55 protein-coding genes and 9 tRNA genes (1 of these 64 running past the window's edge) are annotated in these 57,671 nt (G+C 49.3%); 22 read left to right on the top strand and 42 right to left on the bottom strand.

Annotated elements, in window-relative coordinates:
• On the top strand, positions 1-746 hold the 3' portion of the coding sequence (locus HRH59_RS08815; RefSeq protein ID WP_173500915.1) for a patatin-like phospholipase family protein. It extends 394 nt beyond the left edge of the window; the window shows 746 of its 1,140 coding nt (coding positions 395-1,140); the start codon falls outside the window, past its left edge; its stop codon occupies positions 744-746.
• Positions 747-886: 140 nt separating this feature from the next.
• Positions 887-1,786 (top strand): GGDEF domain-containing protein, encoded by a 900-nt coding sequence (locus HRH59_RS08810; protein ID WP_173500914.1) that lies wholly within the window; start codon positions 887-889, stop codon positions 1,784-1,786.
• A 15-nt stretch (positions 1,787-1,801) separates the two neighbouring features.
• On the opposite strand, the gene tilS is transcribed toward HRH59_RS08810, so the two are convergent.
• The 18 genes from tilS to rpsB all read right to left on the bottom strand — a co-directional run bounded on the left by tilS (position 1,802) and on the right by rpsB (position 22,262).
• Positions 1,802-3,136, bottom strand: a complete 1,335-nt coding sequence (gene tilS, locus HRH59_RS08805) for a tRNA lysidine(34) synthetase TilS (protein WP_173500913.1) — start codon at positions 3,134-3,136, stop codon at positions 1,802-1,804.
• A gap of 92 nt (positions 3,137-3,228) precedes the next feature.
• Entirely contained in the window at positions 3,229-4,185 is a 957-nt protein-coding gene (gene accA / locus HRH59_RS08800; RefSeq protein WP_173500912.1) for an acetyl-CoA carboxylase carboxyl transferase subunit alpha, read from the bottom strand.
• A gap of 17 nt (positions 4,186-4,202) precedes the next feature.
• Positions 4,203-7,673, bottom strand: a complete 3,471-nt coding sequence (dnaE, locus tag HRH59_RS08795) for a DNA polymerase III subunit alpha (protein WP_173500911.1) — start codon at positions 7,671-7,673, stop codon at positions 4,203-4,205.
• Positions 7,670-8,269, bottom strand: a complete 600-nt coding sequence (gene rnhB / locus HRH59_RS08790; RefSeq protein ID WP_218573484.1) for a ribonuclease HII — start codon at positions 8,267-8,269, stop codon at positions 7,670-7,672. Before rnhB ends, dnaE begins: the two co-directional genes overlap by 4 nt.
• A complete protein-coding gene (gene lpxB / locus HRH59_RS08785) occupies positions 8,247-9,413 on the bottom strand; it encodes a lipid-A-disaccharide synthase (protein WP_173500910.1) in 1,167 nt (388 codons plus the stop codon). Before lpxB ends, rnhB begins: the two co-directional genes overlap by 23 nt.
• Positions 9,413-10,204, bottom strand: coding sequence for an acyl-ACP--UDP-N-acetylglucosamine O-acyltransferase (gene lpxA / locus HRH59_RS08780; protein WP_331460163.1), 792 nt, complete (start codon positions 10,202-10,204; stop codon positions 9,413-9,415). Before lpxA ends, lpxB begins: the two co-directional genes overlap by 1 nt.
• Positions 10,185-10,598, bottom strand: a complete 414-nt coding sequence (gene fabZ, locus HRH59_RS08775) for a 3-hydroxyacyl-ACP dehydratase FabZ (RefSeq protein WP_231702442.1) — start codon at positions 10,596-10,598, stop codon at positions 10,185-10,187. The genes lpxA and fabZ overlap by 20 nt, the downstream gene beginning before the upstream one ends.
• A gap of 53 nt (positions 10,599-10,651) precedes the next feature.
• Entirely contained in the window at positions 10,652-11,704 is a 1,053-nt protein-coding gene (gene lpxD / locus HRH59_RS08770; protein WP_173500908.1) for a UDP-3-O-(3-hydroxymyristoyl)glucosamine N-acyltransferase, read from the bottom strand.
• On the bottom strand, positions 11,704-12,222 hold the full coding sequence (locus HRH59_RS08765; RefSeq protein WP_173500907.1) for an OmpH family outer membrane protein: 519 nt from the start codon (positions 12,220-12,222) through the stop codon (positions 11,704-11,706). The genes lpxD and HRH59_RS08765 overlap by 1 nt, the downstream gene beginning before the upstream one ends.
• 23 nt (positions 12,223-12,245) lie before the next feature.
• On the bottom strand, positions 12,246-14,735 hold the full coding sequence (gene bamA, locus HRH59_RS08760; RefSeq protein ID WP_173500906.1) for an outer membrane protein assembly factor BamA: 2,490 nt from the start codon (positions 14,733-14,735) through the stop codon (positions 12,246-12,248).
• Positions 14,736-14,761: 26 nt separating this feature from the next.
• Positions 14,762-16,117 (bottom strand): sigma E protease regulator RseP, encoded by a 1,356-nt coding sequence (rseP, locus tag HRH59_RS08755; RefSeq protein WP_173500905.1) that lies wholly within the window; start codon positions 16,115-16,117, stop codon positions 14,762-14,764.
• Entirely contained in the window at positions 16,117-17,310 is a 1,194-nt protein-coding gene (ispC, locus tag HRH59_RS08750) for a 1-deoxy-D-xylulose-5-phosphate reductoisomerase (protein WP_173500904.1), read from the bottom strand. Before ispC ends, rseP begins: the two co-directional genes overlap by 1 nt.
• Positions 17,310-18,173 (bottom strand): phosphatidate cytidylyltransferase, encoded by an 864-nt coding sequence (locus HRH59_RS08745; RefSeq protein ID WP_173500903.1) that lies wholly within the window; start codon positions 18,171-18,173, stop codon positions 17,310-17,312. Before HRH59_RS08745 ends, ispC begins: the two co-directional genes overlap by 1 nt.
• 5 nt (positions 18,174-18,178) lie before the next feature.
• A complete protein-coding gene (gene uppS / locus HRH59_RS08740) occupies positions 18,179-18,943 on the bottom strand; it encodes a polyprenyl diphosphate synthase (RefSeq protein WP_173500902.1) in 765 nt (254 codons plus the stop codon).
• 131 nt (positions 18,944-19,074) lie between these two features.
• Positions 19,075-19,632, bottom strand: a complete 558-nt coding sequence (gene frr / locus HRH59_RS08735; protein ID WP_173500901.1) for a ribosome recycling factor — start codon at positions 19,630-19,632, stop codon at positions 19,075-19,077.
• A gap of 59 nt (positions 19,633-19,691) precedes the next feature.
• Positions 19,692-20,432 carry a UMP kinase gene (gene pyrH, locus HRH59_RS08730; protein ID WP_173500900.1) on the bottom strand — a complete coding sequence of 247 codons (741 nt, stop codon included), beginning with the start codon at positions 20,430-20,432 and terminating at the stop codon, positions 19,692-19,694.
• A 119-nt stretch (positions 20,433-20,551) separates the two neighbouring features.
• The gene (tsf, locus tag HRH59_RS08725) at positions 20,552-21,424 is read right to left on the bottom strand and encodes a translation elongation factor Ts (protein WP_173500899.1); all 873 of its coding nucleotides are present in this window, start codon (positions 21,422-21,424) and stop codon (positions 20,552-20,554) included.
• 106 nt (positions 21,425-21,530) lie between these two features.
• Positions 21,531-22,262, bottom strand: coding sequence for a 30S ribosomal protein S2 (gene rpsB, locus HRH59_RS08720; protein WP_173500898.1), 732 nt, complete (start codon positions 22,260-22,262; stop codon positions 21,531-21,533).
• A 351-nt stretch (positions 22,263-22,613) separates the two neighbouring features.
• Here rpsB and map point away from each other — a divergent pair, with 351 nt between their 5' ends.
• The 3 genes from map to dapD are packed head-to-tail and all read left to right on the top strand — an operon-like array spanning position 22,614 to position 26,881.
• A complete protein-coding gene (map, locus tag HRH59_RS08715) occupies positions 22,614-23,402 on the top strand; it encodes a type I methionyl aminopeptidase (protein ID WP_173500897.1) in 789 nt (262 codons plus the stop codon).
• 21 nt (positions 23,403-23,423) lie between these two features.
• A complete protein-coding gene (gene glnD, locus HRH59_RS08710) occupies positions 23,424-26,048 on the top strand; it encodes a bifunctional uridylyltransferase/uridylyl-removing protein GlnD (protein WP_173500896.1) in 2,625 nt (874 codons plus the stop codon).
• Between the two features lie 8 nt (positions 26,049-26,056).
• Positions 26,057-26,881: a 2,3,4,5-tetrahydropyridine-2,6-dicarboxylate N-succinyltransferase gene (gene dapD, locus HRH59_RS08705; RefSeq protein ID WP_173500895.1), complete on the top strand. Its 825-nt coding sequence runs from the start codon at positions 26,057-26,059 to the stop codon at positions 26,879-26,881.
• A gap of 60 nt (positions 26,882-26,941) precedes the next feature.
• On the opposite strand, the gene HRH59_RS08700 is transcribed toward dapD, so the two are convergent.
• Complete coding sequence (locus HRH59_RS08700) at positions 26,942-27,136, bottom strand: hypothetical protein (RefSeq protein ID WP_173500894.1); 195 nt, start codon at positions 27,134-27,136, stop codon at positions 26,942-26,944.
• Between the two features lie 213 nt (positions 27,137-27,349).
• On the opposite strand from HRH59_RS08700, the gene cysZ reads away from it, so the two are divergent.
• A complete protein-coding gene (gene cysZ, locus HRH59_RS08695) occupies positions 27,350-28,111 on the top strand; it encodes a sulfate transporter CysZ (RefSeq protein WP_173500893.1) in 762 nt (253 codons plus the stop codon).
• Here cysZ and HRH59_RS08690 read toward each other — a convergent pair.
• From HRH59_RS08690 to HRH59_RS08680, 3 genes are read right to left on the bottom strand one after another with little or no spacing between them, the layout of a single operon-like run.
• On the bottom strand, positions 28,108-28,557 hold the full coding sequence (locus HRH59_RS08690; protein WP_173500892.1) for a flavodoxin: 450 nt from the start codon (positions 28,555-28,557) through the stop codon (positions 28,108-28,110). The two genes, cysZ and HRH59_RS08690, sit on opposite strands and share 4 nt — an antisense overlap.
• A complete protein-coding gene (gene truC / locus HRH59_RS08685; RefSeq protein WP_173500891.1) occupies positions 28,539-29,351 on the bottom strand; it encodes a tRNA pseudouridine(65) synthase TruC in 813 nt (270 codons plus the stop codon). The genes HRH59_RS08690 and truC overlap by 19 nt, the downstream gene beginning before the upstream one ends.
• Complete coding sequence (locus HRH59_RS08680; protein ID WP_173500890.1) at positions 29,348-29,668, bottom strand: YqcC family protein; 321 nt, start codon at positions 29,666-29,668, stop codon at positions 29,348-29,350. The genes truC and HRH59_RS08680 overlap by 4 nt, the downstream gene beginning before the upstream one ends.
• Positions 29,669-29,777: 109 nt before the next feature.
• On the opposite strand from HRH59_RS08680, the gene HRH59_RS08675 reads away from it, so the two are divergent.
• Positions 29,778-30,077 (top strand): DUF3301 domain-containing protein, encoded by a 300-nt coding sequence (locus HRH59_RS08675; protein WP_173500889.1) that lies wholly within the window; start codon positions 29,778-29,780, stop codon positions 30,075-30,077.
• On the opposite strand, the gene HRH59_RS08670 is transcribed toward HRH59_RS08675, so the two are convergent.
• On the bottom strand, positions 30,070-30,387 hold the full coding sequence (locus tag HRH59_RS08670) for a DUF962 domain-containing protein (protein ID WP_173500888.1): 318 nt from the start codon (positions 30,385-30,387) through the stop codon (positions 30,070-30,072). The two genes, HRH59_RS08675 and HRH59_RS08670, sit on opposite strands and share 8 nt — an antisense overlap.
• A gap of 15 nt (positions 30,388-30,402) precedes the next feature.
• Complete coding sequence (locus HRH59_RS08665) at positions 30,403-31,056, bottom strand: GNAT family N-acetyltransferase (RefSeq protein WP_173500887.1); 654 nt, start codon at positions 31,054-31,056, stop codon at positions 30,403-30,405.
• 133 nt (positions 31,057-31,189) lie between these two features.
• Between HRH59_RS08665 and HRH59_RS08660 the strand changes: the two genes are divergently transcribed.
• Positions 31,190-31,417, top strand: coding sequence for a DUF2789 domain-containing protein (locus tag HRH59_RS08660; RefSeq protein ID WP_173500886.1), 228 nt, complete (start codon positions 31,190-31,192; stop codon positions 31,415-31,417).
• A gap of 34 nt (positions 31,418-31,451) precedes the next feature.
• Here the strand turns inward: HRH59_RS08660 and HRH59_RS08655 are convergent, their stop codons facing one another.
• On the bottom strand, positions 31,452-31,811 hold the full coding sequence (locus tag HRH59_RS08655; protein WP_173500885.1) for a DUF3192 domain-containing protein: 360 nt from the start codon (positions 31,809-31,811) through the stop codon (positions 31,452-31,454).
• Between the two features lie 175 nt (positions 31,812-31,986).
• Between HRH59_RS08655 and HRH59_RS08650 the strand changes: the two genes are divergently transcribed.
• Complete coding sequence (locus HRH59_RS08650) at positions 31,987-32,277, top strand: hypothetical protein (RefSeq protein WP_173500884.1); 291 nt, start codon at positions 31,987-31,989, stop codon at positions 32,275-32,277.
• A 2-nt stretch (positions 32,278-32,279) separates the two neighbouring features.
• On the top strand, positions 32,280-33,059 hold the full coding sequence (locus HRH59_RS08645) for a Zn-ribbon-containing protein (protein WP_173500883.1): 780 nt from the start codon (positions 32,280-32,282) through the stop codon (positions 33,057-33,059).
• On the opposite strand, the gene syd is transcribed toward HRH59_RS08645, so the two are convergent.
• Positions 33,044-33,595 carry a SecY-interacting protein gene (syd, locus tag HRH59_RS08640; RefSeq protein WP_173500882.1) on the bottom strand — a complete coding sequence of 184 codons (552 nt, stop codon included), beginning with the start codon at positions 33,593-33,595 and terminating at the stop codon, positions 33,044-33,046. The genes HRH59_RS08645 and syd overlap by 16 nt on opposite strands.
• 75 nt (positions 33,596-33,670) lie before the next feature.
• Here syd and queF point away from each other — a divergent pair, with 75 nt between their 5' ends.
• From queF to HRH59_RS08600, 8 genes are all read left to right on the top strand, one after another.
• Entirely contained in the window at positions 33,671-34,513 is an 843-nt protein-coding gene (gene queF / locus HRH59_RS08635) for an NADPH-dependent 7-cyano-7-deazaguanine reductase QueF (RefSeq protein ID WP_173500881.1), read from the top strand.
• 444 nt (positions 34,514-34,957) lie between these two features.
• Positions 34,958-36,526: a GGDEF domain-containing protein gene (locus tag HRH59_RS08630; protein ID WP_173500880.1), complete on the top strand. Its 1,569-nt coding sequence runs from the start codon at positions 34,958-34,960 to the stop codon at positions 36,524-36,526.
• Between the two features lie 33 nt (positions 36,527-36,559).
• A complete protein-coding gene (gene ppnN / locus HRH59_RS08625; RefSeq protein ID WP_173500879.1) occupies positions 36,560-37,918 on the top strand; it encodes a nucleotide 5'-monophosphate nucleosidase PpnN in 1,359 nt (452 codons plus the stop codon).
• Positions 37,918-38,730, top strand: a complete 813-nt coding sequence (gene xni, locus HRH59_RS08620) for a flap endonuclease Xni (RefSeq protein WP_173500878.1) — start codon at positions 37,918-37,920, stop codon at positions 38,728-38,730. Before ppnN ends, xni begins: the two co-directional genes overlap by 1 nt.
• 22 nt (positions 38,731-38,752) lie before the next feature.
• Positions 38,753-39,160, top strand: coding sequence for a DUF3192 domain-containing protein (locus HRH59_RS08615; protein ID WP_231702441.1), 408 nt, complete (start codon positions 38,753-38,755; stop codon positions 39,158-39,160).
• A complete protein-coding gene (locus HRH59_RS08610) occupies positions 39,150-40,580 on the top strand; it encodes a hypothetical protein (protein ID WP_173500876.1) in 1,431 nt (476 codons plus the stop codon). Before HRH59_RS08615 ends, HRH59_RS08610 begins: the two co-directional genes overlap by 11 nt.
• A gap of 163 nt (positions 40,581-40,743) precedes the next feature.
• A complete protein-coding gene (locus tag HRH59_RS08605) occupies positions 40,744-41,751 on the top strand; it encodes an isocitrate dehydrogenase (RefSeq protein WP_173500875.1) in 1,008 nt (335 codons plus the stop codon).
• 176 nt (positions 41,752-41,927) lie between these two features.
• Positions 41,928-42,152 (top strand): VF530 family protein, encoded by a 225-nt coding sequence (locus HRH59_RS08600; RefSeq protein ID WP_173500874.1) that lies wholly within the window; start codon positions 41,928-41,930, stop codon positions 42,150-42,152.
• A 13-nt stretch (positions 42,153-42,165) separates the two neighbouring features.
• Here HRH59_RS08600 and HRH59_RS08595 read toward each other — a convergent pair whose 3' ends face one another.
• From HRH59_RS08595 to HRH59_RS08530, 14 genes are all read right to left on the bottom strand, one after another.
• Positions 42,166-42,735 carry a nucleoside deaminase gene (locus tag HRH59_RS08595; RefSeq protein ID WP_173500873.1) on the bottom strand — a complete coding sequence of 190 codons (570 nt, stop codon included), beginning with the start codon at positions 42,733-42,735 and terminating at the stop codon, positions 42,166-42,168.
• 145 nt (positions 42,736-42,880) lie between these two features.
• On the bottom strand, positions 42,881-43,351 hold the full coding sequence (gpt, locus tag HRH59_RS08590; RefSeq protein WP_173500872.1) for a xanthine phosphoribosyltransferase: 471 nt from the start codon (positions 43,349-43,351) through the stop codon (positions 42,881-42,883).
• Positions 43,352-43,382: 31 nt separating this feature from the next.
• On the bottom strand, positions 43,383-44,084 hold the full coding sequence (deoD, locus tag HRH59_RS08585; RefSeq protein ID WP_173500871.1) for a purine-nucleoside phosphorylase: 702 nt from the start codon (positions 44,082-44,084) through the stop codon (positions 43,383-43,385).
• A 9-nt stretch (positions 44,085-44,093) separates the two neighbouring features.
• Positions 44,094-45,308, bottom strand: a complete 1,215-nt coding sequence (locus tag HRH59_RS08580) for a phosphopentomutase (protein WP_173500870.1) — start codon at positions 45,306-45,308, stop codon at positions 44,094-44,096.
• Positions 45,309-45,521: 213 nt separating this feature from the next.
• Complete coding sequence (locus tag HRH59_RS08575) at positions 45,522-47,687, bottom strand: prolyl oligopeptidase family serine peptidase (RefSeq protein WP_173500869.1); 2,166 nt, start codon at positions 47,685-47,687, stop codon at positions 45,522-45,524.
• A gap of 139 nt (positions 47,688-47,826) precedes the next feature.
• Positions 47,827-47,902: transfer RNA gene (locus HRH59_RS08570), tRNA-Phe, on the bottom strand.
• A 17-nt stretch (positions 47,903-47,919) separates the two neighbouring features.
• Positions 47,920-47,995 (bottom strand) — tRNA-Thr (locus tag HRH59_RS08565).
• A gap of 64 nt (positions 47,996-48,059) precedes the next feature.
• Positions 48,060-48,135: transfer RNA gene (locus HRH59_RS08560), tRNA-Phe, on the bottom strand.
• A gap of 17 nt (positions 48,136-48,152) precedes the next feature.
• Positions 48,153-48,228: transfer RNA gene (locus tag HRH59_RS08555), tRNA-Thr, on the bottom strand.
• Between the two features lie 64 nt (positions 48,229-48,292).
• Positions 48,293-48,368, bottom strand: a tRNA-Phe gene (locus HRH59_RS08550).
• A 17-nt stretch (positions 48,369-48,385) separates the two neighbouring features.
• A tRNA-Thr gene (locus tag HRH59_RS08545) sits at positions 48,386-48,461 on the bottom strand.
• A 64-nt stretch (positions 48,462-48,525) separates the two neighbouring features.
• Positions 48,526-48,601, bottom strand: a tRNA-Phe gene (locus HRH59_RS08540).
• A gap of 17 nt (positions 48,602-48,618) precedes the next feature.
• A tRNA-Thr gene (locus HRH59_RS08535) sits at positions 48,619-48,694 on the bottom strand.
• Between the two features lie 64 nt (positions 48,695-48,758).
• A tRNA-Phe gene (locus HRH59_RS08530) sits at positions 48,759-48,834 on the bottom strand.
• Between the two features lie 228 nt (positions 48,835-49,062).
• On the opposite strand from HRH59_RS08530, the gene HRH59_RS08525 reads away from it, so the two are divergent.
• Positions 49,063-51,822, top strand: a complete 2,760-nt coding sequence (locus HRH59_RS08525) for a hybrid sensor histidine kinase/response regulator (protein ID WP_173500868.1) — start codon at positions 49,063-49,065, stop codon at positions 51,820-51,822.
• Between the two features lie 114 nt (positions 51,823-51,936).
• Here HRH59_RS08525 and HRH59_RS08520 read toward each other — a convergent pair whose 3' ends face one another.
• Positions 51,937-53,532, bottom strand: coding sequence for an isocitrate lyase (locus HRH59_RS08520; protein WP_173500867.1), 1,596 nt, complete (start codon positions 53,530-53,532; stop codon positions 51,937-51,939).
• Between the two features lie 227 nt (positions 53,533-53,759).
• Between HRH59_RS08520 and HRH59_RS08515 the strand changes: the two genes are divergently transcribed.
• Positions 53,760-54,698 carry a LysR family transcriptional regulator gene (locus HRH59_RS08515; protein WP_173500866.1) on the top strand — a complete coding sequence of 313 codons (939 nt, stop codon included), beginning with the start codon at positions 53,760-53,762 and terminating at the stop codon, positions 54,696-54,698.
• A 52-nt stretch (positions 54,699-54,750) separates the two neighbouring features.
• Here the strand turns inward: HRH59_RS08515 and aceB are convergent, their stop codons facing one another.
• Entirely contained in the window at positions 54,751-56,355 is a 1,605-nt protein-coding gene (gene aceB / locus HRH59_RS08510; RefSeq protein ID WP_173500865.1) for a malate synthase A, read from the bottom strand.
• 239 nt (positions 56,356-56,594) lie between these two features.
• Between aceB and HRH59_RS08505 the strand changes: the two genes are divergently transcribed.
• Both HRH59_RS08505 and HRH59_RS08500 read left to right on the top strand, forming a co-directional pair.
• A complete protein-coding gene (locus tag HRH59_RS08505) occupies positions 56,595-57,248 on the top strand; it encodes a DUF2726 domain-containing protein (RefSeq protein ID WP_173500864.1) in 654 nt (217 codons plus the stop codon).
• 153 nt (positions 57,249-57,401) lie between these two features.
• Complete coding sequence (locus HRH59_RS08500) at positions 57,402-57,596, top strand: hypothetical protein (RefSeq protein WP_173500863.1); 195 nt, start codon at positions 57,402-57,404, stop codon at positions 57,594-57,596.
• The last annotated feature ends 75 nt before the right edge of the window (positions 57,597-57,671 follow it).

Genomic DNA, 57,671 nt, shown 5'->3' with positions numbered 1-57,671 from the left:
TACTGGATTTAAAGCGTATTGACCGTAATATTATGGGCGGCTATCTGTCCAGCGTGTCGGTTACCGCATCATGCTATAACACCGGCGACTCTATTACGTTTTTTCAATCTGACAGTGCGCAGGAATGGCGCCGCGCCAAGCGCTGTGGCCAGCGCACTTTATTGGGTGTACATCACCTGATGGCATCTGCCGCCATTCCGCTGGTGTTTCCGACCGTGCGTATTCATCAGCAGTACTTCGGTGACGGTTCGGTAAGCCAACTGGCTCCTCTGAGTGCCCCTATTCATCTGGGCGCCGACAAAATTATGATCATTGGTGTAGCAGATCCGCGTAAAAATGAGCTTAACCAACGTATGCTGCATCATCCGGACCTGGCTACTATCGCCGGCCATTTACTCGATACCGTGTTTACCGACACCCTGAACTCAGATTTAGAGCGGATGCAGCGGGTAAATAATACTATTAAAACCCTGCAGCAACATGGTGTGCAATCTGATTTAAAACCGGTGCAAAGCCTGCTGATTAACCCAAGCCAAAATTTCGGCCAAATAGCCAGTGAGCATTTTTTATCACTGCCGCTGGCCGTCAGGACCATGCTGCGTTTTACCGGTATCCGCCAACACTCAGATTCCAGCCTTGCCAGTTATCTGTTATTTGAGCAGCGCTACACCCGTAGATTAATCGAATTGGGCTACGAAGATGCCATGGCACAGATGGACACTATTATGCAGTTTCTTGCCGATTAAAGCGTCAATTTGCTGTCAACGGCCAGGCAGTTTGGCCTGAACGGCGAAGTTGTCTTTTTAAGCTACTGAATTAAAATACATTTAATAAATGGCCTGATATTTGCTTTTATAAAAGCAGATAAGTACCAAAAGGTCATTTTATGGAATACGCATTACTACAGGATGTCGCATTCAGCAGTGCGCCGGGCTATGCGACAATTACCAAATTACAACATTGGCCTGAGCTGCCGGTAAGCGCCGAGCAAAGCCTGGTCAGTCAGTTGCAAACCACGCTGGATATTCAACAACAAGTGAATATCGTTTCAATGGCGGTGGGCAAAATTTTGCCGCTGTCAGCGCTGCAATTAAATACTGCGGTGGGTGAATTCCCTGCCCGCGGCTCTCAAGTTGCAGCCTTTGAGCATCGCAGCATGCTGGTACTGAATCAACAATGCCTGGCGGAACTGGTGTATCAAAGCGAATATGCCTTCACACCTATGCTGCAGCGTGAATTACTGTTGCTGGAATCTGAATGGTTATTTTCCCTACGCAACGCGCTGGTGGTAGCCCGCCTGCAACAACTGGCACTGAAAGACACGCTGACCGGATTAGGTAACCGCCGGTTTTTTGACGATGCGATTGCTAAAGCGGTACTACTGGCACAGCGCAACGACAGCAGTTGTGCATTACTCTTGCTCGACTTAGATAACTTTAAACAAGTAAACGATATTGCCGGCCATGCCGCCGGTGATGAGGTACTGTTGACAGTAGCCGGTTGTTTGCGCGATACGCTCAGGGCCACTGACAGTCTGTTCCGCTTTGGCGGTGATGAGTTTGCCGTGCTGTTGTCCGGCCAGGATGCTGACAGCGCACAGCTGGTGGCCAGACGCCTGCTTAAAGTGATTAACCAACACCATTTGTGCCAGCAATATAAGGTAAGTGCCAGTGCCGGTTTGGCGCAGTTAAAACCCGACATGGATGCCGGCCGGCTGTTTAAAGCGGCAGACGAAGCGCTGTACGATGCCAAAAACGCCGGTAAAAGCACAGTACGTTTTGCCTGATTAACCACATAACGCTTAACGGCGATGCCAGTTTAGCCAGTACAGCGCCTGCGCCGGTGCGTAACTGCTGGCGTAGCCTGCTACGGCAACTACTTCACCGTTAACCAGCAGCAATGGAATGCTCCGGCGCTGCCATGGCGGCACCTGCCACAGTTTAAACCACTGTTTTAACGGCTTATGCAGAGTTGCACCGGCGGGTTTAAAGCGCAAACTAAGTTTAGCAAACACCACATCTGCAGCACTGACACCCAGCGGTAACGCCGCCCCCTGTGGCTGTGCACTAAAGTGCAACTGCCCATACTGTGCCGGTAATGTTAATTCCGGCTCCCCCTGCCAGGTTAATAACTGCGGCAACGGTTCAGGCGCTGTCGCCTTAAGTATGTACAATTTACCGCCGTAGCGACGTAGCTCGTAATCAGCCAATACCAGCACCGGCGTAGCATCAACTCTGGCAGCGATCACTTGCTGCTTCAATGTGTTTAACCAGCGACTTTCCGGGTTTAAACCGTAACCGCTTAACCAACGGCGGATCACCAGGTCCTGTTGCAGCGGCAGCAGCCCCGCCAGTGCCGCCAATTGCAGACAGTTATCTGCGAGGCACTGTGCTAACGCCTGCTCTGTATAATGATCTGCCAACTGCTGTAAGTCGGCCAGATGTTGCATACTGCGTCCGGCGCTGCTGATAAGATGCGGCCAGCGTTGCAACAACAACGGGGTTATCCGGTGGCGGATAAAATTGCGTTCAAAGCGCAGATCGTTGTTACTGTCATCAGTAACCCAATTCAGCTTATTGCCATCCGCATAAGCTGCCAGCTCGCTGCGACTAAATGGCAGCAACGGTCGCTGCATCGTGCCCTCAGCAAAGCCGCGCACGGCCGCTATGCCGCTTAATCCGGCTGCGCCTGAACCGCGTTTTAGCGCTAACAACAACGTTTCCAACTGATCATCGCCATGATGTGCGGTAAGCAGCAAATGCTTGTCAGTGCTGACAAACTCAGCTAATGCCTGATAACGGGCGGTACGGGCTTTTAATTCAAGGTTGTCACGACCATGCAACTCTACACTGCGCACGGTAAATAACACATCACGGGCCTGACACTGCTGTGCGCAAAAATCGCCCCACTGCGCGGCATAAGCACTGATACCATGGTTGATATACACAGCCTGCAACGCAAAGGGCTGCATTTTTCGTGCTTTAGCCAGTAAATCCAGCAGAACCACAGAATCTAAACCGCCGCTGAGCGCCAGCACTACATGACTGTCAGCACGCAACGCCAGAGCCTGCAATATATAGTGCGGGCTGAGTTCAGGCGATAATGCAGTGCTAACAGCAGGTGTGTGTTCAGACATCAGGCGTATTACCCGGATTATAAAGATGATAAGGCTACCACAAAACAAAAAGCCAGTGCAGAGGCACTGGCTTAGCAGGGGTTAAACAACGCCTAGCAATAACCGTAAGACATCAAACGTTTATAACGGACGTCCAACAATTCTTTACTGCTCATTTTTTGCAATTTAGCTAAATCACGCAATAGCGCCTGCTTTAATGTTTGTGCCATTTGCTCCGGCGAGCGGTGCGCGCCACCCAAAGGTTCAGGCAGTACTTCGTCAATCAGTTTCAGCTCTTTAATACGCTCTGCAGTTATGCCCATAGCTTCAGCTGCCAACGGTGCTTTTTCGGCACTTTTCCACAAAATTGACGCACAGCCTTCCGGTGAAATAACAGAGTAAGTGCTGTATTGCAGCATATTTACTTTGTCACCCACACCAATAGCCAGGGCTCCACCGGAACCACCTTCACCGATTACGGTACAAATAACCGGTACTTTTAAACCTGCCATCACTTTTAAGTTACGCGCTATGGCTTCAGATTGGCCGCGCTCTTCGGCGCCGATACCAGGGTAAGCCCCCGGCGTATCAATAAAGGTAACGATGGGCATATTAAAACGCTCAGCCATTTCCATTAAGCGCAGTGCTTTGCGATAGCCTTCCGGACGTGGCATACCAAAGTTACGTTTAATTTTTTCGCGCGTATCACGGCCTTTCTGATGGCCGATAACCATTACCGGTATGTCACCCAAACGCGCAGTGCCGCCGATAATAGCCTGATCATTGGCAAAGGTGCGGTCGCCGGCTAAATCGTCAAAATCAGTAAACATATGCTGAATATAATCCAGCGTATAAGGCCGTAGCGGATGGCGCGCTAATTGCGCAACCTGCCAGGCTCCCAGCTCAGCAAAGATTTTCTTCGTCAGGCCCAGACTCTTTTCTTTTAATTTGTTGATCTCTTCTTCCAAGCCCAAATCGTAGTCGCCATTGCGGCTGACATTACGTAATTCGTCTATTTTTGCTTCAAGTTCAGCAATAGGTTGCTCAAACTCTAAATAATTCAGCATCATCGACTGTCACTACCTAATTAATTAAATTCCAGTTCTATTGTTGCCAATTGCTTTAACTGGTGCAACAAAGCGTCGGCCGGCGTTACCCACCATTGCGTTCCAAGCTGTAACATAACCTCGCCTTCCTGGCGTTGATAGCGGAGTTTGACCGGCACCGTACCTGCTTTAAATTCACCCAGTACCTGCTGTAATCTTTGCAGGTAATTGTGGTCTATTTGTGCCGATTGTACAGTGATATTCAACGATCTCAGAGATTTTTCCCTTACTTGCGTGATCTCGCTGACATCGCGGCCGGTCATTGTAAGGCCACCGTTAAAATCATCAAAGCTGACCTGTCCCGTTATTACCAGGATCCGGTCTTTTTGTAGCTGTTGTTCGAAGTTTTCCAGCAAATCCGGAAAAAACCGCACATCAAGCCGTGCCGACTTGTCATCCAGGGTAACAATAGCCCAGCGCCGGCCCTTTTTATTAATCATCACCCGCACCGATACAACCAAACCGGCGACAGTGACACTTTGATCTTTTTTCGTCGGTTGTAACTCTACTAAGCGACAAGAAACGTACCTGGGTATCTCTTGCAGGTAACGATTTATCGGATGCCCGGTTAAATAAAGGCCCAGGGTTTCGCGCTCGCCCTCCAGCCAAACCTCGTCCGCCCAGGGCTCAACCTGTTTAAAGGCTGCGGCAGCGTGCTCCGGTTCAGGGCTTAACAGACCGAATAAATCGTCCTGGCCCACTGCTTGCGCTTTAGCATGCTGCTCCGCCGCCTTCATTGCTTCTTCGAGCGTTGCCGACAACGCCGCACGGTGCGGGCCAAGGCGGTCCATAGCACCGGATAAAATCAGCTTCTCTATTACGCGGCGGTTGAGCTTTTTTAAATCGACCTTGGCGCAGAAATCAAATAAGTCACTAAAGCTGCCATGCTGGCGGCGCGCCTCAATAATGGCTTCTATCGGGCCCTCACCCACGCCCTTAATAGCGCCGATACCATACACAATATGGCCCTGTTCATTCACAGTAAATTTGTGCACACCGGCATTCACATCGGGCGGAATAAGCTTTAGCTTCATCCGCTCGCATTCATCCACCAGAGTGACTATTTTGTCGGTGTTATCCATATCGGCTGACATTACTGCCGCCATAAATTCAGCCGGATAATGCGCTTTCATCCACAGTGTTTGGTATGACACCAGAGCGTAGGCCGCCGAGTGCGATTTGTTAAAACCGTAGCCGGCGAATTTCTCTACCAGGTCGAAGATTTTAATTGCCAGCTCAGGGTCGATGCCATTTTTTGCCGCGCCTTCCTGAAAGGTATCGCGCTGCTTGGCCATTTCTTCCGGCTTTTTCTTACCCATAGCACGGCGTAATAAGTCGGCGCCACCGAGCGAATAACCCGACAGCACCTGGGCTATCTGCATTACCTGTTCCTGATACAGGATAATGCCGTAGGTGGGTTCCAGAATGGGTTTTAACGAGTCGTGCTGCCAGGTCGCATCGGGGTAGGATATCGCTTCGCGGCCGCGTTTACGGTCGATAAAGTTATCTACCATGCCCGACTGCAGCGGGCCGGGCCGGAATAGTGCTACCAAGGCTATCATATCTTCAAAGCAGTCCGGCTGCAGACGGCGGATCAAGTCCTTCATACCGCGCGATTCGAGCTGGAATACCGCTGTGGTATCTGCTTTTTGCAGCAGGTCAAAACTTTTTCTGTCTACCAGCGGAATACTGTTGATATCGATGCTGTCGCGGCCTTCTTTTTTCAGCCGCGTATTGGCCATGTTCACCGCCCACTGCAATATGGTCAGGGTGCGCAGGCCGAGGAAGTCGAATTTTACCAGGCCGGCATATTCAACGTCGTTTTTATCAAATTGAGTAACGGGGTTATTACCTTCATCGTCGCAGTACAACGGCGAAAAATCGGTAATTTTGGTGGGGGCTATTACCACACCGCCGGCGTGCTTGCCGGCATTACGGGTGACGCCCTCGAGCTGTCGCGCCATATCTATCAGATCTTTAACTTCCTGATCCTGGGCATACAGCTCAGGCAGGCGTGGCTCTTCTTTAAACGCTTGCTCCAGCGTCATGCCGGGCGTGGGCGGAATAAGTTTAGAGATCCGATCGACAAAACCATAGGGGTGGCCCAACACGCGGCCAACATCGCGGATCACCGCTTTGGCAGCCATGGTTCCAAAGGTAATAATTTGCGATACGGCCTCGCGGCCATACATATCAGCAACGTGGTCAATAACCTCGTCGCGCCGGTCCATACAGAAGTCGACGTCAAAGTCAGGCATCGATACCCGTTCAGGGTTTAAGAACCGTTCAAACAGCAGATCAAATTCCAACGGGTCCAGATCGGTAATTTTAAGCGCGTAAGCCACCAAAGACCCCGCACCAGAGCCCCTGCCCGGGCCTACCGGAATATCGTTATCTTTACTCCACTGGATAAACTCCATTACCACGAGGAAGTAACCCGGAAAACCCATTTGGTTAATAACGTCGAGCTCGATTTGCAAGCGTTCATCGTAACCAATACGCTTTTCTGCGCGGACCTTGTCATCAGGAAACAGCTGCAGCAAGCGTTCTTCCAGACCCTCGCGTGATTTCATTACCAGAAAGTCTGCATCGCTCATGCCGCCGGTTGGAAACGCCGGCAGAAAGTACTCTCCCAGCCGGATGGTCACATTACAGCGTTTGGCTATTTCAACTGAGTTTTCCAGTGCTTCCGGTAAATCGGCAAACAGTTGCTGCATTTGCTCAGCAGACTTTAAATATTGCTGCTCTGAGTAGTTTTTTGGCCGGCGTTTATCATCCAGCGTATAACCATCATGAATAGCGACGCGGATTTCATGCGCCGGAAAATCTTCCGGTTGTAAAAACACCACTTCGTTAGTGGCGACCAACGGCAAATTATGCTGCTCAGCCAAGCTCACCGCTTGTTGAATATACAGTTCTTCATCCGGCCGATCGGTGCGGGTTAATTCCAGATAAAACCGCTGCGGAAAATACTGCTGATAAAACGCCAGCAATTCCGTCGCTGTTTGGCTGTTTTGTTTAAGTAAGGCTTTACCGATAAGGCCATCTTTGCCACCGGACAAAATGATGATGCCTTTAGCATATTCTGCCAGCCAGTCGTGGTCAATTTGCGGTTTACCGTCGACATGACCACGTAAATAGGCTTTAGATATCAACTGGCTGAGGTTCTGATAACCGTCGTTGTCGGCTGCAAGCAGTAACATACGGCTACTCTCACTACCAAACAGCGGATGCTGCACATAGCAATCTACACCGATAATGGGCTTAATACCGGCCTCATGCGCGGTGCTGTAAAAGCGCACCAAACCACAGAAATTCATTTGATCAGTTAATGCCAGTGCCGGCATACCGAGCTTTTGTGCGGCTTTAACGATAGGTTTAACTTTGGCGACACCGTCGACCATTGAAAAGTCGCTGTGTACACGCAGGTGAACGAAAGCCGGCGAGCTCATAGGCCCTGTTGCTCCAGCACCAGCCGCACCGGCTTAAAACTGCGCCTGTGCTGCGGCAATACACCGTGCTGCGCAATCGCGGCCAAATGCGCCGCTGTCGGATAGCCTTTATGATCAGCAAAACCAAATTGCGGATAAGCCTGATGCAAGGTATGCATTTCTTCATCACGCGCGACCTTAGCCAGGATAGATGCCGCACTGATTTCCGGCACCAATAAATCACCCTTAACTACCGCTGTAGCGGGCAGGCCGAAGTCGGGAGTGCGGTTACCGTCTACCAAAACCCATTCCGGTGTTATCTGCAGGGCTGCTACTGCGCGACGCATCGCCAGCATAGTAGCGTGCAAAATATTCAGTTCATCAATTTCGTGAGGTTCAGCACGACCCAGCGCCCAGCAAAGCGCCTGCTGCTTAATCAGCTGTGCCAGTTCTGTACGACGCTTTTCCGATAACTTTTTTGAGTCTGTTAAGCCGGCTACAGGATGAGCCGGATCAAGAATAACCGCGGCAGTCACCACGGCACCGATAAGCGGGCCGCGGCCTACTTCATCAACACCGCAAATAAGCTGAACATCAGGCCGTTGGTACAGCATCATTTTTAACTACCTGTAATATGGCCTGCGCGGCTTTTGCGCTGGCGTCGCACTTAATGCTTTGATGAATGGTACGGTACTCTGCCAGTAAGGCATCGCGTTCAGCACTGAGCTGCGGTGTCATCGCCTCCGCCAGCGCTTGTGGCGTAACCTGATGTTGCAACAGCTCAGGTACCATAGCCTTACCAGCCAATAAATTCGGCAGGCTGAAATGCGCCAGCTTCACCAAACGCCGGCCAATTTGGTAAGTTAACCAATTGGCTCTGTACGACACCACCATCAGGCATTTTGCCAACATGGCCTCTAAGGTAGCTGTGCCGGAGGTAATGAAGGTAGCATCGGACGCCAGCAGCACCTGGCGCGCCTTACCGATAAACAGAGTGATATCAAGCTGTGGCGCCAATTGTTGTTTAATGGCGTTAAACTGAGCGGCTTTGGCGTCTGTAACCATATTACAAACAAACTGCAAATCGGGGAACTGTCGCTGCAACAGCATCGCTGCCTGCAAAAAGTCCGGTGCCAGCAACTTAATCTCGTTAGTACGGCTGCCCGGCATTATCGCAAGCACTGTGCGGGCCGGATGCAACCCCAGTTCAGTTTTAGCTGCGGCTTTATCCACTTGCAGTGGCATAGAGTCTGCCATGGTATGGCCGACAAAGGTACAGGGTACCTGATATTTATCGTAAAACGCTTTTTCGAACGGTAACAGCGACAACACCATATTAGTGGCAGCAGCAATTTTAAAAATACGCTTATGCCGCCACGCCCACACTGAAGGGCTAACGTAGTGTACGGTTTTAATGCCGGCTTGCTTCAGCTTTAATTCAACCGGCAAATTAAAGTCAGGCGCATCAATACCGACAAACACATCAGGTTTATCGGCCATTAACGCTGCAAGAATTTCACGCTTTACCTGCAGTAAACGTGGCAGACGGCCCAGCACTTCAACAATGCCCATTACCGCCAGCTCTTCCATATCAAACAGCGCAGTAAAGCCCAGCGCCTGCATACGCGGCCCGCCAATGCCGTAAAACACCGCATCGGGGTGAATGGCCTGAAGCGCTGTGATCAGATCAGCACCTAAAATATCGCCGGAGTGTTCTCCGGCGATAATAGCGACTTTCAACGGCCGGTCAGTGAGTGGCATCAGCGCACTATGCCTCTGCTGGCGTTAGCAATAAAGTCGGTAAACAGCTTAAGCTCAGGCATTTCTGCAGCTTTGCCTTGCAGCGCTGTTAAAGCTTCGGCTACCGTTTGGCCTTTCCGGTACACTTCTTTATAGGCACGGCGAATTTCCAACAGCGCTTCGCTGCTGTAACCGCGGCGCTTTAAACCTTCAGTATTAATACCGGCCGGTACGCAAGGTGCACCATGCACCATCAGGTACGGCGGAACATCTTTAAGTACGATAGAGCCACCGCCACAGAAACTGTGTGCGCCGATATGCACAAACTGATGCACGCCGGTCATACCGCCCAGAATCGACCAATCGCCAACGTGTACATGGCCGGCTGCTTGTGCGCCACTTGCAAAAATAACGTTATTACCAATCACACAGTCGTGAGCGATGTGTGTGGTATTCATAAACAAGTTATTGCTGCCAATAATGGTTTTACCCTGGTCCTGCACCGTACCGCGGTGCACAGAACAACCTTCGCGGAAAATGTTATTATCACCGACAATCAGTTGTGTGGCTTCACCCTTATACTTCTTGTCCTGGCAGGCTTCACCAATGCTGGCAAATTGGAAAAAGTGATTCCCTTTACCGATTGTGCAGGGGCCTTTAATCGCTACATGCGATTCCAATATGCAGTCGTCGCCGATAACCACATCATGCCCGATATAGCAAAACGGCCCGACTTTAACGTTATTGCCAAGCTTGGCGCTGGCTTCTATTACAGCAGATGGATGGATCACGTTATAGTTCTCTTCTGGCACACATCAGCTCAGCCGAGCAGACAATTTGGCCTTCTACTTTTGCTTCGCCGTAAAACTTCCACATGTTGCGGCGTTCTTTTAAAAACTTAACTTCCAGGATCATCGTATCACCGGGTACCACCGGCTTCTTAAAGCGGGCCTCGTCGATCGCGGCGAATAGATACAGTTCGTTTTCTGAGCGCTCTGATACCGTTTTAAAACCCAAAATACCGGTAGCCTGAGCCAATGCTTCAAGAATCAATACGCCCGGGAAAATAGGCATGCCCGGAAAATGACCGGTAAAAATCGGCTCATTAATAGTGACATTTTTCAGCGCTGTCAGACTCTCACCCGGCGTGAAATCCAGTACACGGTCAATGAGTAAAAACGGATACCGGTGTGGCAGTAACGCCATAATCTCCTGTACCTGGAGACTATTAAGTTGGTTAGCCAAGGTTGTTCCTCTGTTTAGTGATCAGCACCGGTTGCAGTGTGCATACCGGCCAGCTGTTGTTCCAGCTGCTTTACCCGCTGATAAAGTTGGTCAATCTGGCGTAGTTTAGCAGTATTTTTGCGCCATTCTATATTACTGGTGGCGGGAATACCTGATGAGTATACGCCTTTTTCAGTAATGGGTTTCATCACCATGGCCATACCGGAAATATGCGCGCCATCACAAATCTCTATATGGCCATTAATGCAAGCACCGCCGCCAATAATACAATAGCGGCCAATTTTGGTACTGCCCGCAATAATAGTGGCTCCCGCAATAGCTGTGTGGTCGCCTACTTTAACGTTATGGGCAATCTGACACAAATTATCGATAATCACATTATTACCGATTACGGTGTTATCTATAGCACCGCGATCTATGGTGGTATTAGCACCAATTTCACAATCGGCACCGATAACTACCGCTCCGGTTTGCGGGATCTTAAGCCAGTTACCGCGCTCATTAGCGAAACCAAAGCCATCCGAACCGATAACCGCGCCACTATGTACTATGGTACTGCGACCAATTTTGACACCATGATAAACCGAAACATTAGGCCAAAGCCTGACGTTATCCTCCAACACGGCTCTCTCACCGACAAAACAGCCAGCACCAATTTGCGCGTTCTCACCAACAATGGCACCAGCGGCAATAACCGCATTCGGCCCGATAGCAGCAGAGATCGCAACTTCGGCCGTCGGATCAATGCAAGCTGAAGAGTGGATACCCTTGGCGGCAGCCGGAGTAGAATCGAGCAATTGTGCCACGCGGGCAAACGCCACATAAGGGTCTTTCACCACCAGAGCGTTTACACCCGGCGGTACAAAAGCGGCATCATCAGCATTTAGCAACACAGCAGAAACGTTAGTTTCAGTTAAGTACTTGCGGTACTTACTGTTAGACAAAAAACCAATTTTCCCTGTGCCGCCATGCTCTAATGTCGCTGTAGCGCTGATGTTGCACTTAGCATTACCAATCAGCTGAGCACCTAACTGCTCAGCCAAATCTGCCAAACTATAACTACGCATTACTTCGCTTTACCGACCTGAGCAGCAACCGCATCAGAAATATCGTATTCCGGCTTAGCAAATACTGCGGCACCTGAATTTAATACCATATCAAATTTTTCCCGCTCAGCTACTGCGTCAATAGCCGTCTTAATTAACGACAACACTTTGTTACGCTCTTCAGCCTGGCGATTGCGGATTTCTTCATCCAATGGACGGGCTAACTGCTCATATTGCTGGCGCTGATTTGTTACTGCTGCCTTTAACTCTTCCTGCTGTTTCTCGCTCATTGTCGGACCGTCACGGCGCAGCTTTTCAATATTAAAGTTAATATCTTTTTCTAACTTGCCAACGGCTTCAATGCGCTGGGCAAACTCATTCTTAATAGTTTCTTGCATAGCAGCTGACTGAGGGATTTTTGCCGCAACAGCTTGTACATCAACAAAGCCGATTTTCATCTCTTTTGCCGCTACATTACCGGCCAACATTAAACCAGCCATCAGTACTAAAGCAGATTTTACTACACGTGTATTTAACATCTTTTATTCCCTATTTTTCTATTCTAGAAAGTTGTACCAATATTGAAACTAAAGTTTTCCTGCAAATCGCCTTCATACTTTTTGATGATTTTAGCCAAACTAAAGGTTAACGGCCCCATCGGCGAAATCCATTGTAAAGATACACCAGCGGTAGCACGAATCAAACCGGCATCTGAATAATCCTGCAACGCTGGCTCTCCCTGAAAGCGCGGAGCCTGAATCAAGCTTGCATAACGGTTAAGATCAAACTCAGTATCCCAAACGTTACCGGCATCAACAAATAAGCTGGTACGCACAGAGTTACGATAATCATCGCTTAAAAACGGCGTAGGTGTGATCAACTCCAGCGTTAACACCCCCATGGCATTACCACCGATAGAACGCGGCGATACTGAGTAAGTATCATTCTCCGGCCCACTGGGGAACGGTGCACTACCACTATTAGGGTCCGGCAAGCCAGGGACGAATTGCGCCTCACGGAAGATAGCATGCGGGCCGATAATGCGACTTTCAAAACCACGAATATTTTGGCCACCGGCATAAAAGTTTTCGGTAAACGGCAAGGTGTAGTCATAGCCATTTTTTGAGCCGTAGCCATTGCCGTATCCCAGCTCAAGTTTTGACAAGAATGACCAGGCATGGTCATTGCTCAGTGGAATATAATTACGCCCTTCAAACGTGGTTTTAAAGTAGTTTAAGTCAGAATTGGGTGTAGTAGCTTTTAAGCTTAGTCCCAAATAGTGTCCAGCCGTTGGAAACAAGCCACGGTTTAGTGTACTGCGCACCCAGGAGGCGGATAATTCATAGTTAGTAAAGTTATAACCGCCATCAGGATTTTGCGCGTCGAGTAACACGGCGCGGAAATGGCGTAACTGATCATATTCATTAATTGAATTAATCTTGTTTACCACATAGTTAGCGCCAAAATTGAGCCGGTTATACTCATTTATCGGATAGCCGATATTGGCACCAAAACCATAACGACGTTGATTATAGGCTTCAAGGTTTGATGAAGCGCTACTGTAATCGACGTCAGAGTAAAATACCTGGCCGCCAAGGCTTACACCATCAAGCGTGAAATACGGATCGGTATAAGTGGCACTGATTGATTTTTGGTATTTGTTGGTATTCAGACTGATACCGGCACTGTTGCCGGTACCAAAAAAGTTTTCCTGTTGCACACCAATCTGGAATGACAGCCCCATATAGTTGCCATAAGAAACACCGGCATTAAAGCTGCCTGATGGCTGTTCTTTAATGTTAAAACCGATATCTACCAAGTCATCAACACCGGCAACCGGGGTGGTGTCAAACTCAACGCTCTCAATATAAGGTAAACGCTGGATCCGCTGTTTCGACAGCTCCAACGCATCATTTGACAACCAGGCACCTTCCATTTGACGCAGTTCACGGCGTAATACCTCGTCGCGGGTATTACTGTTACCGCTTACCGCAATGCGCCGCACATACACGCGTTTACCCGGCTCAACACTAATGGTTAACTCTACCTGATTGGTATCGTCGTTAATTTGCGGAATAGTACGTACTTTAGAATTGGCATAACCGAAACGGGCTAATAACTTAGCGATGCTCTCTTCGGTGTAAGTCACTAACGCACCGTTATACAACTCACCGTCTTTTAATGGCAGGATCTGGCGGATAAACTCGTCCTGCCCTATCAGATCGCCAACAAATTTAACGCCACTGATGGTATATTTTTCACCTTCAGTCACGTTAAGTGTGACATACACTGACTCTTTATCCGGGCTAACCGATACCTGCGACGAGTCGATATTAAAACGCAGATAACCACGGTCAAGGTAATGACTGTTGATTTTCTCTATGTCGCCTTGCAGTGTCTGCTTCTGGTAGCGGTCAGAGGATAAAAAGCGCCACCAGGGTAAATCTTGCTTAGACTCAATATCCCTTAACAGCTCTTCGTCAGAAAAAAGCTGATTACCCACCACGTTAATCTGCCGTATCGACGCCGCGTCGCCCTCTTCAAATTTAATTTTCAGATTAACACGGTTACGCGGCAGGTAAGTGGCCTCAATTTCGACTTCTGCCTGATATTTACCCACACCGTGATAAAACTCTGTTAAGCCGTTTTCAATGCTTTTTAAAATAGTTTTATCCAGCGGCTCTCCCACTTCAACGCGGTTGCCGGCCAAGCTCTCATTGAGTTGCTCTTCTTTAATATCTTTATTGCCATCAAATTCTATCGCATTAATGGTCGGACGCTCACGCAAACGGTAAATAACCGTATTACCGTCACGGTACACCTTTATATCGTCAAAATGGCCGGCGGCGTAAAGTGTGCGGATACTGCGGGATAAACTGTATTCCGTAACTGTGTCGCCAACATTAAAAGGTAAATTATTCAACGCCGCGCCCAGCGCAACACGTTGCAGACCTTCGACCTGAATATCCTGAACCGTAAATGATTCTTCAGCGAGCACCGAGTTACTGGCAGAGGCAAGTAACATCGCAGCTACTAATCGTTTAATTGTCATTATTTGAACTACTTATGATTAGTTATTTACAAACGAGAAATATCGTTGAGCAGCGCAATTCCCATTAATGTCAGCAGGATTAACGCTCCGAACCGGAAACCTATTTCCTGCGTCTTTTCAGAGACAGGTTTGCCGCGCATTAGTTCCAGCAGCATATACATTAAGTGCCCGCCATCCAGTACCGGTAACGGCAGCAAATTGATGACGGCTAAGTTAACACTTATCAGCGCCAAAAACGATAAGAATGCCACCAAACCTATGCTGGCTGTAGTACCGGCACCTTGCGCTATCGAAATCGGTCCGCTTAAATGCTTAACAGAAACATCGCCGCTCAGCAGCTTGCCAATCATGGCCACACTAAGCCGCGTTAACTGCCAGGTATGCGCTACACCCGCACCTACCGCGTCGAATACGCCATAACGTTGGGTATACAGTACACCATCCGGCCAATCGCTGACTTTAGGTGTGATACCCAACACACCTTGCGAAAAGCCGTCTGCTGTTATCGATAATTCCGGCGTTGCTGTCAGGCTGACTTCCTTACCGTCACGCAGCAACAACAGCGTTAAAGGTTGTTCAGCCGCATTAACGATAATACCTTGCAGTTGCGGCCAATCGCGAATGGCAACATTATCAATCTGCAAAATTTTATCGTTTGCCAGTACACCGGCTTGCTGCGCAGCTGAGCCATCCGCTACCGCAGCAATGTCGGTTAGTGCCTGCGGCCTTGCAAGCTGCAATCCCAAACTATCAAAGACGCTTTGTGTTTCCGGATTAAATTGCCAGTTACGGGTGTCTAATTGCACACTGCGCTGCTGCTGTGTTGCAATGTCGCGCAGCCCCAGAGTAATGGCATCGCGGCCGATTTGCTCTACCAGCAATAAATTAACGCTGCTGGCGTCTGTCGCCTGATGTTGATTAACTGACACAATTTGTTGCTGTGGGCTGATACCGGCTTGCGCGGCAATAGACTGTGGCGCCACAGCGGCAACGATCGGACGCATCGTTTGCACGCCCAAAAGATACATCAGCCACAAGGCAAATACGGCAAAAATAAAGTTTGCGGCGGGGCCGGCGGCAATAATAGCCATGCGCTGCCACACTGTTTTATGATTGAACGCCAGGTCTTTAAATTGCGGCAATACCGGATCTACCCGCTCATCCAGCATGCGAACATAACCGCCAAGCGGAATAGCAGCAATAACAAACTCTGTACCTTGCTTGTCACGCCAGCGCAACAAGGCCTTGCCGAAGCCGATAGAGAAGCGCTTTACCAGCACACCGTTTTTACGTGCCACCCAAAAATGGCCAAATTCATGCACTGTAATCAATACGCCAAGCGCGACAATAAATGACAACAAATTCCAAACCGCACCAGACATTAACTTAGTTTCCTTAGCTGTAACCGCGCATGCTCACGTGCTTGCTGATCCAATGCCAATATATCATCCAGCGTGCCGGCACGAAAGCCGGCAAAATGCTCAAGGCTGTGCGCATTAACCGCAGCAATGTCGGTAAAACGGATTTGCTGCTGCAAAAAGGCCTCTACAGCGATTTCATTGGCGGCATTAAGCGCCGTCGTCGCACCCTGACCGTTTTGACATGCTTGCATCGCAAGGTATAAATTCGGGTAGCGTTCGGGTTCAGGCTCGGTGAAAGTAAAATCACGCATTTGCTTAAAGCTCAGCGGCGCCACCGGGCTGGCAATACGCTTTGGAAACGCCAACGCATGTGCGATAGGCGTGCGCATATCGGGCTGGCCCAGTTGTGCCAGTACCGAGCCATCGCTGTATTGCACCATAGAATGAATAATACTTTGCGGATGGATCACCACTTCAATATCGGCTGCCAGACAGTTAAACAGCCAGCGAGCTTCAATAAATTCGAGGCCTTTGTTCATCATAGTAGCGCTGTCGACGGAGATTTTATGCCCCATACTCCAGTTAGGGTGTGCCACAGCTTGCGCCGGAGTAATCTTGCCAAACTCAGATAACGGCGTATGCAAAAACGGGCCGCCGCTGCCGGTAAGCAGCAACTTGCTGATGCCAAAGTCGCTGATCTGCTGATCGTGTGTATGTTGCTGCAACGCCGCCGGCAAGCACTGGAAAATAGCATTGTGCTCGCTGTCTATCGGTAACAAGGTCGCACCGTATTGCTGCACCTTGCTGATAAACAGCTCACCACTCATAACCAACGCTTCTTTGTTGGCCAGTAATACTGTTTTACCCTGCTCCACTGCCGCCAGGGTGGGCAATAAGCCGGCCGCACCGACGATAGCAGCCATCACAATGTCTGCATCCGGGTGCGCAGCTAACTGGCACAAGCCGTCCATGCCTGCCAATACCTCAGTTTTACTACCGGCCAGCTTTAACGCCGTTGCTAATGCTTTAGCAGCATTATCGTCCAGCATAGCGGCAAAGCGCGGTTGATACTGCAAACATTGTTGCAGCAACTTATCGGTTTGCGTCGCCGCAGTCAGCGCTAATACACGGTAAGCCTGTGGATGCGCTTCCAGTACCGACAAGGTACTGACACCGATAGAACCGGTTGAACCGAGGATCACCACCTGACGCATTAGTAAAAACCGCTAAAGATGGCCAGAATAATGGCGAACAACGGTGCTGTTGCCGTTAAGCTGTCGATACGGTCTAAAATACCACCATGGCCGGGCAAAAAAGCACCGCTGTCTTTTTTGCCGGCCACACGCTTAAACATACTTTCAGTTAAATCGCCAAACACCGACAAAATAGTTAACAGAAAAGCAGCGATATACCATACCGGCGTTTGTGCCGGCCAATCCTGCAACTCAGCAACCACTGTTACCACTATGCCGACGAATATCAGGCCACCCAACATGCCTTCTATCGTTTTGCCCGGGCTCACTTTAGGCAGCAACTTATGCTTGCCGAAGGGTTTGCCAACAATATAGCCGCCGATATCTGCTGCCCACACTAAACCAAGCAGACAACAAATCAGCCAGGCACCGGTAAAGTTCGATGCGGCATAATCGGTAGAGCGGATAAATAACACGGCCGCCCAGGCGGGGATCAAAGTTAACCAGCCCATCAGCGCCTTGCGCCAATCACTGTTGGCCCATAATCTCTGGCTTCGCGGATAAGTAAGCACTAACACTATCGCCAACAACCACCAGCTGACACCAGCCAATAGCAGGCTACTGAGCAGTACATTGGTTTCTACCGGCCAACTGCTCTGTACCGGCAGTTGCCAATATAACAGCGCGAAAATTGCGGCGGTTAAACCCACATACACCCAACGCATTGCTTTGGTTGGTAAACCACAAAAGCCGCTCCATTCCCAGGCTCCGAGTAAAAAAGCGCCGGAGATAAACAGCGCAAAACCCGGCAGCGGCAAATAAAATACCGCCAGTAAAGCCAGTGGCGCCAATATCAATGCAGTAATTACGCGTTGTTTAAACAAATTAGTTATCCTTTACCCAGCGTGGCCAGTTGCCGGATTTGTTCTCCGGTACAACCAAAACGACGCTCACGGTTCACAAAGGCCGCTATAGCTTCAGAAAACACCTGCTGATCAAAATCAGGCCATAAGGTGTCGGTAAACCAAAACTCAGCGTAAGCAGCCTGCCATAATAGAAAGTTACTGATGCGCACATCACCACCGGTACGGATCAATAAATCCAGTTCCGGCTGCTCTGCCATCTGTACCTGCGCAGCAAAAGTGTCTTCGTTAATATCAGCCGGCGTCAGTGTACCGTTTTGTACCTGCGTAGCTAACAGCCGGGCGGCATTTACCATATCCCAGCGGCCACCGTAATTGGCGGCAATATTCAGTGTCATAGCGGTATTATCCGCTGTCAGTTGTTCTGCTTTGGCAATATTAGCTTTTAGTTTGTCACTGAAGGCTGATAAATCACCGACAATTTTCAACCTGACATTGTGCTTATGCAGCGTTTTTACTTCGCTTTGCAGTACCATCAGAAACAGCTGCATCAAGGTTGACACTTCATCTTCCGGCCGGCGCCAGTTTTCACTGCTAAAGGCAAATAACGTCAGCGATTTGATGCCCAGTTCGCGGCAAAAGCTGACACTGCGTCGTACCGCTTCTACGCCTTTCTTGTGGCCCCATACCCGCGGTTTACCTTGCCGCTGTGCCCAACGACCGTTGCCATCCATGATAATTGCCACATGCTGCGGCAAGTTTTGCGGTTTGAGCTGCGAGTCTGCAGTCATAACGTGCGACCTGTCCTTAACTTGTTATACCCACCAGTCTGTTGCTGGTGTCAGATAAAACCTTTGCCGGATAGAAAAAAGCGCCGTAATGCCAAAGCGTCACGACGCTGTAATGTTAACAGAAGGCCAAATCAGACTTCCATTAATTCCTTTTCTTTCTCTGCCAGTACGTCATCAATTTTCTTCACGAAGGTATCAGTAATCTTTTGGATTTCTTCCGCTGCACGGCGCTCGTCATCTTCACTGATTTCTTTGTCTTTTTGCAGCGCTTTTAAATCTGCATTAGCATCGCGGCGAATATTACGCACGGCAACACGGCCGTTTTCTGCTTCGCCGCGCACCAGCTTAACCAGGCTCTTACGCCGCTCTTCTGTCAGCGCCGGTAACGGCACACGGATAATAGTGCCGGCAGACATCGGATTTAAACCCAGGTCTGAAGCCATAATGGCTTTTTCTACCGCAGCAGTCATGCTCTTATCAAACACGGTAATAGCCAATGTGCGGGCGTCATCGATAGATACGTTAGCAACCTGACGCAGCGGTGTATCTGTGCCGTAATACGAGACAGAAATACCGTCTAATAAGCTTGGGTGAGCGCGACCGGTGCGCACTTTGGTTAATTGAATTTTAAGCGCATCAACGCTTTTTTCCATCCGCACTTTGCTGTCTGTAATAATGTCGTTAATCACGATCGGTATCCTTGTTTATTCATGGCGTCTGTTCAGCACGCCGTACTCAGCGCTCTAGTTTACTGTAAATTTTCCGCGTGGTCGATTACTGTGCCTTCCTGCTCACCCATAATTACCCGCTTCAAGGCGCCTGCGGTGTTCATATTAAACACACGGATTTGCAAATTATGGTCCCGCGCCAGGGTAAAGGCCGCTAAATCCATCACTTTAAGCTCTTTATCCAGTACTTCGTTATAAGTAAGCTGGCTGTATAGCGTGGCCGTGGGGTCTTTTACCGGGTCCGCCGAAAATACGCCGTCTACCTTAGTGGCTTTTAATACTGCGTCGGCTTCAATTTCAATACCGCGTAAACAGGCGGCAGAATCGGTGGTAAAAAACGGGTTGCCGGTACCGGCTGAGAAAATCACCACGCGACCGGATTTTAATAAGCTGATGGCTTCAGCCCAACTGTAGTTGTCACACACGCCGTTTAACGGAATAGCACTCATCATGCGGGCGTTAACATAAGCACGGTGCAACGCATCACGCATCGCCAGGCCATTCATTACGGTGGCTAACATGCCCATGTGGTCGCCAACTACGCGGTTCATACCGGCTTTAGCCAGACCTTCGCCGCGGAAAATATTACCGCCGCCGATAACAATGCCTACCTGGACACCAAGCTCTACCAGCTCTTTAATTTCCTGCGCCATCCGGTCCAGTACTTTGGGGTCAATACCAAAACCCTCATCGCCCATCAGTGCTTCGCCACTGAGTTTTAATAAGATCCTGCGGTAAGTTGGTTTTGGATTCGTGCTCATGAGATCCCCATAGTGCGTGGTTAATTAGGATTATTGCGGGTAAAAAAAACCGCGGCCAGGTCGTTAGACCTGAAGCCGCGGTTATTCTAGCGGGTTTTGCCCTCAGGCAGAAGAATAAATTACTTCTTCGCTGCCGCGATTTGCGCAGCAACTTCAGCTGCGAAGTCTTCTTCTTTCTTCTCGATACCTTCGCCTACTTCCAGGCGAATGAAAGAAACCGCTTTCGCGCTGTTTTGCTTCAGGAAATCACCAACAGAAACTGATGGATCTTTCACGAACGGCTGGCCGGTTAAGCTCACTTCACCAGTGAACTTGCTCATACGGCCGGCAACCATTTTCTCAGCGATTTCTTGTGGCTTACCAGAGTTAACCGCGATATCGATCTGGATAACACGCTCACGCTCTACCACATCAGCCGGAACGTCGTCTGGTGTTAAGAAGCCAGGGTTGTTAGCAGCAACATGCATTGCTACGTCTTTGGCGATATCTTCGCTACCGCCTTCCAGCACAGCTAATACACCGATACGACCAGAGTGCACGTAAGAGCCGATAACAGCGCCTTCAACTACCGCAGCACGACGTACGTTGATGTTTTCGCCAATTTTAGCAACCAAAGTTGCACGGGTATCTTCAACTGAAGTGCCGTTTAAATCAGCAGCCAGAATAGCTTCTGCAGTGAACAGCTTATTAGCGTGGGCTAAATCAGCTACTGCGTTAGCAAAGGCCAGGAAGCTGGCATCACGGGCAACGAAGTCAGTTTCACAGTTAAACTCGATAGCTAAACCGTAACCGTTAGCTACGCGGGTTAAAATAGTACCTTCAGCGGCGATACGGCCTGCTTTCTTGGCAGCTTTGGCCAGACCACTTTTACGCATCGCATCGATTGCAGCTTCAATATCACCTGCAGTTTCTTCCAATGCTTTTTTACAATCCATCATGCCAGCGCCGGTGCGCTCGCGAAGTTCTTTTACTAAAGCGGCAGTTACAGCCATGGGAGCTTCCTCGTAATAATTCGGGTTGGACAAACAGGGGCCGTGGCCCCTGTCGCAATTTTGCACTGTGTTAGCGCAAGCTTAGCCTGCGCTAATGACAGAGAAATTACTCTGCTTCAACAACGAAGGCTTCGGCTTCAGCCTGAACTTCGATGTTTTTGTCACGACCTTCCAGGATAGCCTGACCTACAGCAGCCAGGTATAACTGGATAGCGCGGATCGCGTCATCGTTACCCGGTACTACAAAGTCAACGCCTTTTGGATCAGAGTTGGTATCAACGATAGATACAACCGGAATGCCCAGGTTGTTAGCTTCTTTGATCGCAATGTGTTCATGGTCAGCGTCGATCACGAACAGCACGTCTGGCAAGCCGCCCATGTCTTTAATACCGCCTAAGCTCTTTTCCAGCTTGTCCATTTCACGGGTACGGTCTAAAGCTTCTTTCTTGGTCAGCTTGTCGAAAGTACCGTCCTGGCTTTGCGCTTCCAGATCTTTTAAACGCTTGATTGACTGACGAACAGTTTTCCAGTTAGTCAGCATGCCACCTAACCAACGGTGATTTACATAGAACTGATCAACTTTGCTTGCCGCTTCTTTGATTGCTTCAGAAGCTGCACGCTTAGTACCAACGAACAGGATTTTGCCCTTTTTCGCAGCTACTTGCTGAATGAATGCCAGTGCATCGTTCATCATAGGAACAGTTTGTTCCAGGTTGATGATATGTACTTTGTTACGCGCACCGAAAATGAACGGCTTCATTTTCGGATTCCAGTAACGGGTTTGGTGACCGAAGTGCACGCCCGCCTGGAGCATGTCGCGCATAGAAACTTTTGCCATGATTTAATTTCCTGTATAAGGGGTTAAGCCTCCATGTATCCCATATGCCGACCTTGGTCTGGCTGTTGTTCAGCGCAAAGCAAAGCACCCCGGAATATGTGTCGATACATGTGTGTTTTGGTTTAATTTCGCTAATCAGCCGCGCTTTTTCTCTATCTAAGAACAAAAGGTTCTGCAATAACAGCCAAAGCGATTTGCTAATTTGCGGCGCGCTTTATACCATAGGCACCTTACAAACACAATCAAATGTGTATTTTTGCAGCAATACGGCGGGCAACGGAATCCTAAAATGAAGCCATTCATTTTCGGTGCGCGTAAGATAGTCCTTCGGTATAACCAGAGAGAACAGGCATGACAGCAACCATCAAAACCCCGGCCGAAATTGAAAAAATGCGTGTGGCAGGCCGTCTTGCCGCCGACGTGCTGGAAATGATTGAGCCCTATGTTAAAGCCGGCGTCACCACTGACGAGCTGAACACTATCTGCCACAACTATATTGTGAATGAACAACAGGCCATTCCGGCACCGCTAAACTACCACGGCTTTCCTAAATCTATCTGTACCTCGGTTAATCAGGTAATTTGCCACGGTATTCCGGCCGATAAAAAGCTCAAAGAAGGCGACATTATTAATATCGACATCACCGTAATTAAAGACGGTTATCATGGCGATACTTCAAGAATGTTTGTGGTGGGTAAACCCAGCATTCTGGCCGAGCGTTTAATCCGCGTTACGCAAGAGTGCATGTATCTGGCGCTGAAAAAAGTAAAGAATGGCGTGCGCCTGGGTGATATTGGCCATGTGATTCAGCAGCATGCAGAGAAACACAGCTATTCTGTGGTGCGTGAATACTGTGGCCATGGCATTGGTGCGGTATTTCATGAAGATCCTCAGGTGCTGCATTACGGCAAACCGGGCACCGGCGAGATGTTAAAAACCGGCATGTGTTTAACCATAGAGCCAATGATTAACGCCGGCGCCAGACAAAGCAAACTGTTGGCCGATGGCTGGACAGTGGTAACCAAAGATCGTAGTTTATCTGCCCAGTTTGAACACACTATTTTAGTTACCGATACCGGCTGCGAAATTTTAACCTTACGCAGCGACGACACCATAGAGCGGATCTTAACGGCGGAATAACCGCCCCAACGGAGTAGCAGTATGAGCCAGGCGGTAACCTACAGCAAAGCGCTTCCGGACAGTTACAGCCTGGAAAGTTATAAAAAGCATTTCGCCGACTTTCATGACTGGCTAAGCCGCAGTTTCTCGCAGCATCCGGTTAATGCGCTGGTCAAAGCCCGCGCGCATTTTATTGACGATGTGCTGGTACAACTGTGGCACAAGTACGAACTGCACAAAAGCAAAGACTTAAGCCTGATTGCCGTGGGCGGCTACGGCCGTGGCGAACTGCACCCCTGCTCGGATATCGACTTACTGCTACTGGCCGACGGCCGTTTATCTGCGGCGCAGCAAGATGCGATAGCGCAGTTTATTACTGTATTGTGGGATTTACGCCTCGAAGTCGGCCACAGCGTACGTACGGTAAAAGAATCGGTAAAGCTGGGCAAAGACGATATCACCATTGCCACCAATCTGCTGGAAATGCGCCTGCTAACCGGTAACAAAGCCTTGTTTGAGCAACTGCAGGTTGAAGTCAGTAAAGACAGCTTCTGGACCAGCCAGGCATTTTTTCAGGCCAAACGCCATGAACAACAGCAGCGCCATGCCCAGTACCACGGCACCGCCTACAACCTTGAACCAAACCTGAAAGCCAACCCGGGCGGCCTGCGCGATATTCAAACCATCGGCTGGGTGGCAAAACGGCATTTTCAAACCCGCACCATGCGGGAGTTGGTTGCTTATCAATACCTGACGGAAGATGAATATCAGGAACTGATGGAGTGCGAGGCTTATTTATGGCAAATGCGCTTTGCGCTGCATATCGAGGCCGGTCGTAACGAAAACCGTATCTTGTTCGACTACCAACCGGCAGTGGCTGAACGCCTCGGCTTTGGCGCCGACGGTAAAGCCTCGGTAGAACGCATGATGAAGCGGTTTTTCCGCACCGTGCAGCGTGTCGCAGAATTAAACGAAATGCTGTTGCAACACTTTGACGGCAGTATTTTAAACCACAAAGAAAAAGTTAAAACCCTGCTGCTGGATGATTATTTTGAGCTACAGGGCCACTTAATTACGGCACGGGATAATGCAGTATTTGCTCGGCGCGACAACCTGTTGCGGCTGTTCTGGCATATTGCTAATAACTCCAACATTACCGGGGTGCACTCCTCTACTATGCGGCTTATTCGCCAGGTACGCCGGCGCTTAATGGGGGACTTACAGGATTATGAAGCCTGCCGTCAGCTGTTTTTAGCCATTATCCGCCACCCGCGCGGTATGGACAAAGCCATTACCCTGATGCACCGCTACGGTGTACTGGCAGCGTATTTACCACAGTGGCGCAATATTGTCGGCCAAATGCAGTTTGATTTATTCCACGCTTATACAGTGGATGAACATACCCACCGCCTGCTGAAAAACCTGTATAAATACACGCTGAGCGAACATGAAAGTGAATTTCCGCTCTGTAGCGATATCGTCAAAAAAATGGAAAAGCCCGAGCTGTTATATTTGGCCGGTATTTTCCATGATATCGCCAAAGGCCGCGGCGGTGACCACTCCGAATTGGGCGCTATGGATGTACGCGAATTTGCCAAGCTGCACAAGCTCAGCGAATTTGACAGCAAACTGATCGCCTGGCTGGTAGAACACCATCTGCTGATGTCCGTAACTGCGCAGCGCCGCGACATCCATGACCCGGCAGTTGTGGCTGAATTTGCCGAAAAAGTGCGTGACGAAACCAGGCTGAATTATCTGTACTGCCTGACACTGGCCGATATCCGCGCCACCAACGACAACTTATGGAATGACTGGAAAGGCTCATTGCTGCGTGAGCTGTTTTTAGCCACGCAAAAAGCCTTCCGTCGCGGGCTGGAAAAGCCGATGGACTTGCGCGATCTGATCCGCGAAAACCAAAGTGAAGCCATGCCGTTGCTGCTAAAGCAAACCTTTAGTGAAAGCGAAATTTTGCAGTTATGGAGCCGGATAAAAGCCGATTACTTTGCCCGCTACAGCGCACGGCAAATTGCCTGGCACAGCGAGCATATTTTGCGGCATAAAAACCCCGATGAACCGATGGTGCTGATCAGCAAAGCGCCTATTCGCGGCGGTACCCAGGTATTTATTTACACTAAAGATCAGCCAAAGCTTTTTGCCCGTTTAGTGGCCGCGCTGGACAGCAAAAAAGTCAATATTTTTGATGCGCAAATTATGACTAACAAAGACGGTTACGCCATGGACACCTTTGTTATTCTTGAACAAAACGGCGACCCGGTGAATTCGCCATCACGTCAGCAAAGCATCAAGCGTGCACTGGAGCTGTATATTCAGGATAAACCGGATTTGTCGCGGCAAAAAACCAGGTTGTCACGCCAAATGCGCCAGTTTAACGTGCCGCCTAAAGTGGTGTTTTTACCCGGCAATACCGCCAAACGCACTATGGTTGAGCTGGCAGCGCTGGATACCCCGGGCTTACTGGCCAATATCGGCGAAGTGTTTCAGCGCTGCGATGTCAATATTCATGCCGCCAAAATCACCACCATTGGTGAGCGGGCAGAAGATTTTTTTATGATTTCAAATAGCGACGACCAGGCCCTAAACAGCGAGCAACAAAGCGCGTTGAAGCGGGCACTGATCGAGCAACTTTCACAGCAAACAGAAGGCTAACACAGACAATGTCAGAGTTAAAAAGCATTATCGAACACGCATTTGAGCAACGTGCCGACATTACACCGGCCAGCGTCAGCAGCGAAATAAAACACGCAGTAGAAACAGCTATCAGCATGCTGGATAACGGCAGCGCCCGTGTGGCAGAGAAAATTGCCGGTGAATGGGTAGTACATCAGTGGCTGAAAAAGGCGGTATTGCTGTCGTTTCGTATTAACGATAATGCTGTGATGGATGGCGCCGAAAACCGCTTTTTTGATAAAGTGCCGATGAAATACGCGGATTACAGCGATGCCCAATTCCGCGCCGATGGCGTGCGTGTAGTGCCGCCAGCCGCCGTGCGTCGTGGCAGCTATATTGCTAAAAACGTAGTATTGATGCCCTCTTACGTCAATATCGGCGCCTATGTCGGCGAAGGTACCATGGTAGACACCTGGGCAACTGTAGGTAGCTGTGCGCAAATTGGTAAAAACGTGCATTTGTCCGGCGGCGTTGGTATCGGCGGCGTATTAGAGCCGCTGCAAGCTAACCCAACCATTATTGAAGACAACTGCTTTATCGGTGCCCGCTCAGAAGTGGTAGAAGGTGTTATCGTTGAAGAAGGCGCGGTGTTGTCAATGGGTGTGTATATCAGCCAGAGCACGCGTATTTATGATCGTGAAACCGGTGAAATAAGTTATGGCCGCGTACCGGCCGGTGCTGTGGTTGTGCCGGGTTCTATTCCGTCAAAAGATGGCAGCCACAGTTTATATGCGGCTATTATTGTGAAGAAAGTCGATGCACAAACCCGTGCTAAAGTGGGTATTAACGCGCTGCTGCGCAGCGTCGAGTAATCTGTAGCAGATAGCAAAACGGCAGCCCTGGCTGCCGTTTTTTATGTCGTAGCAGTGTTCTCAGCCGATATACAGCATCACCGCAAAGCTAACCAAACCGACGGCAGCAAACATGCCGTACTCCAGGCGCTTTTCAAATTGTTTCTCAGCACCCGCATCTGCCGGCACCAGCAGCGCAGAAAATAAGCAGGTTAACCCAGCCAATAAACACAGTGTGGTTAAAGCAAATACCAGCGCAGAACCTAACATCGCCATATGTCACCCTTATCTGAAGTTGATCTTAAAACCGGTTAAGCCGCGCGGCGGCAAAAAACTGAGCGTATTCTAGCATAAAAACAGCGTCGGTACGCCAGAGCTCTGTTACAACGTTATATTCTGTTACTAAAAATCAGGCTTTAGTACAGCGCAGTTTAAGCTAAAGGCTTTATACTGGCGCCATAGCAGTGGCCGGTATCTTATGAGGTTTAAATGTACTACTTTTTTCGTGGCCTGACTTTGATCCATACCAAAGGTTTAAAGCGTTTTGTGCTGGTGCCACTGTCAATTAATCTGCTGCTGTTTTCCTTTGCCTTTTATGTTCTGCTGCAACAAGTCAGTGCTATGGTGAGCGCGGTACAGCAATATCTGCCCGGCTGGCTGCACTGGCTGGAGTATTTATTGATCCCATTGGGTGTGATGACGTTGGTTATCGGCCTGGCGTACAGCTTTACCATGGTAGCCAATTTTATTGCTGCGCCCTTTAACGGCTTACTGAGTGAAAAGGTGGAAGCGCATTTGTCCGGCCGCGTAATTCCTGCTACCACCATGGCCGCCTTTGTTAAAGATATACCGCGCATGCTGGGCCGCGAATGGCAAAAGCTGCTATACGCCCTGCCCCGCGCCATTATTTTGTTTGTGCTGTTTTTATTTCTGCCGCTTGTCGGCCCGGTACTGTGGTTTTTATTTACCAGTTGGTTACTGGCGATTCAGTATGCCGATTACCCCTATGACAACCACAAAATTGACTTTCGCAGCATGCGTCAACAACTACGCAGCCAACCGGGCACCAGCTTTGCCTTTGGCGTGACAGTAAATATCGCCTGCATGATCCCGTTGTTTAACCTGTTTGTGATGCCGATAGCGGTATGCGGCGCCACCACGATGTGGGTAGATAAACTGGCCGCGCAAAACGACCCGGCATTAAAAGCACCGGGCGCTAAGGCATACAACAAACTGGATAAATATTGTTAGTTCAGATGGGTGAAATGCTGCTTAAGCCACGGCAAAGCGATAGTCTCAGGCTCCAGCGTTTCGCCGGCATCAATGCGCAGCATCGGTGCCAATTCAGTGCCCTGAATCTCCAGCAGTAATTCGCGTAGCTGCTCGCCGGCACCACAGAAGGTGTCATAGCTGCTGTCGCCCAGCGCAATGACTGCAAATTTTTTACCGGTTAACAGCGGAAAACGGTTTTGTACATCGAGATAAAACGGCAGTAAATTATCCGGAATATCACCCTGGCCGGTGGTAGAGCTTATTACCAACCAGATATCGGCATTAAAACTTAATACCTCATCCAGTTTCGCTTCCTCATAGCGTGTAACCTCGTGTCCCAGGCCGGCTAATAAAGGCTGTGCCTCTTCAGCGACATATTGGGCGGCACCATATACACTACCGACAATCAGGGCGATTTTTGCCATTTTCCCTCCATAAAAAGCTCAGCAAACTGTTGCTGATAATAGATTTCATCTACCGGCCAGCCAAAGCGGCTGAACAAGGGTTCAAGCTCGTTCAGACCGGCGTTAAGCGTTAAAAGTTCGCCGCTAACCGGATGCGGTAACCGCAGTTGTTTTGCAATTAACAACAAACGCCTGCAATTAAAATGCTGTTTAAATAACGCATTGTGTTTACCGTCGCCGTGGCTGGTATCACCCGCTATCGGATAACGTAAATGTGCCAGATGGCGGCGTAACTGATGCTTGCGGCCGGTTAACGGCTGCAGCGCCACCAGCGAGTAACGAGCCGCAGGGTATTTACTTACCGGTATAGGCAATTCTACCTGCTGTAACGGCTGATAGCGGGTTATCGCTTGTTGCGGCGCCTTGTCATCCCGGCTGAATTTATCGGCGATTTTATCCAGTTGCTCTTTCAATGGGTAATCCAGCTCGCCGCCGCTGGGCATAAACCCCCGAACTACCGCCAGGTAATGTTTACGCCACAACTGCTGCTCTATCTGCTGGCCAAGCAAGCGCGCGATATCGGCAGATAAAGCAAATAACAATACGCCCGAGGTAGGCCGGTCCAACCGGTGCACAGGAAATACGTGTTGGCCAATTTGGTCACGCAATGTTTGCATGACAAACACCGTTTCGTGCTTATCTAAAAACGAGCGATGCACCAACATACCGGCCGGTTTATCTACTGCGACAATATACTCATCCTGATAAACAATGCCCAGCGGTTGCGTTAATACAAAAGGCTCAGCAGAACTCATCTGTTACCCGACAATGCGCTGTCAAGCTGGGCAATAATATCCAGCAAGGGCACCAGACGCACGCCCAGTGGTTTAAAAGCCTCTTCAGCAATCGGCAACACACTGATCTTATCCGGCAACGCCAGCTTTGCATCCAACAAGGCCTGCATCCGCGGCAGAAAAATAAACTGTAACCATTGCTCAAGCGGCATAGTGTCGTAACAAAACGGCATCGTACTGGCCATGGCGCTTGCTGAGGGCGGCAATGAACGCCAAAGCTGTTGCTGTTTCAGCTCTGTTTCAAGTGCCCCAAGCAGGGTTTTAACCGTATTTGACATAACGACCTCATAATAAGCCAGGCAGTTTACCATAAGCTAAAGCTTCAGCCAGCCCTTGTAAAACAGCAGACTAATCAGCATTATCTGCTGATAGCTTTAGGAGTAAAGTATGGGTTCGGTATTATTACTGCTGGCAATCAGCAGTATCTGTTATGTATTTTGGCTGCAACGCAAGCAAGATGAGCGGGCTGTTGTGGTAGCCCGCCAACTGTGTCAGCAACAACAGCTGCAGCTGTTAGACTGCGGCCGTAGTGGCCACAGTTTTCGCAGGATTAACGGCCGGTTACGCTTTATTACGCTGTATCAGGTTGACTTCAGCGGTGACGGCGAAAGCCGCTATCAGGCAGAGTTATTACTTAGCGGCATGCGCCTCGCCGCGTTTAATTTACCGGCGTACCGCATTAATTAGCCGGTAATTTGTGCTTTAATTGTCCGGTGAGAAAGTCTTTTAACATAACCCAATCTGCAGCCAAACTGTAAAACGGGTACCGGAACGTAGCCGGCTTATTGTGTTCAAACACAAAATGACCAACCCAGGCAAAACCATAGCCGATCAGCGGCAGTAGCCACAACCAAAGCCATTGCTGCGTAAACAACGCATACACCAACACAGCAATAACTAAAGTGCTGCCGGTATAGTGCAGAGCACGGCACACCGGGTTGCGATGCTCGCTTAAATAATACGGATAAAACTCGGCGAAACTGCGAAATGTGTTCATAGGCATTGCCCCTGCTTATTCAACGGCCATCTGCTGCCGCGGCCGGAACATCAGGGTACCACTTACCGTATTAAACGCCAGTTCGGTGACCGGTTGATATTTATCATCGGCAAAAAAAGCCAGGTACTTTTCCAGTGTTACAAACACGCCTATACCGGCAGATTGCTGATCTTTGTCGACAATAGAATCCACCGCATGGATAAGATAATGCCCCAACCCCAAATGCTGTTGCTTTGGTGCCACAGCAATAAAAGCCAACATATGATAATGCTGCGCCGGCATGGCGGCATGAATTTTTTGCTCTTTCTCCAGCAACTGTTTGGTAGAAACATAACCGGCTGTCAGCAGCATTTTCAAGCGCCAGTGCCACAGCCTGCCGGCGCCTATGCCGGAGTCCGGTGCGATAACACAAGCCACGCCCAACAACTGCTCTGCATTAAACAAGCCTATCATCGGCTGTTTGGCTTGCCAGAAGGTATTAAGCTCCTCTCTGATTGCTGCCCGTAAACGCTGTTCATAGTCCGGCTTTTCCGCACGAAAAATCTCCATAAACAACGGGTCGTCATGATAAGACTGATACAGCAACGACGCCGCCAATTTTAACTCATCAGCACTGAGTAACATGGCTTTTAACCGGTCCGGCGCTACCGCATTAAGTTCAGCTAACATAAATTCCCCGTTTGATATTGTTGTTTTTTTATCCACAATAGCAGTGCGGCTATCAATTGCCAAGCAACCGATCACAGCAATCCGTCGCAAAGCTGGCTATGCTTACAGCAAGGCTTTAAACAGGAGACGTTATATGGATATGTCAGAGCACAACCTGCGCACCTTGTTTGCTCAACTTGGGCTAAACAACAACGAACAAGCTATGGCGCAGTTTATTCAACAACATAAGTTGGCACCGGGCATGGCCATTCAGGATGCGCCGTTTTGGAACAGTGCCCAGGCCGGTTTTCTGCGCGAGTCGTTAAAGCAGGACGCCGAGTGGTGTGAGATTATCGATGAGCTGAACGCTCTGCTGCACTGAGCTGCAGAGCGGTTTATTATCGATATGTTCAGGCTTACAGATATTTATATGCTTTGTCGCCCCAACCGGTTAAACGGTTTTGTCTGAAGATCAGCGGCGTGCATTCTTCTTTTGAGGTTTTACCATCACTTTTGGCATGATGGGTACGATAAAACAGCACCGTTACCGTTTCACCTTCATGGCTGAACGATTCGGTAAAATCCGGCGTACCTAACAACGTGCGGACATCATCTGCGCTGGTATCTAATGCCAGCTTATTGATTTGTTGCTGATTATATTGCTGGGTTTTCTTCCAACTGCTGTCATTATCAAACTCGCGGTCGCCACCAACGGCAATAACACATCCCGACAACGTCACTGCTAAAGCTGCAGCAATAAAAAACTTTCCTGACATAATGATTTTCCTGTGTTGTTTTATCAAGTAGCCGTCGTTTCAGGCTCCTATACAGTCAGCAAAGAGCATGCCACAGATTAAACCTATATAAAACATAAGGTTAATAAAATCCAGCTACTATTCAATAGCTATCAGTGGTAAATTCCACCACTAGTTAGTCAAACAGGCAAAGCAAATGACAGACCCGGTACAACTACTGCAGCAAGTAGCCGCACAACTGCAACAGGAAGGCAAAACTCCCTGCCTGGCGCTGTTTCGTGCCAGGCTGGCAGGGCAACTGCCACCGCAACAACTGTTCGCTGCTTATCAGCACTGGCGCAACAATCCCACGGTAGCCAGTGTTATTACAAGCGCAGAACCCGCTGCCACAACGCCTGAAACTGAGGCCGATAATAGCGACCTGGCGGCCGCCCTGGCGCGTATCGAAGCCAAACTGGATTTACTGCTGGCGAAGTTGGATAACTAACTATGTATGTCGCACAGCTGCGGTTTAAACTGATTGCCGATACCGATTTCAATCGCGCCGAAACGGCTATTCGCCGCTATATTGAAGCGTTGATTTTTAACGGTCAGATACTTGGCCGCGAATTTCCTACTGCCTGGCAACAAGACAGCTTTAGCAGCCGGGTTGTGCTGCCGGCAGAAGATGCGCTGCTGCAAAAATATCACAGTGCACGTGGCCTTTATGCACTGGAGCAATTGGCTGAGGCCGGGTTGGCTTATCCGCAACTGCAACTGCAAGGCATGGATTTGATGTCGCAGCACACCGATCCCTGTGACAGCGCCGGTTTCTACATTTTGTACAGTCGTTTTAGTGATACCTGCTCAGCACTGCGCTGCGGCGAGCATTTTGCGCCGGTGCCATTGTATAAACTGCACAATAGCGGAGCGGATTATGAGCAGCTGATCCGCTGGCAGTTGCAGTACCAGGCATTGGACGAAATTCAAATGCAACACAGCAGAGTGCTGCTTAAAAGCGCTGAGCGCAGTTTGCAGCAGCTTAACAGCAACTTAAATAAGCAAGGCCGCAGGTTGGCAACACAACTGGAAAAAGCCAACAGCAAAGCGGTGTACTACGCACTCTACAGCGGCAGCACGATGGATTGCACAGCGGAAGCCGGTAAAACCTGCCCCGGCTGCGGTGGCGACTGGCGCTTAGCCCGGCCGCTGCACCAGCTGTTTGATTTTCAGTGCCGGCATTGCCGTTTAGTCAGCAATATAGCCTGGGATTGTCAAAGCCCGTCGTAACCGCACGGCGTCAACTGTGCCAGAAAGTCAGCCAGATTATCCGCCAGCTTTTCTGTCACCTCTCGACCAACATGCTCCAGATACACCTCGCCGCTGCTGTTTAGCACCGACAGCAGTATTTCATCATCTTCCGTGGTCGCAAAAAATACCGTTTCACGCTGCTTTAACCGCCGCTTCATAATGATATGACCGATAATATTTTCCTGCAGCCGTTTTACATCATCACTGTTCCACACCATCAGCAGCGCCAGTTTACCGCGTGGGTGTGAGGCGGCCAGGCCAGCACCGTAATACAGCTGATAAAACGTTTTTATATCAGTGTGTAACTGCAATTCCAGTGCCTGCTCTACATTACTGAAATCGGCAGCCGGCTGTTGTAACACCGGTTGCCACTGTACCGTGTTATCGACAATATCACCTTGCTGGCAAGGCGATGGGCTGGCCGGATCTGCCCAACTACTGAGTGTCAGCTGCTGCTGTTGATGCCATTGAATGGCTTGTTGGATAAATTGGCTGTAATTCGTTGCCAGAGTCACGCGACCTTCCGTCAAACTTTATGATAAACTTGGCGTCATTGTAACGCTAACTACGCCGTGATGACAAAAGCAGACATGACCAGCAGCCACTCAGATCTTCTTGCCGGGCTAAGCCTTGGTAAAGTTACCGCCTATGCCGATAAATACGACGCCGGTTTATTACAAGCGGTGCCGCGCAGTTTAGGCAGGGATGATATTGGCTTAGACCCCGCTGCATTGCCTTTTGTCGGTCAGGATATCTGGCACGGTTACGAACTGTCCTGGCTTAATGCCAAAGGTAAACCAATGGTAGCACTGGCTACCTTTGTCGTACCGTTTGATTCAGCTAACTTAATTGAATCCAAATCCTTTAAATTGTACCTGAACAGTTTTAACCAAAGTCGCTTTTCTGATCTTGGCCAGGTATATCAACATTTACAGCGCGACTTATCCGCCTGTGCCGGCAAACCGGTAAAAGTCAGCCTGCACAACGTCAATGAAATTATGGCATTTCAACCGACCTGGATCCCGGGTCGCTGCATTGATGATTTGGATATTGAAATTGATCAGTATCAATACGATGCCGGCTTGCTGCAAACCCAAACCGACGCCGATATTGTTGAAGAAAAACTGCACTCGCATTTGCTTAAATCAAACTGCTTAATCACCTCCCAGCCTGACTGGGCCAGTGTTTATATTCACTACCGCGGCAAAGCACTGAACCATGAAGCACTGCTGCGCTATTTGATCAGCTTTCGCAGCCATAACGAATTTCATGAGCAGTGTGTCGAACGTATTTTCGCTGATATCTGGTCACGCTGCCAGCCATCTTTTCTGGCCGTCTATGCCCGCTATACCAGACGCGGCGGCCTGGATATTAATCCCTGGCGCGCCAGTGAGCCCTGCCCGCCGCCGGTGATCCGCCTTAGCAGACAGTAAGTTATGTCGTTATAAAACAGCATCACTTTCACAAAAACAACCAACAGCAGGAAGTGCATAAATAATTAATCGTTATTTATCAATAACTTTAAAGTGTAACGCTGGCCTGTACATTTTAAAATACAGCCAAAAACTGAAACAACAAATGAAACAATACCTTCCAACTTTCAAAAAAGCCCTGTTTCTGTTTAAATAGTCGGCGTTTGGCAGACGGACTGCCGGACAGTAGTTCCAACAAGGAATGCTGATTATGCAATATCTTACCTCTACTGAAGAACAGACCTGGTTACCTTATTACCTGTGTAAACGGTAAACCGGCAAAAACATCCCTTACCACAGCGGGCTTTTGCCCGCTGTTTTTTTACATTTAGCTTATTTCTGTACAATCAGTGATCGCATTTACAGCGATAGTCGATATACTTACGCCTAAACATGCATTTAACCATGAACTCTCAGGTGGTGGCTTTGCAGGACGACACGCATCAACAACTGACCAATGCTCTGAAAGCACGTAAAACGCTGGAAGACACCTATGAAGCACAGTTTAAAATTCTGGCATTATTTGTATCCAGATTATCACTGGCGTGTAAAGGTGTTGATATTGAGCTGGATAACCGCTTGGCAAAACTGCGCACTGAGCTAAATCGTGGCACCGATCTGGAAAAGCTGCTGCCTTTTATTGAAGCTACCAGCGACAATCTTAAATTACTGGAATCGCGCCATCAGGCAGATATTCAACGTATGCAGCAGGGCCTGGCTGACGCCGGCAAGATGTTGCAGCAACAAAAAGGCCTGCCGGATCAGTTGCGCCGTGACTTAAGAGAGTTATTGGGTAAAGTCGGCCAACCCTCTGCTACGGTACATGCATTTTTACCGCACTTAACTGAGCTGGCCAAACTGTACCAAAACGTGCTGCAAGCCAAACATCAGTTAGCCGAAGGTAGCGATGATGATGTGCGCTATGGCCATATTTGCCGCCAAATCAGCGTCGAGTTAACAAACTTACTCAGCGAGCTGGCGTTTGCCGAAGACAGTGCCGCTGAAATTGACGAGATCCGTGTAAGCTTGCTGGGTAAACTACCGATTGATGCCCTGCTGGAAGCCTGTTTAAAAACCATTGGCATTATTATCAGCAGCATTAACCGCGAACGCCAGTCTGCTGAACATTTTCTGTTAAAACTCAATGACGCCCTGACCAGCGTGCAGCAATCGGTAGTGTCGTCACTCAGCGCCTCTACTGATTTAAAACAAAAAATGCAGTTGCTGAATCAACAAATTGAGCAGCAAATTGACCATCTTGGTCACGCCAGTCAAAAAGCCACTTCGCTGGAACAATTAAAAATCTTAGTCAGTGATAAGCTCACCGCGATTACCGGTTCCCTGCGGGAGAAAGAACAACTGGAGCAGCAGGAGCGCCAGCAATTGTTGTCAACTCTTGGCAACATGGAGAAACGGCTGGGTGAGCTGGAAACCGACGCCGGCAGCTTCAAAAAGCGTATTGCCGAGCAAAATTTCCGCAGCTTGCAAGATGCCTTAACAGAAATACCTAACCGTGCCGCCTTTGATGAGCGTTATCAATTAGAAATTAAACGCTGGCAACGCTATAAAAAGCCACTATGTGTGGTACTGGCAGACGTCGACCATTTTAAAAACATCAATGACAGCTATGGCCACAGTGCCGGCGATAAAACGCTGAAAGTCATTGCCAAAACACTTAAGCTTAACCTGCGCGAAACCGACTTTATCGCCCGCTACGGTGGCGAAGAATTTATTATGTTGTTTCCGGAAACCGAGTTAGCAGAGCTGGAAAAGCGGCTGAATACATTAAGAGAGAAAATAGGAAAAATTCCGTTTAAATTTAAAAATGTAAACGTACCTATTACCATTTCATTCGGTGCAACCCGCTTTACCGAACAGGATACCAACCGCAGTGCCTTCGACCGCGCCGATGAGGCGCTGTACGAAGCCAAAAAAGCCGGCCGGGATAAGGTCATTCTTAAACCTGCATCCTGAACCGGTATTAACTGATTGTATTAAGGAGCACATATGCATGTGCAATTAAACCCGCTCGGGTCTATGGATTTATTGTCACAACTGGAAGTCGACCATTTAAAACAAAATACACAACAAGCCGCGTTTAATCTGTTCCGCAACTGTTGCCTTGCGGTACTTAATGTTGGCAGCCATACCGACAGCTCAGCTGAAATCTACGAGCAGTATAAAGATTTTGCTGTCAACCTGCTCAGCCGTGAACGTGGTATTAAAATAGAACTGTTTAACCCGCCGCTGAGTGCTTTTGTCGATGGCCAGATTATTAAAGGTATCCACGAGCACCTGTTTGCCGTACTGCGCGATATTCTGTTTTATCACAGCCGGTTGCAAAGCAACAAAAGCTGGTTGGATTTAAATAACAGTGACCATATTACCCATACAGTGTTTGACATCCTGCGTAATGCCCGCGTTATCGATGCCAGCAACGAGCCGAATATGATTGTCTGCTGGGGTGGCCATTCGATTAACGAAACAGAATATAAATACACCAAAGAAGTGGGTTATGAGCTGGGATTGCGTGGCATGGACATTTGCACCGGCTGCGGCCCGGGTGCAATGAAAGGGCCAATGAAAGGCGCTACCATCGGCCACAACAAGCAGCGTATCAGCAGTGGCCGTTATCTGGGCCTGACAGAGCCAAGCATTATCGCTGCTGAGCCGCCAAACCCTATCGTTAATGAACTGGTGATCCTGCCTGATATCGAGAAACGCTTAGAGGCCTTTGTCCGCGTAGCGCACGGCATTATTATTTTCCCGGGCGGCGCAGGTACAGCAGAAGAGCTGCTGTACCTGTTAGGTATTATGCTACACAAAGATAACCGTCAGCAGAGCTTACCGATAATTTTAACCGGACCGAAGCAAAGCGAAGCGTACTTTCGTGATATTGCCGGCTTTATCGAAAACACTTTGGGTAATGACGCATTAAACCTGATAGAAATTATCATTGATGATGCCCCGGCCGTGGCCCGCAAACTAAAACAAGCCACCGCAGAAGTGCGTCACTACCGCAAGTCGGTTGGCGATGCGTATCACTTTAACTGGACACTGAAGATAGAGCCTGATTTTCAACAGCCTTTTATCCCGAATCATCAGAATATGGCCGCACTGGACTTGCACCCTAATCAGGACAGCGCGACACTGGCGGCTAACCTGCGCCGCGCTTTTTCCGGCATAGTGGCAGGAAACGTAAAAGATGAAGGCATTAAAGCCATTCGGCAGCATGGGCCATTTCAGATAACCGGTGAAGCTAAACTGATGCAAATGATGGATACCCTACTACAGGCCTTTGTCGAACAAGGCAGGATGAAACTGCCGGGCAGCAAATATGAGCCTTGTTATCAGGTGCTGCGTTAATGGCACATCTGCTGCTGATAGATGCACTGAACCTGATCAGACGGCTTTATGCCGTGCAGGAGCGGCCGTATCTGCCATTAGCGGATGATGTGGCCGAAGGTACTAAAGCACAGATTATCCGCAACACTGAAAATATGCTGCGCCAGGCTTTGGCCAGGTTGCAAGCAGAGCTGGAACCCAGCCATGCGTTGTTAGTATTTGATGGCCGTGACAGCCTGTGGCGTAAAGCTTTGTATGCCGATTACAAAGCCAACCGCAAACCGATGCCGGTCATCCTTGCCGATGCTCTGCCGGGCTTGCAGCAAACGGCGCAGACGTTAGGGTTTAACAGCGTGCAGCAAGCTGATTATGAAGCCGATGATGTTATCGCCTCGGTTGCGGTCAGATTAGCTCAGCATGGCCAACAGGTAACCATCGTCTCCACCGATAAAGGCTTTTTGCCGTTGCTGGGGCCACACATCGGTATTTATGACGCCTTTGCCAGGCAGTTTCAGACTGAAGAAGCTGTGCAGCAAAAGTTCGGCGTCAGCAGCGACCAACTGGTGCGTTACTGGAGCCTGGTCGGTGACAGTACTAACAATATCCCCGGTGTACACGGCATTGGCCCCAAAGGCGCCCATGATCTTATGGCATTGGGAGCTACCCTGACACAAGCACTGGAGCACCCGGATTGTCATAAAAAATTACGCGAGAAAATTCTGCAGCACAAAGAACAAATCAAAATTTTTATGCAGATTTTATCCCTGAAAACTGATGTGCAGTTGGGGCTTAATCTGCAAGATATGCGGATCCAACAGCATGCAACCCCTTAGTAGAACGGAGGCGCCGCACCTTATGCCATCTATCCGTTCCCGTAAGCTGACATTCTTTTTGTCCGGGCTCGGGATTTATCTGCTACTGACGCTGGCAGTATTGTTCTGGTACCAGGACGATGTTGAGCAAATGAGCTGGGTAGACCGCGAAGTGTTTAATCATAAAATTATCAGCAGCTACAGTACCACCGCCAATATTCAGCAAGATGACGTGCTGCAACGCTTGGGCAGCCCGGATATCACCAGCGCATTGCAACAAAATAATACCGTGTATCAGCTGCTATATTACCGCACCCACCGCAGTGTAGCCGACGGCATTACCACCGCAGATGAATGCACGGCACTGCTGTTTAAAAACCGTCGTTTAATTGCGCTGGGCGAACCTGCCGTAACGCAATATCAGGTAATTGCAGCTAAGAATGCCGGCTGACAACCCTGCCTTGCAGCAATACCAACACTTATGGCAACACAGCGTTGCTCAGCTTGGCAATACAACAGATATCACTCTTTTGCTGACACTAAGCCGGCAACTTGCAGTACAACGCCTGGTTATTGCAGAAGCTCAGACAGATGATACCGCTGCAGACCCGACTGACATGCCGGCTGTTACCGCCACCTTGCTGCACAACGCCGCATTGCCTGCAGCCTTGCAAGCAACAGAGTTGCTGTTATGGTTTGCTCAGCATTACCGCTGGCCGGCTAAGGTTTGCCGCTTGCTACTGAGCGCCGGCTTTTGTGCGGCGCTGGCCAAACATCTGCCGCAAGCGGCGCAGTTCGCCAAGTTACAGCCCTACCCTGCTCTGCTGGCGGCAAAGTTATTGCAGGCAGTGCCGCAAGCCGCAGCGGTAACAACGTTGCTGGCAGCCTGCTACCCGGCAGAGCGTAATATTGCGCTCTGGCAACAAAATCCGCTAAGCCTGCTGCTGACGCAATGTGAATATCTGTGCCGCGACAACATTGCATCTGTCGCATCGCTGCGACAAAGCATAGGCCGGCGTATTGCGTTGACGAAAAGTGATTATGAGTTGCAGTTGCTGCAACGCTTATTACAGCCGGCGTTAAATAGCATTCAGCTGTCTGACAGCACCGACTTAGCCGCAATGTCACAGTTTCACCGCATGTGTGATGCCGACACCAAACAGCTGGTGCTTTATCTGGGGCAAACTGTGACGCTGTCAGCGCCGGTACTGGCGCTGGCGACAGAGCTGAACCGGCAACAGCAACCTATTACGGATCTGCGCCTGGCACTGAATCTGATAGGACGTGAACAATTACCCTATATTCTGGCCGAAGCAGAATTACAGGCCAATCTGGCAGAGCTGCAGCAGCCGGCACAGGCGTTATTACATCAGTTCAGTTTCTGTATGGCGCAGGCGTTATATTTGCTGCCCACATTGCAATTGTCATTGCCGCAATGCCGTACTATTGCGCTGTGTTTGTGCAGCCCGCTATGGTTCAGCGAAGCCGCCTACACTACCGGCCTGCTGCGGCGTACCACACAAGGCATACAAAGCACTATTGACCTGCGCTGTTACACGCAAGACCCCACTTGTGCCAGCCGGCTGAGTACATTGCTGCAGCACTACCAACTGCAACAGTGGGTAAAACCGGCTCAGCAATGGCTGCAAAGCCTTAGCGGCGACTCCGTAGCCGCAGACAACCACACTCTGGCATTACTGCTGGCCTGGCACAGCAGCCTTAGCCTGTTTAGCCCGCATAAAGCTGACACCCTGCCACGTGTACTCAACCTGGCACAGCGACCACTGCAGCTCACTGCCGACAGCGATAACTGGCTGCAACACGTGCTGGCCGGCAGCCATTGCTATTACCCGTTAGAGTTAACATTGTAGTTTTATTACAACATTCACCGGCTTTATAGTGCGTATAACGTCGATAACTGCAGTAAAACTGTACCAAACTGGCGCTTTGGGCCGAAAAATGCTATATTCTGCGCCGTTTTCAGGCCCGCCAGAGGCCCTCTTTCCGAATAATTACGACAGCTAAGGACCCCCGATGAGCAAGCAAATTATTACTGTCATTAAAGGCGATGGCATAGGCCCGAGTATCGTTGAAGCCGCCATTGAAGTATTAAATAAAGTTGGCTGTGACTTCGACTATGAATACGTCGATGCCGGTTTAACGGCACTGGAAAAAACCGGTGAGTTATTACCGCAAGCCACATTGGATGCTATAGCGCGTAATAAAATCACGTTAAAAGGCCCGCTGACTACTCCGGTAGGCGACGGCTTTACCTCTATTAACGTAACCCTGCGGAAAAAATTCAACCTGTATTCAAACGTGCGGCCGGTCATTTCTTTTAAGGGCACTAAAGCACGTTACGAGAATATCGACATTATCACTATCCGTGAAAACACTGAAGGCATGTACTCCGGCCATGGCCAGGTAGTATCAGCTGATGGCATGGTAGCCGAAGCCACCAGTATCGTGACCAAAGAGGGTGCCGAGCGCATTGCCGTATTCGCTTTTGAAACCGCACGTCGCGAAAAGCGTAAAAAAGTAACTATTGTGCACAAGGCGAATATCCTGAAATCAACCTCAGGTTTATTCCTGAAAACGGCGCGTGAAGTGGCAACCCGTTACCCGGATATTGAAGCGCAGGAAATGATTGTCGATAACGCCTGTATGCAGTTGGTAATGAACCCGCAGCAGTTCGACGTTATTGTAACAACTAATCTGTTTGGCGATATCTTATCGGATTTATGTGCCGGTTTAGTCGGTGGTTTAGGTATGGCACCTGGCGCCAATATCGGTGCAGATTGTGCTATTTTCGAAGCAGTTCACGGCAGCGCACCGGATATCGCCGGTAAAAACCTGGCTAACCCGAGCTCAGTGATCCTGGCATCTATTCAAATGCTGGAATACTTAGGTATGCAGGACAAAGCAGAGAAGATCCGCAGTGCTCTGGCTGATGTTATCGCCAGTGGCGACCGTACCACGCGTGATTTAGGCGGCAGCTTCGGCACTACCGACTTTACCGCTGCGGTATTAGAGCGTTTATAACAACTTGACGATTGGTGGCCGGTTCTGGCATGAACCGGCTTGCCCACATCAACACGCCGTAAACCCATCCATGGGGGCTCGACTCAGGCATCCATGCCTTCAACGGTTGACTTAGCGCAAGTCGATTCCTGCTTGAAATCATAAAGTGTCTGATTTTATTTAATTAAGGAACAGACATGTCTCAACCGAAGAACCCGCTGCACGGTGTTACGCTGGAGCAAATCGTTACCGCACTGGTAGATCACTTTGGCTGGCCGGCTCTGGCACAGCAAATAGATATCAACTGCTTTAAAATCGACCCATCGGTTAAAAGCAGCCTGAAATTTCTGCGCAAAACGCCGTGGGCACGACAAAAAGTGGAAGAGTTATATGTGGCAAAAAAGCTGTATCAGCAAAGCTGATACAGCTTTTCGTCTAACCGTTGTAAATAGCCCCGCCACCATTTACATAGCTTTGCAGCACATTGTTAGCCGCATCGCGTTGCACCAACTTAACCACTTCAACACCGGCATTGGTAAGATAGTCATAGCTGCTGTCATACACCGGGCCTTCATCGAAGCCGATAGCACGGGCGTCTTCTGCCGTCGCGGCGCACACTAAACGCTTAACGCCGCTCCAGAGCGTGCCGCCTAAACACATAGCGCAAGGCTCGCACGAGGTGAACAGCTCACGCTTAACACCATCGGCTGACAAACTAAAGCTCTGTATGCTTTGCTCAGCCAGCATAATCGCCATCATTTCGCCGTGTGCGGTAGAGTTATGCAGTGGCATTACCCGGTTTACGCCTACACTAACTAACTTACCGCTGGTGCAGTCAAAAATAGCACTGCCAAACGGGCCGCCGGTGCCGCGCAGCACATTCTGCTTTGACAGCTCAACAGCCAGGGCCATTTTTTCATCGTCGCTTTGATACACTTTCTGCCAGTCGACTACGTCGTTAATCCACGCCGGCAAGTTAAGCGTTAATTGTTGTACTGCTGTCATTATTACTCCAAAACATCTGCTGCCAGCAAACGAGCCGGATTGCCCACGCCAACACGCCGTAAACCCATCCCTGGGGGCTCGTCTCAGCCCGTCCGGGGCTTCAACGGTTAGCTTAGGGCAATCCGACTCTCAGCCTTGTGTTTATTTACTTCTCAGCCAATGGCTTGCTATATGCCAGTTCCATATCCCACGGCAGTTGGATCCAGGTATCCTGCTCAATGTCTGTTATGTACTTATCCACCAAAGGCTTACCTTGTGGCTTGGCATACACGGTAACAAAGCAGGCCTTGGGGAAATGTTCACGCAGCGCCCTGGCGGTTTCACCGGTATCTACCAGGTCATCCACAATCAGTAATTTCTCTGAGTCTGCCAGGCTGGCATCTTTTAAAATGCTTAAGCTGCCTTGTTTATCATGCTCATAACTGGCCACACAAATACTGTCTACCACACGGATATTTAACTCACGCGCCAGGATTGCAGCCGGCACCAAACCACCGCGGCTTACCGCCACTATGGCGTTATAATCATGCCCCAGCAACTGATGTGCCAGCTCTTTGGTGGCACGGTGAAACGCTTCCCACGACACATAAAACATTTTATTAGTGGATAAGGACATCAGGGGTTCCTGCAACTCGGTTAATTGAAAATTATAAGCAGCCCAGGGCTACTTCAACCATTTCATTAAAGCTGTTCTGGCGCAGTTCAGCGCTTAAAGCTTCGCCGGTACGGATGTGATCGCTTACCGTAAAGATAGCCAGCGCATTGATACCGTATTCCGCTGCCACGCCGTATAAACCGGCGGCCTCCATTTCTACCGCCAGCACGCCGTATTTCTCTAAGGTATCAAACAGGGTTTCGCTTGGGTTGTAAAACAAGTCAGAGGTAAACACATTACCTACTTTAACGTTTATATTTTTTGCGCGGGCAGCAGCTACCGCTTTTTCCAATAACTCAAAGCTGGCCATAGCGGCAAAATCCATCCCGGCTAACCGGTTACGGTTAACGTTGGAGTCGGTGCTTGCGCCCATACCAATAACCACATCACGTACTTTAACGTCCAGTGGCAAGCCACCACAGGAGCCGATACGGATAATGTTTTTTACGCCATAAAACTTTACCAGCTCAGTGGCATAAATCGACATCGAAGGAATACCCATGCCGGAGCCCAGCACGCTAACCGGCTTACCTTTGTAGGTACCGGTGTAGCCAAACATATTGCGCACGGTGTTTACACACACCGCATCAGTTAAAAAGGTTTCGGCAATGTGTTTTGCCCGCAGCGGGTCGCCCGGCATTAAAACTGTTTCAGCAAACGCGCCCTCTGGCGCATGAATATGCGGAGTAGCCATATCAATCTCTTAGTTAATTTTATGCAAAAAGGAATCGCCGTACGCCATAGCGTCCAGCGTAAAATAGTCAGCCAGTGTTTGGCCGATATCGGCAAAGCTCATCCGCTCACCTAAGTCGGTGCCCCGCATGCCTGGGGTATAGGCTAATACCGGAATATATTCACGGGTATGCTCGGTGCCGGGCCAGGTTGGGTCACAGCCATGGTCGGCAGTCAGCAGCATTAGCGTGTCTTTGTCGCAAGCTGCCATCAGCTGCGGCAAGCGGCTGTCAAAGTATTCCAGCGCCTCACCATAGCCAATAGGATCACGGCGGTGGCCAAAATTCTGATCAAAATCAACCAGGTTGGTAAACACCAGACTTTTGTCAGCCTGCACTGCCATTTGCGCCAGGGTTTTATCAATCAGTGCTTCAAGCCCGGTGGCTTTCAGACTTTCGCTAATCCCCTGATGCGCATAGATATCCGCGATCTTACCAATGCTTACCACCCTACCACCAGCGGCGGTAAGTTTATCTAACACCGTCGGCGCCGGCGGCAGCACGGAATAATCCCGGCGGTTGCCGGTGCGGGCATAGTTGGTTGCACTATTGCCCAAAAACGGCCTGGCGATAACGCGGCCAATATTGTAATCGTCCAGCAATTCACGTGCTACCAGACAAAAATCCAGCAGCTTCTGCAAGCCAAAATGCTCTTCGTGTGCCGCTACCTGAAATACGCTGTCTGCCGAGGTATAGCAAATCGGCTTACCGGTTTTAATATGCTCGTCACCCAGCTTTACCAGGATATCAGTACCCGACGCGTGACAGTTACCCAGGATGCCGGGTACACCGGTACGCCGGCACAGCTCGTCTATTAATGCCGGCGGAAAGCTGTCGGTTTTGTTATGAAAATAACCCCAATCAAACAACACCGGAACGCCGGCTATCTCCCAGTGACCGCTGGGAGTGTCTTTACCACTGCTTAACTCTCTGGCATAGCCATAAGCCCCGACAACATCGCTACTGTCAACGATATCGGCCTGCACGCCTTGTGACGCTGCGGTAGCGGCTTTTACTAATCCCAGCCGCGCCAGATTAGGTAACGCCAATTGACGGCCGGTTTTAGCGTGAAACGCTTTGGCAATACTGGCAAAAGTATTGGCACCGACATCACCAAATACTTCTGCATCCGGCGCATAACCGATACCAAAGCTATCTAATACCAGGATCACTGCTTTTTTTGCCATAGTCCTGCTCCTGACACCTGAGTTATTTGTCTGTATATCTGATGCGACCAGCATAACCGCTATAGGGTTCATGCAACAGTGGCCGGCACATTTAAAAAAAGGGCACGCAGTGTAAAACGAAGTGCTTTGCTTTACAACAGTGACATAAATATGGCTGTTTTACAGAAAAACAAAACCCGCCATAAAGGCGGGCTTTGGGTAACAAATCGCCGGTTACGGCAGTTGCTGATAACCCATGTTATACAAGGTAAAGCTGAAGATATCGGCCATTTGCTCAATCTGTTTTGATACCGGTGTACCGGCACCGTGACCGGCATTGGTTTCAATGCGGATAAGCTGTGGGTTAACCCCGGCATCTTTCGCTTGCAACTCAGCAGCAAATTTAAACGAATGCGCCGGTACTACACGATCATCATGATCTGCCGTGGTCACCATAGTGGCCGGATGCGCCACACCGGCTTTAACATTGTGCACCGGCGAGTAACCCAGCAGGTAATCAAACATTTCTTTGCTTTGCTCGCTGGTGCCGTAGTCATACGCCCAACCTGCACCGGCAGTAAAGGTATGATAACGCAGCATATCCAGCACGCCCACAGCCGGCAGCGCCACTTTTACCAGGTCCGGCCGTTGTGTCATTACCGCGCCCACCAGCAAACCACCATTTGAACCACCACGAATGGCCAGCTTGTCTTTTGAGGTGTAGCCCTCTTGTTGCAGATATTCTGCGGCAGCGATAAAGTCGTCAAATACGTTTTGCTTTTGCATCTGCGTACCGGCGCTATGCCAGGCTTTACCGTATTCACCACCACCGCGTAGATTTGGCACAGCATATACGCCGCCCATATCCAGCCATACCGCGTTCGGTATACTGAAGCCCGGCGTCAGGCTAACGTTAAAACCACCGTAGCCGTATAAAATAGTCGGGTTGCTGCCGTCGCGTTTTAAGCCCTTTTTATAGCTGATAATCATCGGCACTTTAGTACCGTCTTTGGAGCTATAAAATACCTGTTCAGACACATAGTTATTGCTGTCAAAATCTGCGCCTGACTTACTGTAAACCTCTGAACTGCCGGTTGCCGGTGCAAAACTGTATATGGTTTGCGCAGTGGTGTAGTTGGTAAAGGTGTAATACAGCGTATCGTCAGCTTTTTTGCCACTGAAACCACCCACACTACCGACGCCCGGCAAGCTGATATCACGCAGCAGTTTACCGCTGTAGTCATATTGCTGCACTTTGGCGATAGCATCAACCATATACTCGGCAAAAATATAGCCGGCGCCGGTTGAGGCACTTAACACATTGTCGGTGTGCGGGATCAGATCAACCCAATGTTCTGGCTGTGGCTTAACCGCATCTACTGTTACCACTTTTTTATTCGGCGCATTAAGGTTAGTCACCAGATACAATTTACTGCCTTCGTTATCCAGTAAGTCGGTATCAGAACCGGTGTGGTCCAAAATAGTAACCAGGGCGCTATCCGGCTTGGTCAAATCTTTTAAAAACAACTTATTGCCGGATGTAGATACCGCAGCAGAAATCAGCAGATAGCGGTCATCTTCTGTAACAGTGGCACCGACATAACGGTGTTTTTCTGCATCAACAGCACCAAACACTACCGGGTCGTCTTTTTGTGCTGTGCCCAGCTTGTGGTAATACAGCTTATGCTGATCAGTTTTGGCTGACAGCTCACTGCCATCCGGTTTGTCATAACTGGAGTAGTAAAACCCTTCGTTGCCCAACCAGCTGATACCGCTGAACTTTACATCAACCAGTTCAGTTTCCAATTGCTGCTTGGTTTCAACATCAATAACGATAATTTTGCGCCAGTCGCTGCCACCTTCAGAAATGGAATACGCCAGTTTAGAACCATCTTTAGAAAAGCTGACTTCGGCCAGAGATGTAGTGCCGTCTTCACTAAAAGTATTGGGGTCTAAAAACACTTCGCTTGTGCCATCAGCTAACTGACGGTACAACACATACTGGTTTTGCAGGCCGTCGTTCTTATAAAAGTAGGTATATTTACCTTCTTTAAACGGCGCGCTGACTTTTTCATAATTCCATGATGCCGCCAGCTTTTGCTTAATTTGTTCGCGGTATGGAATTTGCTCAAGATAATCAAAAGTCACTTTATTTTGCGCCTTTACCCAGGCTTCGGTTTCGCTGCTGCGGTCATCTTCCAGCCAGCGGTACGGGTCGGCAATTTTTTGTTCAAAGTAACTGTCAACCACCTCACCTTTGGCAGTTTGCGGATAGCTGATAGCGCCGTTTTTAGTTTCAGTCATAGTAATACTGTTTGGCTCGGTTACGCTGTCGGTTTCAGGGGCGCCGCCACAAGCGGCCAGTAAAGATAGGGTAAGAATGCTTAAAACATGTTTCATCTGCGCGGACTTCCTGTTTCTGGTTATTATAGGCGTCACCGAGCTTAACAAAGAAGCCGGCTCTTGCCTATTTCAACACAACGGATTTTAGCGGCTATTAAACGAAAAAACCCTAACCAAATGGTTAGGGTTTTAATGATGGTGCCCAGACCCGGAATCGAACCAGGGACACGCGGATTTTCAATCCGCTGCTCTACCGACTGAGCTATCTGGGCAAAACTGTACCGCTAAATGGTGCCGCTTATCCGAGTCGAACGGATGACCTACTGATTACAAGTCAGTTGCTCTACCAACTGAGCTAAAGCGGCTGCGACAACATAGAAAAAGTTATTTAAGTTTGATACTTTACAACAACTTTAGCACCGAAATTAATGGTGCCCAGACCCGGAATCGAACCAGGGACACGCGGATTTTCAATCCGCTGCTCTACCGACTGAGCTATCTGGGCAAAACTGTACCGCTAAATGGTGCCGCTTATCCGAGTCGAACGGATGACCTACTGATTACAAGTCAGTTGCTCTACCAACTGAGCTAAAGCGGCTGCGACAACATAGAAAAAGTTATTTAAGTTTGATACTTTACAACAACTTTAGCACCGAAATTAATGGTGCCCAGACCCGGAATCGAACCAGGGACACGCGGATTTTCAATCCGCTGCTCTACCGACTGAGCTATCTGGGCAAAACTGTACCGCTAAATGGTGCCGCTTATCCGAGTCGAACGGATGACCTACTGATTACAAGTCAGTTGCTCTACCAACTGAGCTAAAGCGGCTGCGACAACATAGAAAAAGTTATTTAAGTTTGATACCTTACAACAACTTTAGCACCGAAATTACTGGTGCCCAGACCCGGAATCGTACCAGGGACACGCGGATTTTCAATCCGCTGCTCTACCGACTCAGCTATGTGGGCAAAACTGTCCCGCTAAATGGTGCCGCTTATCCGAGTCGAACGGATGACCTACTGATTACAAGTCAGTTGCTCTACCAACTGAGCTAAAGCGGCTGCGACAACATAGAAAAAGTTATTTAAGTTTGATACTTTACAACAACTTTAGCACCGAAATTAATGGTGCCCAGACCCGGAATCGAACCAGGGACACGCGGATTTTCAATCCGCTGCTCTACCGACTGAGCTATCTGGGCAACGCGGGTCGTATTAAACGGATTTTACGATCTTAAGTCAACAGATATTTTAGTGCACAAGGTGCGTTAGCTTATTAGTTGAGCAAAAGCCCGGAATATAAGCAGACGGGCTAACAAATGCGGTTAATTTTGCATAGAAACTAAGCCACTACCTTATTTAGCAAAAGTTGTTAGAATGCCGGTTATCAACCGTAATCTGCGCAGTTGGCGGCTATTATTGGATCACTAATGGAAAATACTTCGTTTAGTAAATCGATTTTTAAACCGCTGGCATTGCTGTCGGTGCTGATTTTATTAGTGCAAGCTGCGCTGTTGTTATTGTGGAACAAACCTGAACCCGGGTTGGTTAATAAGCAACTGGAGCGCTTAGCCGCCGATACGCGGCTTGTCGGGCGCGTAGTACAACCTCTATTGCGTCGCAACGACCAAAGCACAATAGAACAAATACTGGCTCAGGCCCGTGATGGTAATACCGACCGTGCCATATACCTGTATCGCAAAACTGAGAACAATGACGCAGAGCTGATTGCCAATACCAGCAATGTGCAAGGCTTTGTGCCCCAGCCAGCGTGGCAGGAAACGGCCATGGTACAAGACAACTATCTGGTGGTTCATCATCTTATTAATAGCGGTGGGCAACAAGCGCTGCTGGTGTATGTACAACAATTGGAAGTGAAACCGTTGTGGCCCTATGCGGCTATTTTTGCCGTTAGTTTGTTAATCGGGCTGTTACTCAGCGCTTTTTTTGCCTCTGCCATCTCCGGTTTTTTCAGCCGCCGTATCAAGCCCCTACTGCAGGGAACTAAACAAGCACTGGATAAAAACCAGTTTAACAGCAGCTTGGATAGCCACGTGCGTGACAGCTACGGCACTTTGAGCAGTTACATTAACCAGTTGTTCCGTAAAATTGAAACCGCACAACAGGGCCTGGCTGAATCAGAACAGAACATTAAAACCCTGAAGCAGGAAGTTGACACCCGCATTAAAGAGCGCACCGATGCGCTGGAAACCGCCAAACTTACTGCAGAAAAGGCCAACGAGGCTAAATCAACTTTCCTCGCTACCATGAGCCATGAAATACGCACGCCGATGAACGGCATTATCGGCACTATAGATTTACTGCGTAAAACTCAGCTATCCACCTCGCAGTTCCGCATGACGGATACCGTGCGTGAGTCATCCTTTTCACTGCTGCGTATTTTGGACGATATTCTCGATTTTTCCAAAATTGAAGCCGGTAAGCTGGAATTGGAAACCATACCGTTGTCGCTGGTCGAAATTATTGAGGCGGTAGGCCGTATTCTGGTGTCTGTAGCGTATCAGCGCCAAATCGATTTAAAACTGTTTATCGACCCGCGCATTCCCGATGGCTTGGTCGGCGATCCGGTGCGGCTGCGGCAAATTCTGTATAACCTGGCCGGTAATGCGATTAAATTCACCCAAACAACTCCGGAAACCACCGGCCTGGTGGTGATCAAAGCTGAATTGCTGGAAGAAAATATGGATTTCAGCCAGATCCTGTTCAGCATTATCGATAACGGCAAAGGCATGACACAGCGCCAAATCAGCTACGTGTTTCAACCATTTAATCAGGCTGAGGGTTCAATTACCCGCAAGTTTGGCGGCACCGGGCTGGGGCTGTCCATTTGCCAGCGCTTAACCACGCTGATGTACGGCGACATTAATGTTATCAGTGAGGTCAACAAAGGCACCGAGTTTAAAGTGCGGGTGCCGATGCGCCGCTCAGATGAAATTCATTATCTGGATAAAGAACTGCTACGCGATATCCACCTGTGTTTGTTTACCACCGATGCCCATAATGAAGCGCACTTACAGGCTTACTTCGCCTATGCCGGTGCGGAGTTACAGGTAGAAAACAGCTTTGCAGCATTGCAGGCCAGAGCAGCTGCAATGAAACCACTGCCACCGAAACAAGCGGCAGTATGGGTACTGGATGCCACTTACGAGCAAATTTCGGCCAATGAAATAGACCAGCTGCAACAGATGCCCGGTATGGGACAGGTACAGTTTGTTGTGATAACTAATCAGGTTGAATTGTCCGAGCGCAGCAATGACAAAGTGTATTACCTGCACAGTTCACCTATCTGCCGCAGCCACTTATATGACGCGGTATTAATTGCCGCTAAACGTAAAGCCAAGCCGGTATACGCGGGCGAAAAAACCGTTACAGCCGCAGCACCATCTATTGAGCAAGCCCGTAAACAACGGCGGCTGGTATTGTTGGCTGAAGATAACCTGATGAACCAGCGGGTTATTGTCGACCAACTAAATGCTCTGGGTTATGCAGTAGAGGTAGCCGATGACGGCGCTATCGCATTGGAAAAATGGCGGCGCTATCATTATCCGTTGTTGCTAACCGACTTGCACATGCCAAATATGAGCGGCTATGACCTCGCCAGCGCAATACGTAAAGAAAGCCTGCACCTGAGCGAAGGCGCCGAGTTTACCCGTATTGTTGCCGTAACTGCCAATGCACTCAAAGGTGAAGAGCAAAAGTGCCTGAGCATTGGTATGGACGGTTATATTACCAAACCGATTGAGCTGGCCACGCTGGAACTGATGTTAGCGCGCTGGCTACCGCACCCGCAAAGCAGCAAAAAAACAGTGCCTGTCAGTGGCGATAACGGCCAGAATAACTCACCGATTTGTTTTACCACCATCGCCAATTTCCTTGGCAATGACCCGGCCAAACACGAAGAATACCTGAATTACTTTGTCAAACATGCTGCTGAACTACTAACCAACCTGAGCAACAGTGCAGAGCAACAAGATCGCAGCACGGCGCGCTCGATAGCACATCAATTTAAATCAGTGGCAAAAAGCGTCGGCGCCCTTAGCTTATCTGCCGATGCTTTGAAACTGGAAAAAGCCACAGAAGAAAGCGATTGGTCGGTGATTAACGAGTATATCCGCCAGATGCAGGAAAAATATCAGGAGGTCGTGGCCTATGTTGAGCAGCGTTATTAGCGCCGGTGTAGCATAAGCAGCACGAAAAAAGGGCAGCCAATGGCTGCCCAAACTGTCAGTTACCTGACCACGTAGTGTAAAACTTTATTTAACTCAACAGTTAGCTGTTAAAAGTTAAAATTGATTCATCGTGTTATGTGCGCCACCGGCTTTTAATGCAGCTTCGCCGGAGAAATATTCTTTATGGTCATCACCAACATCAGAGCCTGACATATTCTGGTGTTTAACACAGGCGATACCCTGACGGATTTCCTTGCGCTGCACTCCCTCTACGTAGCCCAACATACCGGCCGCACCGAAGTACTCTTTCGCCAGGTTGTCAGTAGACAACGCCGCAGTATGGTAAGTGGGTAAGGTGATCAGGTGATGGAAAATACCGGCTTCACGCGCCGCGTCAGCCTGGAAAGTACGGATGCGGTTATCAGCTTCCAGTGCCAGCTCTGTCGCATCATAATCGGCACTCATCAGCAGTGCACGATCATATGCCGAAACGTCTTTACCGGCGACTTTCCACGCATCAAATACCTGTTGACGGAAGTTCAGTGTCCAGTTAAAGCTCGGGCTGTTGTTATATACCAGCTTGGCATTGGGCACCACTTCACGAATGCGGTTTACCATTTCAGCAATCTGGCCGACATGCGGCTTTTCCGTTTCAATCCACAGTAAATCAGCGCCATGCTGCAATGAGGTAATACAATCCAGCACTACACGGTCGATACCGCTACCTTGCTTAAACTGGAACAAACCACTGGCCAAACGTTTTGGCTTTAACAGCTTACCATTGGCTTTTACCACTACATCGCCGTTAGCAATATCGTCGGCGCCGCTTATCACATCGCCATCAAGAAAGCTGTTGTATAAGTCGCCCAAATCGCCCGGTTTATTGGTAACGGCAATTTGTTTGGTTAAGCCGGCGCCTAAAGAATCGGTACGGGCCACGATAATGCCATCATCCACACCCAACTCTAAAAAGGCATAACGTACGGCGTTAATTTTGGCCAAAAAGTCAGCATGCGGCACAGTAACCTTACCATCCTGGTGGCCACATTGTTTTTCATCCGATACCTGGTTTTCAATCTGAATAGCACAGGCACCGGCTTCAATCATCTTCTTCGCCAGTAAATAAGTGGCTTCTTCATTACCAAAGCCGGCGTCGATATCAGCAATAATAGGCACGACATGGGTTTCAAAGTTATCAATTTTGCTTTGAACTGCAGCGGCTTTGGCGCTGTCGCCGGCGGTTTTAGCAGCATCCAGCTCACGGAACAAGCCACCTAACTCACGGGCATCGGCTTGCTTTAAAAAGGTATACAGCTCTTCGATTAAGGCCGGTACCGCGGTTTTTTCATGCATGGACTGGTCCGGCAGCGGGCCAAACTCAGAGCGCAGCGCCGCTATCATCCAACCGGATAAATACAGGTATTTTCTTTTAGTGCTGCCGAAATGTTTCTTGATGGCGATCAGTTTTTGCTGACCTACAAAACCATGCCAGCAACCTAACGACTGGGTGTACTGGCTGCTGTCAGCATCATAGGCAGCCATATCGGCACGCATAATTTTGGCGGTATATTTGGCAATATCCAGCCCGGTATGAAAACGGTTTTGTGCACGCATTCTGGCGGCAGATTCAGGATTTATCGCACTCCATGCGTCGCCGTTTTGCTGACGTAACTGCGCGATTTGTTGTATTGCATCTTGGTAAGCTGACATAGCAGTATCCTCTTATTGCTGTTGTCCGGCTTGCCGGACGCTGACTGTTCCCAGGCTGACGTGTTACCTGTTGACTTACACTATAGGTTTCATTTTGGTAATTCATAAAGGTGATTTTTGTGATGACGGCCATTCATGGCATTAATACCAAACCGGGCTTGACGCTGGCCGGGTAGCCAATGCTATGATTCAGTTAAGTTATGCAAAAAGGCTGGGCTATTTAACTAATGAATATTAATAAGATGGATTTAAATCTGTTGGTGTACTTAGATGTGCTGCTGCGGGAGAAGAACGTTACCCGCGCCGCTAACCAACTGAATATTACTCAGCCGGCAATGAGCAATGGCTTAAAACGGCTGCGTGACTTACTGAATGATCCAATCTTAGTGCGCACCTCCGACGGCATGGTACCGACTGAACGTGCACGCGAGCTGGCCCCGGTGGTACGTGGCGTACTGTTAACACTGGAAGAAACGCTGCAACCAAACAAAGACTTTGAGCCGCTTAACAGCCAACGCGTGTTTCGCATTATGGCCAGTGACTATGCCGCTTCAACCTTAATACCGGCGCTGCTGAAAAAGATGCGTGTACAGGCACCGCATACCAGCCTGGATATTATGACGCCATCCGATGTTACCTTTCATGATGTTGAAAACGGCAAAGTGGATATGGCGATTAACCGCTTTGACCAATTGCCGCAGTCGTTTCACCAGAAAACCGTCTGGCGCGACAGCTTCTCCTGTTTGATTAATGCACAAAACCCGGTATTGAAAAACTTCAACTTAGACAGTTACTTAAAAGCACAGCATATTTGGGTCAGCAAAACCGGCTTTGGTGTTGGCGTGGGCATGGACCCGAAAGATGTGCAAAAGTTGGGCTGGGTCGATGAAGCGCTGGCGAAGTTGGGTAAGCAGCGCAGTATTTCGGTATTTACCCGCAACTACCATGTGGCGATGCACTTAGCAGTAGGCATAGATTTAATTGCCACCCTGCCCAGCCGCGCCGCTAAGCTGTATGACAAAGATCCGACTATGGCCATTATGGACCCACCGTTTGCCATACCGTCAATTGAGCTGAAGATGATTTGGAGCCCGTTGCTGCATCAGGATGCCAGCCATATCTGGTTTCGCCGGCTGATTGTCGAAACTGCAGATGAATTGAATTAAAAAAAGGCGCTGTCAGCAAGTCAGCGCCTTTTGCATTGGTGGTTTACTCAGGTTAATCAAGTAACTGATAAGCCGGTAAGGTCAGGAAATCTACCAGCTGATCAGAAGTCGTGATATCAAGCAATAAAGTTTGCGCCCGGGCAAAATTTTGCTCTGCCCATAGCGTTTCACCTACTTCTGCCCGCACCACTTTTGCTTCTTGCTCTAACATCGAAGCAAATAAGGTTTTGGTAATCAGCTTGCCGTTGCTTAAGCTTTTACCGTGTTTAATCCATTGCCAGATAAAGGTGCGTGAAATTTCTGCCGTGGCGGCATCTTCCATCAAACCATAAATCGGCACGCAGCCTTTGCCGCTGATCCAGGCGGCAATATATTGCAGCGCCACGCGGATATTAGTGCGCATCCCCTCTTCAGTGCGCTCACCGTCACAAGGCTCTAACAGCTGTGCTGCAGTAATCGGCGCATCGTCACTGCGGCTTACATCTAACTGATTCTTCTTGCCGCCGGCCAGATACTTAGCAAATACGCTATTGGCGGTGGCAGCCAGGCCAGGGTGCGCTACCCAGGTGCCGTCATGGCCATTGGCGGCCTCCAACTCTTTATCTGCGGTTACTTTCGCCAGAATAGCGGCGTTTTGTTCAGCGTCTTTAGCCGGAATAAAAGCGGCCATGCCGCCCATGGCCAGCGCACCGCGCTTGTGGCAGGTTTTTATCAGCAGACGCGAGTAGGCATTTAAAAACGGTTGCTTCATAGTAACCACCTGACGGTCAGGCAATATGCGGTCCGGATGGTTATTTAACGTTTTGATATAACTGAAGATATAATCCCAACGGCCGCAGTTCAGCGCCACAATGTGGTCGCGCAGCATATACAGAATTTCATCCATCTCGAACACCGCCGGCAGGGTTTCAATTAACACCGTGGCGCGTACTGTCCCTACCGGCTGGCTGAATTTTTGCTCGGTGTAACGGAACACATCATCCCACCATTTAGCTTCCAAATGGCTTTGCAGTTTAGGTACGTAATAGTAAACACCGCTGCCGTTAGCTAAGCGGGTTTGGTAGTTATGCAAAAAATACAGCGCAAAATCCATTAAACCGCCGGGAATCTGTTCGCCGTCGACTAACAAATGCTTTTCCCACAAGTGCAAACCGCGCACCCTGGCAATTAACAACGCCGGATTGTCCTGCAGTGCGTAGTGCTTACCGCTTTGAGCATCGGTATAGCTGATAGTACCGAGGTTAGCGTCGCGCAGATTGATCTGGCCGTCAATAACGCCGGTCCAGCTGGGCGCTTGTGAGTCTTCAAAGTCAGCCATAAACACTTTTACATCGGCATTTAAGGCATTAATGATCATCTTACGATCAACCGGCCCGGTGATCTCAACACGACGGTCTTGCAAATCTGCCGGTATTGGCGCTACCTGCCAATCTGACTGGCGAATATTGGCAGTTTGCGGCAAAAAGTCCGGTAAGGCGCCATCATCATAACGCTGCTGCGTGGTTTGGCGTGCCGCTAATAATGCTGCTAAGCGCGGGCGAAACTCTCTGGTAAGTTCCACCAGTAAGGCACAAGCCTGCTCCGTCAAAATGCTGTCATAGCCTTCATGTAACGGTGCGTTAATGGTTAAACCGGCACGGCTGATGCTTGTTGTCATAATTCAGTCCTTTTTTGCTGCTAATACCCGGCGGCTAATATAGTCGTGCGGGATCAGGGATACGCACTAACTATAAGCGCTTTTCAGCTATAAAATATATCAATGCAAACAATGCCTGCCATTCGCAGTATAAATAGTTAAGTGGCAAATTAAGCCATAATGTTGGCACAGCTTATGCTTTAACTATGACAATGTTGTGGTGTGTCAGACACCGGGTCAATTTTCTGTCGGAGGTGCGCATGGAGTTTGTCCTGCTATTAATTTTACTCTTAGTAATAGTGGTCGCGATGGTAGCCAGCCGTTTTATTGACAACGGTAACCCTTTTCCGCTGCAGAAAAAAGGCAGCTTGTTCAGCCCGGTAGAGCGCTCTTTTATGCAATTGCTGGAAAAAGCCGTGGCCAATGACTACAAAATTATCAACCGGGTGCGGCTGGCTGACGTGATGGAGCTGAAAAGCGGCACCAGCGACAAAGCCCGCGCCAGCACCATGCAAAAGCTAAACGCTAAGTATTTGGACTTTGTATTGTGCGATCCACAAGATTTCAGTGTCGTAGCAGTACTGGACCTGGTAAATAACAGCAATAAGGACGGCCATAAAGCCGTGCCGGATTGGTTCGTAAACGGCGCTTTAGACGCTGCCGGCGTGCCTTATCTGCGCATGAAAATAAAAGCCGGCTATACTGCGGCCGATATTCAGGCTGCCATTGCCGGCCGCCTTGGTAAAGCGGTTAGCAAACCTGAACCTATGTTTAAAGGTTTAGTGAAAACGGGCCCTACCCGGCCGGTACGTTCACTAAAACCGGCAACGCAAAGCGGCAATACTTTGCCGGTGCCGGCGTTGTCACACTCACAAATTAAGGCGCAGCAAACTGCGCTGATCCGGGCTTCTTAACGCACATGGAGAAATGAGTCACTCCGCGCTAAGTTGGAATGCCGCCCGCTGCAACGGGCGGCATTTTTTTATCTGTAAAAAAATCCGCAATAAACGCTAAAGCTATTTATGTTCCGGCCGTTACAGTCTTGAGGAATTGGCAAAGGAGGTTCTATGAGTCAATCCGTTGGCGCCGCGGCGTCGAACCAGGGCTTTGAAGTACTGGGGGCTGTAATGGCCAAAAAGCAACAAAACCAGGAAGCTAAAATGGCAACCATGCTGGTGCAAAGTGCTATGCAATCGGTTGAGCAGGTACAGGCTTCATCCCCTGTAGGTAACCTGGGACAAAACATTAATATCACGGTGTAGATGATATTTTTGGCTTAAAAACAAAGGCCGGCATATGCCGTAATGCCGATCAGATAAGAATTTTTCAGATCGGTT

It is taken from the genome of Rheinheimera lutimaris (assembly GCF_013283795.1).
Taxonomy (GTDB): Bacteria; Pseudomonadota; Gammaproteobacteria; order Enterobacterales; family Alteromonadaceae; genus Alishewanella; species Alishewanella lutimaris.
This window is presented reverse-complemented; position numbering and strand designations above follow the sequence as displayed.

Excerpts from the sequence above, each read along its gene's own strand:
- HRH59_RS08650 (WP_173500884.1), top strand. The coding sequence starts at position 31,987 with ATGACAGACCCGGTACAACTACTGCAGCAAGTAGCCGCACAACTGCAA.
- aceB (WP_173500865.1), bottom strand. The coding sequence starts at position 56,355 with ATGACAACAAGCATCAGCCGTGCCGGTTTAACCATTAACGCACCGTTA.
- deoD (WP_173500871.1), bottom strand. The coding sequence starts at position 44,084 with ATGGCTACTCCGCATATTCATGCGCCAGAGGGCGCGTTTGCTGAAACA.
- HRH59_RS08655 (WP_173500885.1), bottom strand. The coding sequence starts at position 31,811 with ATGTCAGGAAAGTTTTTTATTGCTGCAGCTTTAGCAGTGACGTTGTCG.
- cysZ (WP_173500893.1), top strand. The coding sequence starts at position 27,350 with ATGTACTACTTTTTTCGTGGCCTGACTTTGATCCATACCAAAGGTTTA.
- accA (WP_173500912.1), bottom strand. The coding sequence starts at position 4,185 with ATGATGCTGAATTATTTAGAGTTTGAGCAACCTATTGCTGAACTTGAA.
- ispC (WP_173500904.1), bottom strand. The coding sequence starts at position 17,310 with ATGCGTCAGGTGGTGATCCTCGGTTCAACCGGTTCTATCGGTGTCAGT.
- HRH59_RS08610 (WP_173500876.1), top strand. The coding sequence starts at position 39,150 with ATGCCGGCTGACAACCCTGCCTTGCAGCAATACCAACACTTATGGCAA.
- dapD (WP_173500895.1), top strand. The coding sequence starts at position 26,057 with ATGTCAGAGTTAAAAAGCATTATCGAACACGCATTTGAGCAACGTGCC.
- HRH59_RS08690 (WP_173500892.1), bottom strand. The coding sequence starts at position 28,557 with ATGGCAAAAATCGCCCTGATTGTCGGTAGTGTATATGGTGCCGCCCAA.
- map (WP_173500897.1), top strand. The coding sequence starts at position 22,614 with ATGACAGCAACCATCAAAACCCCGGCCGAAATTGAAAAAATGCGTGTG.
- dnaE (WP_173500911.1), bottom strand. The coding sequence starts at position 7,673 with ATGAGCTCGCCGGCTTTCGTTCACCTGCGTGTACACAGCGACTTTTCA.
- HRH59_RS08500 (WP_173500863.1), top strand. The coding sequence starts at position 57,402 with ATGAGTCAATCCGTTGGCGCCGCGGCGTCGAACCAGGGCTTTGAAGTA.
- gpt (WP_173500872.1), bottom strand. The coding sequence starts at position 43,351 with ATGTCCTTATCCACTAATAAAATGTTTTATGTGTCGTGGGAAGCGTTT.
- pyrH (WP_173500900.1), bottom strand. The coding sequence starts at position 20,432 with ATGAGCACGAATCCAAAACCAACTTACCGCAGGATCTTATTAAAACTC.
- fabZ (WP_231702442.1), bottom strand. The coding sequence starts at position 10,598 with ATGGCGTTACTGCCACACCGGTATCCGTTTTTACTCATTGACCGTGTA.
- rseP (WP_173500905.1), bottom strand. The coding sequence starts at position 16,117 with ATGTCTGGTGCGGTTTGGAATTTGTTGTCATTTATTGTCGCGCTTGGC.
- lpxB (WP_173500910.1), bottom strand. The coding sequence starts at position 9,413 with ATGCCACTCACTGACCGGCCGTTGAAAGTCGCTATTATCGCCGGAGAA.
- xni (WP_173500878.1), top strand. The coding sequence starts at position 37,918 with ATGGCACATCTGCTGCTGATAGATGCACTGAACCTGATCAGACGGCTT.
- HRH59_RS08615 (WP_231702441.1), top strand. The coding sequence starts at position 38,753 with ATGCCATCTATCCGTTCCCGTAAGCTGACATTCTTTTTGTCCGGGCTC.
- tilS (WP_173500913.1), bottom strand. The coding sequence starts at position 3,136 with ATGTCTGAACACACACCTGCTGTTAGCACTGCATTATCGCCTGAACTC.
- rpsB (WP_173500898.1), bottom strand. The coding sequence starts at position 22,262 with ATGGCAAAAGTTTCTATGCGCGACATGCTCCAGGCGGGCGTGCACTTC.
- HRH59_RS08675 (WP_173500889.1), top strand. The coding sequence starts at position 29,778 with ATGGGTTCGGTATTATTACTGCTGGCAATCAGCAGTATCTGTTATGTA.
- HRH59_RS08665 (WP_173500887.1), bottom strand. The coding sequence starts at position 31,056 with ATGTTAGCTGAACTTAATGCGGTAGCGCCGGACCGGTTAAAAGCCATG.
- rnhB (WP_218573484.1), bottom strand. The coding sequence starts at position 8,269 with ATGATGCTGTACCAACGGCCTGATGTTCAGCTTATTTGCGGTGTTGAT.
- HRH59_RS08520 (WP_173500867.1), bottom strand. The coding sequence starts at position 53,532 with ATGTCAGCTTACCAAGATGCAATACAACAAATCGCGCAGTTACGTCAG.
- HRH59_RS08645 (WP_173500883.1), top strand. The coding sequence starts at position 32,280 with ATGTATGTCGCACAGCTGCGGTTTAAACTGATTGCCGATACCGATTTC.
- HRH59_RS08810 (WP_173500914.1), top strand. The coding sequence starts at position 887 with ATGGAATACGCATTACTACAGGATGTCGCATTCAGCAGTGCGCCGGGC.
- HRH59_RS08580 (WP_173500870.1), bottom strand. The coding sequence starts at position 45,308 with ATGGCAAAAAAAGCAGTGATCCTGGTATTAGATAGCTTTGGTATCGGT.
- HRH59_RS08595 (WP_173500873.1), bottom strand. The coding sequence starts at position 42,735 with ATGACAGCAGTACAACAATTAACGCTTAACTTGCCGGCGTGGATTAAC.
- HRH59_RS08700 (WP_173500894.1), bottom strand. The coding sequence starts at position 27,136 with ATGGCGATGTTAGGTTCTGCGCTGGTATTTGCTTTAACCACACTGTGT.
- ppnN (WP_173500879.1), top strand. The coding sequence starts at position 36,560 with ATGCATGTGCAATTAAACCCGCTCGGGTCTATGGATTTATTGTCACAA.
- HRH59_RS08765 (WP_173500907.1), bottom strand. The coding sequence starts at position 12,222 with ATGTTAAATACACGTGTAGTAAAATCTGCTTTAGTACTGATGGCTGGT.
- lpxD (WP_173500908.1), bottom strand. The coding sequence starts at position 11,704 with ATGCGTAGTTATAGTTTGGCAGATTTGGCTGAGCAGTTAGGTGCTCAG.
- glnD (WP_173500896.1), top strand. The coding sequence starts at position 23,424 with ATGAGCCAGGCGGTAACCTACAGCAAAGCGCTTCCGGACAGTTACAGC.
- tsf (WP_173500899.1), bottom strand. The coding sequence starts at position 21,424 with ATGGCTGTAACTGCCGCTTTAGTAAAAGAACTTCGCGAGCGCACCGGC.
- HRH59_RS08575 (WP_173500869.1), bottom strand. The coding sequence starts at position 47,687 with ATGAAACATGTTTTAAGCATTCTTACCCTATCTTTACTGGCCGCTTGT.
- HRH59_RS08660 (WP_173500886.1), top strand. The coding sequence starts at position 31,190 with ATGGATATGTCAGAGCACAACCTGCGCACCTTGTTTGCTCAACTTGGG.
- HRH59_RS08515 (WP_173500866.1), top strand. The coding sequence starts at position 53,760 with ATGAATATTAATAAGATGGATTTAAATCTGTTGGTGTACTTAGATGTG.
- HRH59_RS08680 (WP_173500890.1), bottom strand. The coding sequence starts at position 29,668 with ATGTCAAATACGGTTAAAACCCTGCTTGGGGCACTTGAAACAGAGCTG.
- HRH59_RS08505 (WP_173500864.1), top strand. The coding sequence starts at position 56,595 with ATGGAGTTTGTCCTGCTATTAATTTTACTCTTAGTAATAGTGGTCGCG.
- HRH59_RS08605 (WP_173500875.1), top strand. The coding sequence starts at position 40,744 with ATGAGCAAGCAAATTATTACTGTCATTAAAGGCGATGGCATAGGCCCG.
- bamA (WP_173500906.1), bottom strand. The coding sequence starts at position 14,735 with ATGACAATTAAACGATTAGTAGCTGCGATGTTACTTGCCTCTGCCAGT.
- HRH59_RS08670 (WP_173500888.1), bottom strand. The coding sequence starts at position 30,387 with ATGAACACATTTCGCAGTTTCGCCGAGTTTTATCCGTATTATTTAAGC.
- truC (WP_173500891.1), bottom strand. The coding sequence starts at position 29,351 with ATGAGTTCTGCTGAGCCTTTTGTATTAACGCAACCGCTGGGCATTGTT.
- uppS (WP_173500902.1), bottom strand. The coding sequence starts at position 18,943 with ATGACTGCAGACTCGCAGCTCAAACCGCAAAACTTGCCGCAGCATGTG.
- HRH59_RS08630 (WP_173500880.1), top strand. The coding sequence starts at position 34,958 with ATGAACTCTCAGGTGGTGGCTTTGCAGGACGACACGCATCAACAACTG.
- HRH59_RS08600 (WP_173500874.1), top strand. The coding sequence starts at position 41,928 with ATGTCTCAACCGAAGAACCCGCTGCACGGTGTTACGCTGGAGCAAATC.
- queF (WP_173500881.1), top strand. The coding sequence starts at position 33,671 with ATGACCAGCAGCCACTCAGATCTTCTTGCCGGGCTAAGCCTTGGTAAA.
- HRH59_RS08525 (WP_173500868.1), top strand. The coding sequence starts at position 49,063 with ATGGAAAATACTTCGTTTAGTAAATCGATTTTTAAACCGCTGGCATTG.